Here is a 57,671-nt window from a genome sequence, read left to right on the forward strand (position 1 = left end):
CGCCAGGTCGGCGTGGAGTTCGAACTGCTCATGCTGCGCAACGATCCGGCGCGCTGCGTGGACGTCAGCGAGGATGAGCGTCCGGGCGAGAATCCGCACGAATATGTGGCGCGCGTGGCCATGGAAAAAGGCGCGTTCGCGTGGAACGTCCTGCAGATGCGCCGCGCACCGCTGCGGCCCGTGCTGTCGGCGGACACCACCGTCACCATCGACGGCATCATCCTCGGCAAGCCGGCCAATCCGGACGAAGCGTTCGAGATGCTGGGCCGCCTGTCCGGCCGTACCCACCAGGTGCTGACCTCGGTGGCGGTGCACCACAACCACATGGCCGAACAGGTCACGCAAGTCTCGAACGTGCGCTTCGCGCAGCTCTCGCCGGCGCAGATCAAGGCCTACTGCGCCTCGCCCGAACCCTACGACAAGGCCGGCGGCTACGGCATCCAGGGCCTGGCGGCGCTGTTCGTCGAACACATCGAAGGCAGCCACTCGGGCATCATGGGCCTGCCCCTGTTCGAAACCGCGGCCCTGCTGCGCAAGGCCGGGCTGCCGCTGTAATCCTTCAGTCCCGGAACAGCGCGCCGAAACCGGCCACTGCTTCCGCCACGTCCGGCGCCAGGTAGACGCTGCTGATCGCGGCCACCATGTCGGCGCCACGCGCCACCAGCGGCGCCGCATTCGGCGCGGTCATCCCGCCGATCACCACCACCGACACCGGCAGTTCGGCCTTCGCCTGCGTGACGATGTCGTGCGGGGTCGTGACCGGGTACTTCTTGACCACCGACGGGTAGAAGCCGCCGAAAGCCACGTAGCTCGCGCCGCTGCGCTGGGCCGCGCGCGCCAGTTCGATGTCGCCATAGCAGGAGGCGCCGACGATTTTTCCCGCGCCAAGGGTGCGCCGCACGTTCGCGACTCCATCATCGGTGGCGCCGACGTGCACGCCGTCGGCATCGATGTCCTGGCACAGCGCGACGTGGTCATTGATGACCAGCGGCGTGTCATGCAGGCGGCACAGGGCCAGCAGCGCGCTGGCCTGCTCGCGGCGCAGCGCCAGCGACGCATCCTTGTGGCGGTACTGCACCAGCGCGGCGCCCGCCTGCAGCGCGCGCCCCGTGCACACCAGCAGCTTCTCCGTGTCGTCCCAGTTGGGCGTGACCAGATAAAGACCTCGCATCATGATTCCTTCGTGAGTATGGGTTGGCGCATCGGGATGCGCTGGCCTGTCGCGATCGCATACGACTGCGCCAGCGCGGCATGGGTGTAGCGCTGCGCATTCTCCAGCGCGTCGGCCATGGCTTCGCCCAGCGCGAGCCGGGCGGCGATCGCCGAAGCCAGGGTGCAGCCGCTGCCATGGAACTGTCCCGGCAGGCGCGGCCAGCTCCACTCGCGCATCCCTTGCGCGCTGTGCCAGCGGTTGACGACGGTGGCGCCGTCGGCATGGCCGCCTGTGACCAGCACATGCGGACAGCCGCTGGCGCCCAGCGCCGCCGTTTCCGGCAGGTTCGGCGCCAGCACGGTGGCCAGCGGCAGCAAGGGCTCCAGCGCGGACAGCGCATTGCCGCGCGCCAGCGGGTCGCCATGCCCGCTGGCCAGCACCGGGTCCAGCACCACGGGCAGGCCGGGAAGCTGTTCGCGCAGGCGGCCGATCACCCGCGCGATGGCGGCGGCGTTGGCGCGGCTGCCGGGAATCCCCAGCTTCACCGCGCGTACCGGGATGGCGGCCGCCAGCAGCGCCGCCTGCCGTTCGAGCAGGGCCGCGTCCACCGGCACGACCTCATGCACCCGGTTGTTGTCCTGCACCGTCAAGGCGGTGACCACCGGCAGCGCATGCGCGCCCTGCGCGGCGATCGCCTCGATGTCGGCGCTGATGCCGGCCCCGCCCGACGGATCCAGCCCGGCGAACACCAGCACTGCCGGGCGAACCTGCTCCATCAGGCCAACCGTCCGGCCATCGGCGACGACGGCGAGGCCGCGAACTTGCGCGGCATGCGCCCGGCCAGCCAGGCTTCGCGGCCCGCCTGCACCGCGAGGCGCATCGCACGCGCCATCCGCACCGGATCCTGCGCGTGCGCGATCGCGCTGTTCATCAGCACGCCGTCGCAGCCCAGTTCCATCGCGATGGCGGCGTCCGACGCGGTGCCCACGCCGGCATCCACCAGCACCGGCACCTTGGCCTGCTCGATGATCAGCGACAGGTTCCACGGATTCAGGATGCCCATGCCCGAGCCGATCAGCGAGGCCAGCGGCATCACGGCCACGCAGCCGATCTCCTCCAGCATCTTGGCCTGGATCGGGTCGTCGCTGCAGTAGACCATCACGTCGAAACCATCGCGCACCAGCGTCTCGGCGGCGGCCAGCGTCTCCGGCATGTTCGGGAACAGGGTGCGCTCGTCGCCCAGCACTTCGAGCTTGACCAGCTTGCGCCCGCCCAGCAGCTCGCGCGCCAGCTGCAGGGTGTAGACCGCATCCTTGGCGTTGTAGCAGCCCGCGGTGTTCGGCAGGATGGTGTAGCGGTCCGGCGGCAGCACGTCCAGCAGGCTGGGCGCGTTCGGGTCCTGGCCGATGTTCACGCGGCGGATCGCCACGGTGACGATTTCCGCGGCAGCCGCCACGGTGGCTTCGCGGGTCTGTTCGAGGTCGCGGTATTTGCCGCTGCCCACCAGCAGGCGCGATTGATATTCGGTGCCCGCGATGATGAGCGGGCGGTCTTCACGTTCGGTTGTCATTCCAGTGTCCATTCAATGTGTTGGGCGAAGGCCTCAGCCGCCGCCGATTGCGCGCACCAGTTCCACCTTGTCACCCGCGTTGAGCTGGTGCTCGCGCCAGCGCGGGCGCGGCACCACCTGGCGGTTGACCGCCAGCGCCACCATGTGGTCGGCCACGCCGAGCGAATCAGCCAGCTCGTACACGGTGCGCCCTTCGAAGCGGTGCGCTTCGCCATTCAGTTCGATGTCAGGCATGGCCGTATCCCGTCACTGCTTGTGATACAGCTCGGCGCCGCGCTTGACGAATTCGACTGCCTTCACTTCCATCCCCTGCTGCAGCGCAGCGTTGTCGGCAATGCCCTCGCGCGCCGCGTACTCGCGCACTTCCTGGGTGATCTTCATCGAGCAGAAATGCGGTCCGCACATCGAGCAGAAGTGCGCCACCTTGGCCGATTCCTTCGGCAGCGTCTCGTCGTGGAATTCGCGCGCCTTGTCCGGATCGAGGCCGAGGTTGAACTGGTCCTCCCAGCGGAACTCGAAGCGCGCCTTGGACAGCGCGTTGTCGCGGATCTGCGCGCCCGGATGGCCCTTGGCCAGGTCGGCCGCGTGCGCCGCCAGCTTGTAGGTGATGATGCCGTCCTTGACGTCCGCCTTGTCCGGCAGGCCCAGGTGCTCCTTCGGCGTCACGTAGCACAGCATCGCGGTGCCGTACCAGCCGATGGTGGCGGCGCCGATGCCGGAGGTGATGTGGTCGTAGCCCGGCGCGATGTCCGTCGTCAGCGGCCCGAGCGTGTAGAACGGCGCTTCGTGGCACTGTTCCAGCTGCAGGTCCATGTTCTCCTTGATCAGGTGCAGCGGCACGTGGCCGGGACCTTCGATCATCACCTGCACGTCGTGCTTCCACGCGATCTTGGTCAGCTCGCCCAGCGTGCGCAGCTCGGCCAGTTGGGCTTCGTCGTTGGCGTCGTAGATCGAGCCGGGACGCAGGCCGTCGCCAAGGCTGAACGACACGTCGTAGGCTTTCATGATTTCGCAGATGTCTTCGAAGTGCGTGTACAGGAAGGATTCCTTGTGATGCGCCAGGCACCACTTGGCCATGATGGAGCCGCCGCGCGAGACGATGCCGGTCATCCGGTTCGCGGTCATCGGCACGTAGCGCAGCAGCACGCCGGCGTGGATGGTGAAGTAGTCGACGCCCTGCTCCGCCTGTTCGATCAGCGTGTCGCGGTAGATTTCCCAGGTCAGGTCCTCGGCCTTGCCGTTGACCTTTTCCAGCGCCTGGTAGATCGGCACGGTGCCGATCGGAACCGGGCTGTTCCGGATGATCCATTCGCGCGTCTCGTGGATGTGCTTACCGGTCGACAGGTCCATCACGGTGTCGGCGCCCCAGCGGGTCGCCCAGGTCATCTTCTCGACCTCTTCGCCGATCGACGAGGTGACGGCCGAATTGCCGATATTGGCGTTCACCTTGACCAGGAAATTACGGCCGATGATCATCGGTTCCACTTCCGGGTGGTTGATGTTGGCCGGGATCACGGCGCGGCCGCGCGCCACTTCCGAGCGCACGAATTCCGGTGTGATCTCGTTCGGGATCGAGGCGCCGAAATTCATGCCCGGGTGCTGGCGGCCGAGCAGCGCGGCCATACGCTTGCCGGTCGGGCCGGCCTCTACCAGGCTGGCCAGGTATTCGGCGCGGTGCTGGTTCTCGCGCAGCGCGATGAATTCCATCTCGGGCGTGATGATGCCCTGGCGCGCGTAATGCATCTGCGAGACGTTGCGGCCCTCGCGCGCGCGGCGCGGCTTGCGCTGCAGGTTGAAGCGCAGCTCGGCCAGTTTGGCGTCGTGCAAGCGCTCGACGCCGTAGGCCGAGCTGGGGCCCGACAGCACCTCGGTGTCGCCGCGCTCCGCGATCCACGGCGCGCGCGGGCATTCGAGGCCGGAGCGGATGTCGATCCGCGCCGCAGGATCCGTGTAAGGACCGGAGGTGTCGTACACGTACACCGGGGGATTGGGCTCGGCGCCGAAGGCGGCCGGCGTGTCGGACTGGCGGATCTCGCGCATCGGCACGCGGATGTCGGGGCGGCTGCCCTCGACGAATACCTTGCGCGAGTTGGGCAGGGGCGCCACGGCGGCCGCATCGACGGCGGCGGTGGCGGACAAGAAGGTAGGCTCGGCTTTCATTTCACTCCCGTGGTCGTTCAGCTCGGGCCAACGGGGGGAGAGGGAAAGCCGGGGGTGCGCGCAGTGGCGGGTGGCTCTCGTCGCTTCCCTTCGCTGGCATTATCCAGATCAGGTTCGGAGGGTATGTCTCACCCGCGCCGCCGCTGTACGACGTGCAGGACCCCTAGCGAGGTGTCATCTGGCGATGACGCTGCGCAGTGTACGCGCCTTTTTCGCGCTTTGCAAACGGGTGCCCGCGGCTCCGCACTGCCGTGTATGATGACAGTTTGTACAATTGCGGCCGCTGATCCATGAACGAAGACATCCTCATCAACATCACCCCGCAAGAGACCCGCGTCGCGCTGGTCCTGCAGGGCGCCGTTCAGGAACTGCACATCGAGCGCACCCTCACGCGCGGCCTGGCCGGCAACGTCTACCTCGGCAAGGTGGTGCGGGTGCTGCCCGGGATGCAGTCGGCCTTCATCGATATCGGCCTCGAACGCGCCGCCTTCCTGCACGTGGCCGACATCTGGGAAGCGCGCAGCCACGAGAACGGCGGCAACGCCCCGCCGACCCCGATCGAAAAGCTGCTGTTCGACGGCCAGGTGCTCACCGTCCAGGTGATCAAGGACCCCATCGGCACCAAGGGCGCGCGCCTGTCCACCCAGATCTCCATCGCCGGCCGCATGCTGGTCTACCTCCCGCAGGACAACCACATCGGCATCTCGCAGAAGATCGAGAAGGAAGCCGACCGCGACGCCCTGCGCGCGCGCCTGCAAGGCCTGCTGCCGCCGGAGGAAAAAGGCGGCTACATCGTGCGCACCATGGCCGAAGAGGCGTCGGACACCGACCTGCTGGCCGACGTCGACTACCTGCGCAAGACCTGGAACGCCATCCTGCAGGGCGCGCGCACCCGTCCGCCCACCAGCCTGCTGTACCAGGACCTGAGCCTGTCGCAGCGCGTGCTGCGCGACTTCGTGCACGACGAGACCGCGACCATCCAGGTCGACTCGCGCGAGAACTACCTCAAGCTGGTCGAGTTCGCGCAGGTGTACACGCCGTCGGTGCTGTCGCGACTGCAGCACTACACCGGCGAGCGTCCGCTGTTCGACCTGTACGGCGTCGAGGAAGAGATCCTGCGCGCGCTGGGGCGCCGCGTGGACCTCAAGTCGGGCGGCTACCTGATCGTCGACCAGACCGAGGCGATGACCACCATCGACGTGAACACCGGCGGCTTCGTCGGCGGGCGCAACTTCGCCGACACCATCTTCAAGACCAACCTGGAAGCGGCGCACGCGATCGCGCGCCAGCTCCGGTTGCGCAACCTTGGCGGCATCATCATCCTCGACTTCATCGACATGGAGAACACCGAGCATCGCAACGCGGTGCTGGCCGAGTTGAAGAAAGCGCTGGCGCGCGACCGCACCAAGGTGTCGGTCAGCGGCTTCTCGGCGCTGGGGCTGGTGGAGATGACCCGCAAGCGCACGCGCGAGTCGCTGGCCCACATCCTGTGCGAGCCCTGCCCCGCCTGCAACGGCAAGGGCCAGGTGAAGACCTCGCGCACCATCTGCTACGAGATCCTGCGCGAGCTGCTGCGCGAAGCGAAGCAGTTCAACCCGCGCGAGTTCCGCATCGTCGCGTCGCAGGAGGTGATCGACCTGTTCCTTGAAGAAGAGTCGCAGCACCTGGCGATGCTGGGGGACTTCATCGGCAAACGGATTTCGCTGCAGGTCGAAAAGGGATATCACCAGGAGCAGTACGACGTCATCCTGATGTAACAAGATCTCGCTCAAAGCACCTTCGCCGGGCCAAGGCAGACTGTGCGAGTTGCGCATCCAACGCGCGACCACGCCCACATTTCCGCTAAACTGGTGACAAAGGATGCCCAAAAGCCCACCCTCGCCGTGCTACCTGGACCGCTTCGAAAAATTCAAGGTAATCAACGGCAAGCAAGTCTGGACAAATGTTCGGCGAGACCGCTTTTTCACGTGAGATAGTCTCCACGGTGAAATCGAAGTCTTTGATAAACGTGGTCATCATTTGGGTGCTTTGATCCACTGACAGGCAAGCTGGTCAAGCAAGCCGTGAAAGGGAGATCACTTCATGGATAAGCGAAGCTTCATTTCGCTGTGCGTTGCCGGCCTGGCCAAACCCGACGAGATCGACGACTACGTTGAACGCTGGCATGCTGGACAGGCGGGTAAGGGTCAGGAATTGTCCGAGTATCTGGGCATGAGCCAGCAGGAGTATTCCGATTGGGTGCTCAATTCGGGTGCGCTGCTGCAAATCATTTCAGCGCACAACACATGAGCCGTCGTCCCGGCGAAGGCCGGGACCCCATAGACCGCTGGCGCGGCCGAATCATGCCAGGCAGCCGTGCTCCAAGCTCAACATGGGTCCCTGCCTTCGCCGGGACGACGTGCTGACTTGGTATGGAAACCGGGCGCGTTCAGGTTTTCTGCGGCCGGCTAAGTTCCACGATGTCGGGCGACTCAAGGACTGGCATCGGCGCGCCGCGGCGCACAGCGTTGAGCATCGCCTGGCCAACTTGAACGGTGGTGAGGATCAGGTTCGGCAGCGCCTTGCGCAGCAGCGGCAGGATCGGCTTGGTCAGCGTGTAGAAGATCCGGTACGAAGCGGTCTTCGACTTGATGCCATCCAGCGGCTGGATCATCCCGGGGCGGAAAATGTAGACCGACTTGAACCGCAGCGCGCGCAAGGCGTTCTCCGTCTTGCCGCGCACGCGTTCCCACATCACGCGGCTCTTTTCGGTGCTGTCCGCGCCGAAGCCCGATACATAAATGAAGACCATCTCCGGATTCAGCCCGGCGAGCTTGCGCGCCGCGGCCAGCGTCAGGTCGTAAGTCAGGCGCGTGTACTTCTTTTCGTCCATGCCGGCCGAGCTGGAGCCGATGCAGAAGAAGCAGGCGTCAAAGCCCGTCAGCTCCTCATCGATGGTGTCGTAGTCCCACATGTCGGCGTGGACAAGCTCGCGCAGCTTCAGGTTGCGCTGGCCGGTGGGCGTGCGGCCGATGGTCTTCACCATCGCCACGTCCGGCGCGGCCAGGCATTCGCGCAGCACGCCCTGGCCGACCATGCCGGTGGCGCCGAAGATCAGTACATTCACTCGGGGTTCCTCATCCGTTTCGATGAGCGCATATTACACGCTGGCGTCAATGCGCATCCGGGAAGAACAGCTGCTCTCCATCCGGTTTGAACGCGGCGATCCTGGCCTGCCCCTCCGGTGACGTGATCCAGTTGATCAGCATCGTCGCGCCCTTGTAGTTGACGCCCTGGTGCTTGGCCGGGTTCACCGCGATGATGCCGTAGGGGTTGAACATCCGCTTGTCGCCTTGCACCAGGATCGCGAGGCCGGTCTTGGCCTTGTAGGCGCCGTAAGTCGCGCGGTCGGTCAGCGTGTAGGCGTTCATCTCGGCTGCCATGTTCAGCACTTCGCCCATGCCCAGGCCTGCCGACACATAGTTCGTGCCCTGCGGCTTGGCGCCGACGTCCTTCCAGTACGCCTTCTCCATCACATCGGTGCCCGAATTGTCGCCGCGCGAGATGAACTTCACGTTCGACGCCGCGATCTTCCTGAAGGCCGCCATCACGTCGGTCATGCCGCTCACATGCGCCGGATCGGACGCCGGGCCGACGACGATGAAGTCGTTGTACATGACGTCGCGCCGGTCGATGCCCCAGCCTTCGGCCACAAACTGGTCTTCCAGCTTGCGCGCGTGGACCAGGCACACGTCCACGTCGCCGTTCTTGCCCAGTTCGAGCGCCTTGCCGGTGCCGACGGCGATGATGTTTACTTTGGTCCCCATCTTGGCTTCGAAATTCGGGATCAGGTACTTGAGCAGGCCGGAATTCTCGGTGCTGGTGGTGGTGGACATGCGAATCACCTGCTGGGCCAGGGCCAGAGGGCTGGCAAGCGTTGCGCACAGCAGTACTGCGAGCAGACTACGTCGCTTCATCATGTTCTCCTTTTTGTAGTCGGTATTCGATACGCCCGTCGCGCAGCTTCAGCCGCCGTACGCCTGGAAGTCCGATCAGGTCGCGGTCGTGGCAGGCCATCACCACGGTGGTCCCCGCCTCCAGCAAAGTCGGAATCAGCGCGATGACCTGCTCCCGCGCCGGTCCGTCAAGATTCGCTGTCGGTTCATCCAGCAGCAACAGCTTGGGCCGCAGCACCTTGGCCCGCGCCAGCGCCACGCGCTGCTTTTCGCCGCCCGACAGTTTCGATGGATGGGTGTCGCGCGCGTGCTCCACGCCCGCCCAGGCGATCGCGCGGTCGACCTGTGCCGCCACAGCCGCCTTGTCCAGGCCGCGTGCGCGCAGGCCGTAGGCGATATTGTCCGCGACCGTGGTCGAGAACATGATCGGGTGCTGGTGCACGTAGACGATTTCGCGCCGCATCGCGGCGGGATACGGGTGCAGGCTGACAGTGCGGCCTTCGTACTCGGCGTGGTCGCAGTCACCGCGCTCCAGTCCCGCCAGGATGCGCAGCAAGGTGCTCTTGCCGGCGCCGTTCACGCCGGTCAGCACGTAGGCGCTGGATTCGTCGAGCGAAAGTTCGCCGATATCGAGCAGCTGGCGCTCCCCATGCCGCTTGCGCAGGCCCCGCACCAGCAGCAGCGCGCTCACGCGTGCCCCCGCGCCATGTGCGCTTCGCCCTGCAGCAGCATCAGCGCGCCGTTCATCAGCAGCGCCAGCGTCACCAGCACGATGCCCAGTGCGATACCCTGCGCGAACTCGCCCTTGCTGGTCTCCAGCGCGATCGCCGTGGTGATGGTGCGCGTCTGGCTTTCGATGTTCCCGCCGACCATCAGCGCGCAGCCGACTTCAGAGATCACGCGGCCAAAGCCGCTGATCACCGCCGCCATCACGCCGTAGCGCACTTCGTACAGCAGCGTGGCCATCATGCGCCAGCGCGAGGCGCCGAGCGTGATCGCGGTCTCGGCGTAGCGCGGATCGGCCGCCTGCACCGCCGCCAGCGTAAAGGCCAGCAGCACCGGGATCGCAATCACGAACTGGCCAAGCACGATGCCCGGCTGCGTGAACAGCCATTGCAGCCCGCCCAGCACGCCATGGCGCGACAGCAGCAGGTACAGCAGCAGCCCGACCAGCACCGTCGGCAGCGACAGCGAAGCCTGCGCCAGCCAGACCGCGATGCGGCGGCCCGGAAAGCGGTGCATGGCGATGAGGTAGCCGAGGGCGACCGCCGGCGGCGTGGCCAGCGCCAGTCCGATCACGCTGGTCTTGAGCGAGACCCAGACGATGTTCCACAGGGCCGCGTCGCCGGTGAACAGCAGGACGAAGGCGTTGAGGGTGGCGTCGAGCAGGCCCATTACGCGAGGCGCGCCGCTTCCACCAGTTCGGGTTCGAACACCAGCCGCTCGTGCCCGGCCAGCAGCAGGAAGTGCTTGCCGGTGCAGCGCGCCAGCAGCGACATGCCGACCTTCTGCGCCACCATATGCCCCATCTGCGTGGTGCCGGAGCGTGACAGCAGGAAGGGGATGCCCATCTGCGCGCCCTTGATGACCATCTCGGAGGTGAGGCGGCCGGTGGTGTAGAACACCTTGTCCGCGCCTTCCATCCCCTCAAGCCACATCAGGCCGGCGATGGCATCGACCGCGTTGTGGCGGCCGACGTCCTCGATGAAGTACAGCAGCTCGCCGCTGTTGGAGAACAGCGCGCAGCCGTGCACCGAGCCGGCCTGTTTGTAGATCGACTGCTGCGTGCGGATGGTGTCGACGATGCGGTACACGACCGATTGCGCGAGCCGCGCGTCGGCCGGCAGCGTGATGCGGTCGACTTCGTCCATCAGGCCACCGAACACCGAGCCCTGCCCGCAGCCGGTGGTGACCACCTTCTTGGCGGTGCGCTCCTCGACGTCGGCAATGCCGTTGCGCGTGACCACCGCCACCGCGTCGACCGACCAGTCCACCTGCACCGACACCACCTCGTCGATCGAGCGTACCAGGCGCTGGTTGCGCAGGTAGCCCAGCGTGAGGGCCTCGGGCGCGCCGCCGAGGGTCATCAGCGTGACCAGCTCGCGCTTGTCCACGTACACCGTCAGCGGGCGCTCGGCGGGAATCGAAATGGTCGATTCGCGCCCGCGCTCGTCGATGGCGAGCACTTCATGCGTCAGGCTGGCCTGCGCATGCGAGAGCTGCGGACGGTAGCGGGGGGGTTGTTGGAAGCTCATGCTTATTATTGTGCCATGCCCTCCAAAACCCGGCCGCCACCGTAGGAACCCTGCGGTGCGACCTCCCCTCCCGGGGTGGCGCGGATGGCGCAGTACTTGAATTCGGGGATTTTACCGAAGGGGTCGAGCGCCGCGTTGGTCAGGCGGTTGATGGCCGCTTCGTAGTAGCAGAACGGGACGAAGATCGCGCCCGCCGGCGAGCTGTCGTCGGCGCGTGCATACAGCGCCACCTTGCCGCGCCGCGATTCGATGGTGATCACCTCGCCCGGCTTGACGCCCATGCGCTCCAGGTCCAGCGGGTGCACCAGCGCCACGGGATCGGGCTCCAGCGCGTCCAGCACCGCGGTGCGGCGGGTCATGCTGCCGGTGTGCCAGTGTTCGAGCTGGCGGCCCGTGATCAGGACCAACGGGTAGTCGGCATCGGGGCGCTCATTGGCCGGGATAATGTCGGCCGGGACGAAGCGCGCGCGGCCGTCTTCGCGCGGGAAGTCGTCGGTGAAGACCACCGGCTGGCCAGCGTCGCCCTCGTTCACGCAGGGGTAGACCACGGCGCCGTCGCGCTCCAGACGGTCCCAGGTGATGCCGCCAATGCTGTGCATGGTGCGGCGCATCTCGTCGAAGACCTCGGACACATGCCCGTAGTTCCATTCCAGGCCGAGCTGGCACGCCATCTGCTGGATGATCCACAGGTCCTGCCTCGCTTCGCCCGGCGGGTCGATGGCCTGGCGGCCGAGCTGCACCAGCCGGTCGGTGTTGGTGAAGGTGCCGGTCTTTTCGGCGAACGCGGACGCGGGCAGGATCACGTCGGCCAGGTAGGCGGTCTCGGTCAGGAAGATATCCTGCACCACCAGGTGCTCGAGCGAGGCCAGCGCGGCGCGCGCGTGGTTGGCGTCGGGGTCGGACATGGCCGGGTTCTCGCCCATGATGTACATGCCGCGGATCGCGCCGGCGTCGATCGCGTCCATGATCTCGACCACGGTCAGGCCGGGCTTGGGATCGAGCTTGACGCCCCAGGCCTGTTCGAACTTGGCCTGCGCGGCCGGGTTGTCGACACGCTGGTAGTCCGGGTACATCATCGGGATCAGGCCGGCGTCGGACGCGCCCTGCACATTGTTCTGGCCGCGCAGCGGATGCAGGCCGGTGCCGGGACGGCCCACCTGCCCCGTCATCAGCGCCAGCGCGATCAGGCAGCGCGCGTTGTCGGTGCCGTGGACGTGCTGCGACACGCCCATGCCCCACAGGATCATCGAGCCCTTCGACGTGGCGTACAGGCGCGCCACGTAGCGCAGCGTCTCCGCATCGATGCCGCAGATCGGCGCCATCGCCTCCGGGCTGTAGCCGGCCACGTTCTTCTCCAGCTCCTCGTAGCCGATGGTGCGGCTGGCGATGAAGTCCTGGTCCACCAGGCGCTCGGTCACGATCACGTGCATCATCGCGTTGAGCATGGCGACGTCGGTGTCGGGCTTGAACTGCAGGTAGCGGTGCGCGTGGCGCTCAAGGTCGGAGCGGCGCGGGTCGCACACGATCAGCTTGGTCCCGGCGCGCACGGCGTTCTTGATCCAGGTGGCGGCCACCGGGTGGTTGACGGTCGGGTTGGCGCCGATGACGATCACTACCTCGGCTTGGGTCACGTCCATCACCGGATTCGACACCGCGCCGGAGCCGATCCCTTCCAGCAGCGCCGCCACCGACGAGGCGTGGCACAGGCGTGTGCAGTGGTCGACGTTGTTGCTGCCGAAGCCAGTGCGCACCAGCTTCTGGAACAGGTAGGCTTCCTCGTTACTGCCCTTGGCCGAGCCGAAGCCGGCCAGCGCATGCTTGCCCCGCGTGTCGCGGATCCGCTTGAGCGAGCCGCCGGCCAGCGCCAGCGCCTCGTCCCACGTCGCTTCGCGGAATACTTCCAGCACGCGGTCCGGGTCCATGGTGAAGTCGCCGGTCTTGGGCATGCCTTCGCGGCGGATCAGCGGCGTCCGCAGGCGCTGCGGATGGTGCGCGTAGTCGAAGCCGTAGCGGCCCTTGACGCACAGGCGGCCGTGGTTGGCCGGGCCGTCTCGCCCCTCGACGAACAGTATCTTGTTGTCCTTGACGTTGTAGGTCAGCTGGCAGCCGACACCGCAGTAAGGGCACACGGAATCGACCCGCTTGTCCGGAAGGTCGAGCGCTACGCCGCGCGCCGGCATCAGGGCGCCAGTCGGGCAAGCCTGGACGCATTCGCCGCAGGCCACGCAGGTGGACGCGCCCATCGGGTCGTCCTGGTCGAACACGATCTTCGCGCCCTCGCCGCGGAAGGCCAGGCCGATGACGTCGTTCACCTGCTCGTCGCGGCAGGCGCGCACGCAGCGCGTGCACTGGATGCAGGCGTCGAGATTGACCGCGATCGCGGCGTGGGTCAGGTCTTCCACCGGCTCCGCGCGGGTCGGCGCGAAGCGCGGCTTGCCGACGCCGAGCTTGCCGGCCCACTGGTCCACTTCGTTGTGGCGCGTGTATTCGGTTTCCGGCATATCCGACAGCAGCAGCTCCAGCACCAGCTTCTGCGCCGAGACGGCGCGCGGGCTGTCGGTGCTCACCTTCATGCCCTGCGAGGGATGGCGGCAGCAGGACGGCGCGAGGACGCGCTCGCCGTTGATCTCCACCATGCAGGAACGGCAGTTGCCGACAGCCTCCATGCCTTCCTTGTAGCACAGGTGCGGCACCTCGACGCCTTCGCGCTTCGCCACTTCGATGATGGTCTCGTGCTCCATCGCCTCGACCTCGCGGCCGTTCAGCTCAAAGCGCACGGTTCGGGTAATCGCATTCATGCCAGCTCCTGCGGGAAGTACTTGATGACGCAGTCGAACGGGTTCGGGGCCGCCTGGCCCAGGCCGCAGATCGAGGCGTCGCGCATCAGTTGCGACAGTTCGGCCAGCAGCGCCGTATCCCAGCGCGGCTGCTCGATGATCGCCAGCGCCTTGGCGGTGCCGGCGCGGCACGGGGTGCACTGGCCGCAGGATTCGTCCTTGAAGAAGCGCAGCGTGTTGCGCGCCGCCGCCGTGGCGCTGTCCTGGTCGGACAGGATCACCACCGCGGCCGAGCCGATGAAGCAGCCGTAGGGTTGCAGCGTATCGAAGTCGAGCGGGATATCGCCCATCGACGCGGGCAGGATGCCGCCGGAGGCGCCGCCAGGCAGGTAGCCGTAGAAGGCGTGCCCGTCCAGCATGCCGCCGCAGTATTCGTCGATCAGCTCGCGCACCGTGATGCCGGCCGGCGCCAGCTTCACGCCGGGCTCGCGCACGCGGCCCGAGACCGAGAACGAACGCAGGCCGCGCCGCCCGTTGCGGCCGTGGCCGGCGAACCAGTCGGCGCCCTTCTCCAGGATCTCGCGCACCCAGTGCAGGGTTTCGAAGTTGTGCTCCAGCGTGGGCCGGCCGAACAGGCCGACCTGCGCGACGTAGGGCGGGCGCAGGCGCGGCATGCCGCGCTTGCCTTCGATCGATTCGATCATGGCCGACTCTTCGCCGCAGATATAGGCGCCGGCGCCGCGCCGCAGCTCGATCTGCGGCATGTTGGGGATCGGCGGGTCGGCGCGCAAGCGGCCGAGCTCCTGCTCGAGCAGCGTGCGGCAGCCGTGGTATTCGTCGCGCAGGTAGATGTAGATGGACTCGATGCCGACCGCCCAGGCGGCGATCAGCGCGCCTTCGATGAAGCGGTGCGGGTCGCGTTCCAGGTAGACGCGGTCCTTGAAGGTGCCCGGCTCGCCCTCGTCGAGGTTGATCGCCATGAGGCGCGGACCGGTTTCGGCGCGCACGATGCGCCATTTGCGCCCGGTCGGGAAGCCGGCGCCGCCGAGGCCGCGCAGGCTCGATGCTTCCAGCGTCGCGATCACGTCGTCGGCACTGCGTTGGCCGTCCACGCAAGCGCGCAACAGCGCGTAGCCGCCCTGCGCCTTGTATTCGTCGTAGCCGGCGTAGCCCGCCGGTTCGTGCTTGATGTGTCCTGCCGCGACGGCGGCGACGATGGCCTGCTCGCTGGCATACGGCACCGGGTTCTGGCCCACCACGGCGGCGGGCGCCTGCTCGCAGCGGCCGATGCAGGGCGCCGCCAGCACGCGCACTTCGCGGCCGAGGATCGCGGGCAGGCGCTCCAGCAGCGCGCTGGCGCCGGCCATCTCGCAGGACAGGCCGCTGCACACGCGCACCGTCAGCGCGGCGGGTGCGGCCTCGCCTTCCTTGACGACGTCGAAGTGATGGTAGAAGGTCGCCACCTCGTACACCTCGGATTGCGCGAGGCGCATCTCCTGTGCCAGCACGGCCAGGTGCGCGCTCGACAGGCAGCCGAAGCGGTCCTGGATCTTGTGCAGGTGCTCGATCAGCAGGTCGCGCTGGCGCGAGGACTCGCCCAGCAGTTCGCGCACTTCCTGCAGCGCCTGCGGATCGACGCGGCGGCCCTTGGGCGCCTCGCGCTTGCGTTGGCGTGATGCGCCTTGCAAGGCGATCGGGATGACGGGGTGGTTCATCATTGGAATCTCTGAAATTAACTCTGCCGTCCCCGCAAGCGCGGGAACGGCGGTATCGCTTATTTAAACAGTACAGCCGCCTTCTGCAAGGTCACCGACACGCCGTAAATGATGGGAATGCCCACAGCAGCCCAGGCCAACACGGCCACCGCCGGGTTGCTACGCACCGTGCCCACCGCCGCGCCGCCGGCGCCGGCCGACACCTGCACCTCGCGCTCGCGCGCCAGCCGTTTTTCGGTGGCCAGCTCATCGTCGGTCATGAAGTACTTGTCCGCGATCGGCCGCACCATCAGGTTGCAGACCAGGCCCAGCACCAGCAGCCCGACCAGCATGTACATCGCCATGTCGTAAGCCTCCGACTTCGGCACGCCGTGCGCCAGCTGGTACTCGCGCACATAGTTCACCAGCGTCGGGCCGAGCACGCCGGCGGCCGACCATGCGGTCAGCAGGCGGCCGTGGATCGCACCGACGTTCTGCGTGCCGAACAGGTCCGCCAGATAGGCCGGCACGGTCGAGAAACCGCCGCCGTACATCGACAGGATGATGCAGAAGAAGCCTGCGAACAGGGCCTTGTTGCCCGCGTGCGCCAGCGTCGGGATCGACGCGTAAAGTATAAGCCCCAGCACCAGGAAGACGAAGTAGGTCGCCTTGCGGCCGATGTAGTCCGAGCACGAGGCCCAGGCGAAGCGGCCACCGATATTAAATAGCGACAGCAGCCCGGTGAAGCCGGCCGCGATCGCGGCGATCTGGGCCTTCTGCGCGGTGTCCAGTTCGTTGTACGTCAGGTTCACGCCGATCAGCCGGCCGCCGAACACTTCCTGCAGCAGCGGCGAGGCCATCGCGAGGATGCCGATGCCGGCCGAGACGTTCAGGAACAGTACGCCCCACACCAGCCAGAACTGCGGGATGCCCCACACCCGGCTCACGTGCACATGGCGCGTGGTGATCATCTTGTTCTCGGCCTTGGCGGCCGGCGGGTTCCAGCCTGCCGGTTTCCAGCCGGCGGCGGGCACGCGATAGCCGAGCGCGCCGGCCATCATGAACACGAAGTAGATCGCGGCCAGCGCGAGGAAGGTCTCCCACACGCCGACCGAGGTCGGGGTCGCGAAGTGCTTCATCAGCTTGTCCGCCAGCGGGGCGCCGACCATGGCGCCGCCGCCGAAGCCCATGATCGCCATGCCGGTCGCCATGCCGCGCCGGTCCGGGAACCACTTGATCAGCGTCGACACCGGCGAGATGTAGCCCAAGCCGAGGCCGATGCCGCCGATGACGCCGGAGCCGACCCACATCAGCCAGATCTGGTGCGTGTAGATGCCTAGCGCCGAGATCACCAGGCCGCCGCACCAGCACAGCGCGGACACCACGCCGGCCTTGCGCGGACCCGCGTGTTCGAGCCAGCCGCCCCACAGCGCCGCGGCCAGGCCGAGGAACACGAAATACATCGAGTACATCCAGCCCAGCATCGAGATCTTCCAGTCGCAGGTGGTGGAAAACACTTCGGCCATGAAGCTCATGTCGGCCGGGCAGGCCACCGATTCCTTGATGCCGATCGCCTTCGACAGCGGCAGCCAGAACACCGAAAACCCGTAGGCCATGCCGATGCACAGGTGGATCGCCAGCGCGGCCGGCGGCACCAGCCAGCGGTTGAAGGACGGCCCCGCGACCGTATGCTCTTTGTTCAAAAAATCGAGTAATGCCATTGCTCCTCCATTTATCGTTATATGACACTAAATATGCTTTTAAAAGCATATTTTCCCGACAACTATTTTTGTTTTTTGCGAGACTAACATGATGCAAATCAACTAAAAATAGGCTATTTTCAGCATATGCTTCGCGTCCACATCCGCCCTCATTGGGAAATCAGTTTCCATAACGAACCGCCGCTCGACACGGCGGCGCTGCTTGGTTTGCTGGTGGGGATCCACGAGACGGGCTCGATCGCGCACGCGGCCAAGAACGTCAAACTGTCCTACCGCTACGCCTGGGGACTGCTGCGCGAGGCCGAGCGCCTGTTCGGCCAGCAGCTGATCGACAGCGGCCGTGGACGCGGGACCCAACTGACGCCGCTGGCGCAGAAGCTGGTGTGGGCCGACCACCGGATCGCGGCGCGGCTGTCGCCCACGCTCGACAGCCTGGCGTCGGAACTCGAGAACGAACTGTCGAAGGTGATGCAGGGCGGCCTGCAGAAAGTGCGGATGGACGCCAGCCACGGTTTCGCGGTGGCCGCGCTGACCGGCTTCCTGAACCGGATCGAACTGCCGGTGGAACTGCGCTACCGCGCCTGCGGCGATGCGCTGGCGGCGCTGGCCCAGCGCGACTGCGATCTCGCCGGTTTCCACGTGCCGGTGGGGCGCTTCGAACAGCGCACCCTGGCCCATTACCTGCGCTGGCTCGATCCGGCCCAGCACTGCCTGGTGCACATCGCGCGCCGCGAGCAGGGCCTGATGGTCGCGCGCGGCAATCCGCTTCACATCGAAGGCTTGCGCGACCTGACGCGCGCCGGCGTGCGCTTCGTGAACCGCCAGGTGGGCTCGGGCACGCGGCTGTTGATGGAGATGATGCTGAGCGAGGCGAACATCGCGCCCGGATCGGTCAACGGCTACAACAGCGCCGAGTTCACGCACTCGGCGGTGGCGGCCTACATCGCCAGTGGCATGGGCGACGTCGGCCTGGGCGTGCGGCCAGCCGCCGCGCGCTTCAACCTCGACTTCATCCCGCTGAGCGAGGAGCGCTACTTCTTCGCGCTGCGCAGCGACGCGCTGGACGAGCCGCTGATGCGCGAACTGCTCGCCATCCTGCGCCAGGAGACCTACCACGCGATGGTCGACGCGCTGCCCGGCTACGACGCGCGCGACACCGGCATCATCGAAAGCATGGGCGAAGCCTTCCCCGAGCCGGCGCGCCAGGCCTAGCGGCGCCGCTTCTTCCAGTTGTATCCGGGCCCGGTCACGTCGACGCCGGGATGGCCCACCAGGTCCGGGTGCTCGGAACACATCGTCACGAAACGCACGCCCTCGCCGCCGCGCTGGCGCGCGCGCAGCTCTTCCATGAACTGCATCGCGGGCACCATCTCGCTGGTGTCGAACGGACGCTGGTGCGGCGTGTGCCGGTCTTCGTCCACGATGGTCCAGTACACCATATACATCTTGATCCCCCGAAAAGTAGGACTAGTCCGAAATCGCCTCACTATGTTCGCTGGCCAACACAAGCGATAGTTGCCGCCGACTAGGCTAATGCCTGGCCAACAAACTCAGGATGCTACATGAACGAGATCCCTACGACCCTCCCGGCACCCGCTTCGCACCTGGAGCTTTGGGGCGGCCTGGAGTGTACGGTCAACCGCGTGCGCGACAATTACTTCAGCCAGATGGACCGCAACGGCCACGCCGGGCGCCTGCAGGACATCGAACGTTTCGCTTCGCTCGGCATCAAGGCGATCCGCTACCCGGTGCTGTGGGAGCGCACCGCGCCCGACGGCATCGACACTGCCGACTGGAGCTGGCCGGACGAGCGCCTGCCCGCGCTGCGCGACCTCGGCGTGAACCCGATCGTCGGCCTGGTCCACCACGGCAGCGGCCCGCGCCATACCAGCCTGGTCGACCCGCGCTTCGCCGAACAGCTGGCCGAATTCGCGGGCGCGGTGGCGCGGCGCTATCCCTGGGTCGAATACTACACGCCGGTCAACGAGCCGCTGACGACAGCGCGCTTCTCGGGCCTGAATGGGGTGTGGTATCCGCACGGCTCGGACGACGCGACCTTCGTGCGCGCCCTGCTCAACCAGTGCCGCGCGGTGGTGCTGTCGATGCAGGCGATCCGCGCGGTGAACCCGAATGCGAAGCTGGTGCAGACCGACGACCTGTCGCGAACCTACAGCACGCCCGAGCTGGCGGAGCTGGCCACCTTCTACAACGAGCGCCGCTGGCTGGCCTGGGACCTGTTGTGCGGGAAGGTGGCGCCCGGCCACGCGCTGTGGGACTACCTGCTCGCATCGAACGCCGGCGCAGATGAACTGCGCTGGTTCGCGCAGAACCCCTGCCCGCCCGACGTCATCGGTGTCAACTACTACATCACCAGCGAGCGCTGGCTCGACCACCGGCCGGAGCGCTATCCGCCCGCGCACCGCCACACCGTCCGCGGCATCGACCTGGCCGACATCGAGACCGCGCGTGCGCTGGCGACGCCGACGCCCGGCATCGGCCCGCTGCTGCAGGAGACCTGGGACCGCTACGGCCTGCCGCTGGTGGTGACCGAGGCCCACATCGACGCCAACCGCGAGGACCAGCTGCGCTGGCTGCTGGAGATCTGGAGCGCGGCGCACAAGGTGCGCCGGCAAGGCGCCGACGTGCGCGCGGTGACGGTGTGGGCGCTGCTCGGTTCCTACGACTGGAACTGCCTCGTTACCGAATGCCGCGGCTATTACGAGCCGGGGCCGTTCGACGTGCGCGGGCCCGAACCGCGCGCCACCGCGCTGGCGACCATGATGCGCGAGCTGGCCACCAGCCGGCCCTTGTCGAACCCGGTGCTGCAGGGCCAGGGCTGGTGGCGCCGGCCCGGCCGCTTCCTGTGCAAGCCGGTGGCCACGCGCACCGCGGTGGCCGACTTCGCGGTGCACAGCCAGGCCCGCACCGCCCTGGTCCAGCCGATCCTGATCGCCGGCGCCAGCGGCACACTGGGCTCGGCCTTCGCGCGCATCTGCGAACAGCGCAACCTGGCCTGCCACGTGCTGACGCGGCAGGAGATGGACATCGCCGACCCGGCCTCGGTGGAAGCGGCGATCGTGCGCTTCAAGCCGTGGGCCATCATCAACGCCGGCGGCTACGTGCGGGTCGACGCCGCCGAACACGATGCCGAACGCTGCATGCGCGAGAACACGCACGGCCCGACCGTGCTGGCCCTGGCCTGCCTGCGCCACGCGCTGCGCTTCGTCACCTTCTCCAGCGACCTGGTGTTCGACGGCGCCAAGGACGCGCCCTACGTCGAATCGGACCAGGCCGCGCCGCTGAACGTCTACGGCCGCAGCAAGCTGGAAGCCGAACGCCGGGTGCTGGACGCCGACCCGCAGGCGCTGGTGATCCGCAGCAGCGCCTTCTTCGGCCCGTGGGACGCGCACAACTTCGTCACGCAGGCGCTCAACACCATCGATGGCGGCGAGCGCTTCGCGGCGGCGGCCGACCTGGTGGTCACGCCGACTTACGTGCCGGACCTGGTCGACGCCACGCTCGACCTGCTGATCGACCGCGAGCGCGGCATCTGGCACCTGTCCAACGGCGAGGCGCTGAGCTGGGCCGAACTGGCGCGGCGCGCGGTTGCCGCCGCCGGCCTGGAGCCGGCCGCGGTCGAGCCGCGCACCTGGGACAGCTTCGGCCAGCCGGCGGCGCGTCCACGCAACAGCGCGCTGGCCAGCGAACGGGGCATCATCATGCCGCCGCTCGACGATGCGCTGGCCCGCTTCGTACGAGCGGTGGCCGAACGCGCCAACGACCTGCAGGGCGAGGACACGGCCAGCTACGCAAGCTGAGCGGCGTCCAAATGTCAATTCCCCACCGCCCCGGCGCCCGCCGGGGGCATGCCCGCGGCATGCTTGCCGCAGCCATGCTGCAGGGCATCAATTGCATTGAAACAATTGCTTACAAGAACATTTCACTCCAAATTGACGATTTCGTAGCAGAAAGTGGACAGCGCTCATGGGTTTCGCGCACAAACTTGAGCAGATATTTTGTCCAGACATAAAAAATATTTACGAGGCGAATTTTTGTGGATACACTGAGTTACATAGCGTTACTTGACGCTTACCTAACTTTACATTTGTCACTGGTATGTCGCTGTTTGTCGCTCAAATGTCGCTTGGACCTGTCTTCGCCACCGGCGGGAGCGTACTGCCATGAAGCTGTATTCCAGCGCGCCCGGCTGGGCCGAACACATGGTCGCCAATGCGCGGCCCTCGATCTCGATCAGCTCCGGCGTTTCGCGCGAGCTCAAGCCGCTGGCGTACTGGCGCGAGCTGCTCAAGCTGAAAGCGCGCGCGATGGCGCACCGGCGCGCGACCCGGCGCTGGCTGCAGCTGCTCAATTCGCACCCGGCGTTCTCGGAATACGTGCGCAACTGGCCGCGCTTCCTGTATAAGATCTACCGCCCCTACCTGAGCGCGACCGTGCCGATGGAGGCGCGCATCTCGCTGCTGGCCTCGCACTACCAGTTCGTGTTCGAGCGCGGCCTCGGCCCGCTGCTGATGCAGGCCAGCGCCACCGGCGTGCGCCTCGCCGCCTTCGAAGGCAAGAGCGGCCTGCCTTACCAGATCACGCTGCGCGCGGTCGGCACCTGCCTGGAGCGCGAAGGCGAGATGGTGCTGCAGCTGTGGCAGGGCGACACCATGCTGTACGCGGTGGCGTTCACCTTCGGCTGGCGCGGCGAAGGCCATGCGGTCAGCATCGGCTGCATGCAGGGTGGGAAAGCCGAAGGCACGATGGACGCGATCCGCGCCGCCACGCGCGACCTGCACGGGCTGCGGCCCAAGCAGACCCTGGTCGCGCTGGTGCGCCAGCTCGGCTACGAATTCGGTTGCGGGCGAATGCTGCTGGTGTCGAATCAGAACCGCGTGGTACAGAGCGCGATGCGCAAGGGCCGCGTGCTGTCGGATTACGATCAGGTGTGGGAAGAGATGGGCGCCCAGCGCATGGACGACGGCGACTTCTGCCTGCCGTGCGCGCCGCTGGCGGAGCTTGATCTTGAATCGATCCCGTCAAAGAAGCGGTCGGAGGCCAGGAAGCGCCATGAGCTGATGATGGCGATGGCGGCTGGGGTCAATCAGCGGATGGGGATCCGGCGCCAGCGCCTGGCGCTGGCTTCGGTCTGAGCTGCGGGCCAGATCAAACGTTCACACTGATCTTGCAAAATGGGGTTCCCGCCTGCGCGGGAACCCCATTTTGCAAGCAGACCCGCTACTTGAGCATCGGCCTGAGCTCTTGCCAAGCCATATCAGCTCCCAACTTTTCCATGCAATTGTGATGCCCCAGCGGGCACTCCCGCTGCTGGCACGGCGCGCACTCGATGTGCAGCCAGATCCAGCGCGCGAACTCCGACGACGGCGGCGTATGGCGCGGATCCGTCGGCCCATACAAGGCCACCAGCGGCTTGTTCAGCCCCGACGCAATGTGCATCAGCCCCGAATCATTGGTCACCACCGCATCGGCCTGCGCGATCAGCGCCGCCGCCTCATCCAGCTTGGTCGCCCCGGCCAGATTCAGCATGTTCGACGCCGCCTCCCCGGCCGCGGCCACCACCTCGTCGCAAGTCTCGCGGTCCTTGGGCGAACCGAGCAGCGCGATCTGCGCCTGCGGATCATCCGCCACGATCTTGCGCGCCAGCTCGCCGAAATGGCGCGGCGGCCAGCGCTTGGCGCGGCCGAATTCCGCGCCCGGCGCATACACAACCAGCTTTCGCGCGATGTCGATCCCGTGGCGCGCGCAGGTCTCCCGCACACGCTCCTCCGGCACCGCCAAACTTGGCCGTGTCACATCGCGCGGCGCCGGCAGCGATGGCGGCTGCGCCAGCGCCGCATAGAACGGCATCATCGGCCGCGCCGGCTTGTCATCGTGATGCACCACATTGAGCAGGCCATATCGCATCTCGCCCTTGTAGCCGACCCGGCGCCGGATCCCGGCCAGCCAGGGAATCAGCGCGTACTTGATCGTATTAGGCAGCACGTAGGCGTCCGCGTAGCCGCGCGCACGCAGCAGGCGCGCGTAGCGCCAGCGTTCCTTCAGCTGCAGCGCCTTGTGGCGGAACGGCGTCTCCAGCACGGTGTCCACCTCGGCCACCGCGCGCCACACCGGCGCCACCGCCGGCGGCGCCAGCACGTCGATCGGGCGTTCCGGATGCCGGGCCTTGAGCAGCGCCAGCAGCGGTTGCGCCATCACCGCGTCGCCGATCCAGTTGGGCGAAATGACGAGGGTGCGCAACTGGCTCATTTTTCGGTCACCGCGGCCGCGAACTGCAGGCGGTACAGGTTGGCGTACATGCCGTCAAAGGCCAGCAGCTCGTCGTGCGTGCCTTGCTCCACCACCCGGCCATGTTCCATGACCGCGATACTGTCGGCGCGCTCGATGGTCGACAGGCGGTGCGCGATGACGATCGTGGTGCGGCCCGCCATCAGGGTGTCGAGCGCGGCCTGCACCGCGCGTTCGGATTCGTTGTCGAGCGCCGAGGTGGCCTCGTCGAGGATGAGGATCGGCGCGTCCTTGTAGATGGCGCGCGCGATCGCGACCCGCTGGCGCTGCCCGCCCGACAGGCGCATGCCGTTCTCGCCGATCATGGTGCGCACGCCTTCCGGCAGCTTGTCCACCACGTCCGCCAGGTGGGCGGCCCGGATCGCCGCATCCAGCCGCGCCTCGTCGATTTTCTCGACGCCGTAGGCCACGTTGGCGGCCAGCGTGTCGTCGAACAGCACCACGTTCTGGCTCACCATCGCCAGCTGCCCGCGCAGGCTGGTCAGCGCCAGGTCGCGGTAGGGCACGCCGTCGAGCAGGATGCGCCCGGCCTCCGGCTCGTAGAAACGGGTGACGAGATTCACGAACGTGGACTTGCCGCCGCCGGACACGCCGACCAGCGCCAGCGTGGTGCCGGGCTGGATGTCGAGCGTGACGCCGGACAGTGCCTGCGCGTGCGCGGCCGGATAGCGGAACGACACGTTCTCGAATTGCAGGTGGCCGCGCGCGCGGCCCAGCACGCGGCTGCCCGTGTCTTCCTCGACCGGCGCGTCGATCATCTCGAACACGCTTTCGGCGGCCGCGATGCCGCGCTGGATCGGGCCGTTGATCTCGGCCAGCGCCTTCATCGGCGTGAGCAGCATCAGCATCAGGGTCACGAAGTTGGTGAACTCGCCGGCCGTCATCTTCGACTGCACCGCCAGCACCACCACCACCGACAGCGCCACCGCGGTGGCGATCTGGGTCACCGGCGTGGTGGCCGCGAAGGCCACCGTCATCCGCTGCGAGAACCCAAGCAGCGCCTGGCTGCGCTGGTGGAAGCGGCGCCGCTCGTAAGCCTCGCCGGAGAATACGCGAATCACCTGGTGCCCGCGCGCGGCCTCGTCCACCACCTGGGTCATCTCGGCGGTCACGCGCTGGTTCTCGCGGTTCAGGCGGCGCAGGCGGCCGGTCGTGGTGCGCACGATCGCCGCCGTCAGCGGCAGGATGATCACCGCCACCAGGGTCAGCTTCCAGTTCAGGTACAACAGGCCCGCGATCAGGCCGATGACGACCAGCGTGTCGCGGATCGCGGCCACGAACACGGAACTGATCATGTCCACCACCTGGCGCACGTCGTTGACCACGGTGTTGATGATGCGGCCGGTGGACTCCTCGTGGAAGCGCGCTACCGGCAGCCGCAGCAGGCGTTCGAACACCTGCGCGCGCATGTCGTTGAGCACGCGGCTGATCACCCAGTTGTTCAGGTAGGCGGTGGCGAAGGTGCCGATGCCGCGCAGGATGAAGATCGAGACCAGCACCGCCGGGATCAGCCACAGGCTGAACGGCACCTTCTCCTTGAAGCCCTTATCCATCAGCAGCTCGAGCGCCTTGCCGAGCAGCGGCTGGGTCGCCGCGGTCAGCGCCATCGCGAGCATCGACATCAGCCCGCGCATCTTGTATGGCTTGATGTAGCCCCACAGGCGCTTGACGATTACACTATTTTCCAATTCGTTCCTTCTCGATCAGGCAGAAGCCCATGAGCAGAAAGACCATGAGCGCGTAGAACAGGCTGCCTTTGACAGACCAGAAAATCACTTCGGTCAGGCCGAAGCTGAAGTAGCAGACCACCAGCAGCATGCCGGCCAGTGCCGGCGCGAACGCGCCGCCGGCGCCGCTGCGCATCGCCTTTGCGAAAAAGGCAAAGGGCGCGGCCATGATGCCGAACCAGGCCAGGAGGCCCGGCAAGCCGCCGGTCACGAGCGCCTGCAAGGCGTCATTATGCATGTGCGGCATGGTAAGCACCACCCGGTCGATTTTTCCGGCCACCGCCCACTGCGCCAGTTGGGCCTTGTATTCGGCCGGATCGAGCCCGAACCACGGGTGCTCGGACACCAGCATGGCGGCGCCCTTCCACAGTTCGAGCCGGATGCCGACGTTGGAAAACGCGCTGCCGCCGTCCATCCAGGTGCGCACGTCGGACACGCCCTGCAGCACCCGTTCCTGCATGCCCAGCGCCGGCACGAACCACGCCACCGCGAACAGCGCGAAGCTGGCCGCCAGCAGCGCGCGCACGCGCCGGCTCGGCACCAAGTGTCCATGGCGCACGAACACCACCAGCGCCAGCGCCAGCGCGATCCAGCCGCCGCGCGTGCCGGACAGCACCGAGCCCGCCAGCCCGGCCAGCGCGCCCAGCGCCGGCCACACGGCCTGCCGCGTGCTGGAACGGAAATCGACGGCGGCCGCCAGCGCCAGCAGGGCCAGGCACAGAGACAGGTCGCCGAAGGTGATCGCGTTCAGCAGCCCGCCCGGACGCTCGATGTCCAGCACGATGCGCTGCCAGGCCACCTGCGGCAGCGCCACCAGCGCCCCGGCGATCACCCCCCACCACAGGGCGCGCCGCGAAGGCCGCGCCACCAGCACCAGCATCAGCGCGCTGATGGCGAAGAACATGCGGGCCGGCTTTTCGAGATTGGACAGCGGCGCCACCGGCCGCACCATGTAGCACAGGGCGGCGAAGGCGAAGTAGTAAAAGAATGCAAAAACGACCCACCGCACCTCGGGCCAGCTGTACCCTACCGCCGCGCGACCGCGCAGGTAGAGTGGCATGGCCGACAACAGGAACAGGAAGCTCGTGGCGCTGACGCCGAACAAAGTGACGAGGCTGAGGAACGGGAGTAAAAAGACCAGCGCGGCTGTCCAAGCCTGCAGCGGCCCCGTCGAATGCGTCAACTTATTGTTCATTCATATTTTTGTAGATATGCTTGGCGCACTGTCACTACACAATCGAAACGGCTTCACATGCATCACGCGAAAACCATCTCTGTCGTCATCACTACCTACAACCGGCCGGACGCGCTGGCCGCGGTAGTGGAAGGATTGTTCGAGCAGGACGACAAGGGGTTCGAAATCATTATCGCTGATGATGGCTCGACTGCCAACACGCGCGACTGCATCGCCGCCCTGGCCGCGCGCTCGACGGTGCCGCTCAAACATGTCTGGCAGCCGGACGACGGATTCCGCGCCGCGATGGCACGAAACCGTGGCACGCTTGCAGCGAACGGCGACTACATCGTGTTCCTGGATGGCGATTGCGTGCCGCAGCGCGACTTCATCGCGCGCCACCGCGCGCTGATGCAGCCTGGCTTCCTGGTGTCCGGCAGCCGCATCCTGCTGAGCCAGGCGCTCACGGCGCGCGTGCTGGCCGAACACATCGATCTTGGCAGCCTGTCGCTGGCCGACAAGCTGCGCTACCGCTTCAAGGGCGACCTCAATAAAGTGCTGCAGCTGCTGGTGCGCTGGCCCGACGCGGGCCGCGTGCGGCGGCGCTTTTCCTGGCGCCGCATCAAGAGCTGCAACCTCGGCGTCTGGCGCGCCGACCTCGAACTGGTGAACGGCTTCGACGAAAGCTTCACCGGCTGGGGACATGAAGATTCGGACCTGGTGGTGCGCCTGTTTCATGCTGGCGTGCTGCGCAAGGACGGCGCGTTTGCCACCGAGGTATTCCACCTCTGGCACCGCGAAGCCCAGCGCGACCAGGAGTCGAGCAACCGGCGCGTGGTGCTTGAACGCGCCGCCAACAAAACGACGCAAGCGGTCAAGGGACTGAAAGAACATGAACACGAATTCGCCGGCGCATCCGGTACTGTCGATTATCGTCCCCGCCTATGACGCCCAGGACTTCATCGAACCCTGCCTGAAAGCGATCGTGGCCCAGATGGGCCCGGCGCACGAGCTGCTGGTCATCGACGACGGTTCGCGCGACGCCACCGCCGCCATTGCCGACGCCATGGCGCAACGCCACCCGCAACACGCGATCCGCGTGGTGCGCCAGGCGAACCAGGGCGTGTCCGGCGCCCGCAATACCGGCTTGCAGCAAGCGCGCGGCGACTACATCGCCTTCGTCGACGCCGACGACCTCCTGCTGCCGGGATCGCTGGCGGCGCTGGGCAGCGCCATCGCCGAACACCAGCCGGACGTCATCGCCTGCGATTTCCAGTGGTGGTGCCCGAACAAGGAACGCAAGACCTGTACCGCGGAGCTGGGCTACCCGCGCGCCCAGCTGCTCACCGACGGCGACGCCATCCTCCAGACCTTCTTTTCCGACCGCCACATGTACGTGTGGGCCAACGTCATCAAGCGCGCGATCTACTTCCGCCTGCCGCAGCCGGTGTTCCCGCCGGGCCGCGTGTACGAGGACGTCGCGGTGCTGTCCTGCCTGCTGTCGCAATGCGCCAGCCTGTACCGGCTGGCGATCCCCACCATCGCTTACCGCCAGCATCCGGCCAGCATCACCAAGTCGGTGTCGCCGCGCTGGTGCACCGACTTTGCCGCGGCGTTGCGCCAGGTGCGCACCGCCTTTGCCCAGCGCCCGATGAGCGAGGCGCTGCGCCTGCAGATCGACGTCGCGGCCTGCTATTTCTACATCGGCATCGTCAAGAACTCCTACCAGCTGGGCTGGAGCGAAGGCCGCTGCGCGCGCGAACAGGTCAAGGCCATGTTCCTCGACAGCCTGTTCCACGCGCCGGAGCGCGTGCTGGCGGCGATGGAGCAAGGCGCCCTGCCCTCGCGCAACCGGGCCCAGGACCGCGTGGCCGCCGGCCAGGTGCGCCAGTCGCTGCGCGAAAGCTTCACCTTCGCCCTGGCCAAGGCCGCCAGCCGCAAGCTCAAGCTGTGGCAACGCATGGCGAACTAGCTGTATTGACATCAATCGTGCGCCTTGCACGTCTGGAATTCCTGATACTGGCAGGTTTGGGGCGATCGGAGCTATCGAACAGGCGTTAGCCCGGCCCGTTTTTGCTGGACAGGATTTAGATGGAAGCTGTGAAGTCAAGCCTGCAATTTCTGACAGGCGGCGGGACAATGGCGGCGCGCATCGCCGCACACGACTGGTCGGCCACCCCGCTCGGGCCGATCGAGGCATGGCCGGCCTGGCTGCGCACGGCGCTGTCGATGGTACTCAACTCGCGCTTCCCCTGCTATTTCTGCTGGGGTTCGGGCTTCATCTCTTTTTACAACGATGCCTACGCGCCTATCCTGGGCGACAAGGAAGCGCTCGGGCGGCCGTTCCGCGAGGTCTGGCCCGAGGCCTGGGACACGGTCGGGCCGATCGCGCACCGCGCCTTCGCGGGCGAAGCCAGCTACGTCGAGGACCTGCCGATCGTCCTGCAGCGCCACGGTTACGCCGAGCAGACCTGGTACACCTTCTCCTACAGCCCGGTGCGCGACGAGTGCGGCGCGGTGGGAGGCATCCTGTGCACCGTGCATGAAACCACCGCCAAGGTGCAGGCGATGGCGGACTTGCGCGAGCGCGAACAGGCGCGCCTGGCCGAGGACGCGCTGCGCCAGTCGCAGAAGATGGAAGCGGTGGGCCAGCTAACCGGCGGCCTGGCGCACGACTTCAACAATATGCTGGCCGGCGTCGCCGGGCACCTGGAGCTGATGAAGCTGCGCCTGAAGATGGGCCAGACCACGGGACTGGTCGAGCGCATCGAGACCGCGCTCGGCGCGACCCGCCGCGCGGCGGCGCTGACACACCGGCTGCTGGCCTTCTCGCGCCGCCAGGCGCTCGATCCCAAGCCGACCGGCGTCAACGAACTGGTGCTGTCGATGCGCGGCCTATTGGAGCGCAGCGCAGGCCCGGCGATCCGCCTCGACACCAGGCTTGCGCCCGAGCTGTGGCCCGTGTTCTGCGATCCTGTCCAGCTGGAGAACGCCCTGCTCAACCTGACCAACAACGCGCGCGACGCCATGCCGGACGGCGGCATCCTGCGCATCGAGACGGCCAACGCCACGCTCGACGCGGCGGCCGCAGCCCAGCATCCCGGCCTGGCGCCGGGCGAGCACGTGGTGATCACCGTCAGCGACAGCGGCGCCGGGATGACGCCGGACGTGGTGGCGCGCGCCTTCGATCCCTTCTTCACCACCAAGCCGCTGGGCCAGGGCACCGGCCTCGGGCTGTCGATGGTGTACGGCTTCGCCACCCAGTCGCATGGCCACGTGCGCATCCAGTCCGAAGCGGGGAGCGGCACCGTGGTGCGCATCACGCTGCCGCGCTGCGCCTCGCAAGCGCGGCAAGCGCCGCCGCCTGCCGGCGATGGCGACGGCAAGGGACTGGTGATGGTGGTGGACGACGAGGACAGCATCCGCGGCGTGATGGCCGAGGTGCTGGAAATGCATGGCTACACCGTGCAGCAGGCCGCCGACGCCCATGCCGCGCTGCGCCAGCTGCAGTGCGGCCCGGCGCCGGACCTGCTGGTGACCGACATCGGCCTGCCGGGCGGGATGAGCGGACGCCAGCTGGCCGACATCATGCGCAGCCAGCTGCCCGAATTGCCGGTGTTGCTGGTGACTGGCTACGCCGAGAGCACCGTGATGAAGAATGAATCGCTGCCGGCGCAGATGGAGCTCCTGACCAAGCCCTTCCCGATGAACGCGCTGCTGGCCAAGGTGTCGGCGCTGTCAACCTAGCAATCAGCCGCACGAATAGCCGTCATCACCGCTCGAAAGCGGACAGCATCCGCTGGCCGGGCTATAGTGTCCGGTTTCCCATTGCGGTCTTCGCCGCGCCTCACCGGAAGAACAGATTGATCAAGAAGAGCCTCGTCCCCCTCGCCCTTGGCGGGTTCGGCATCGGCATGACCGAATTCGTCATGATGGGCATCCTCCCCGATATCGCCACCGGCCTGCGGATCAGCATCCCGCAAGCCGGCTACCTGATCACCGCCTACGCGCTCGGCGTGGTGGTCGGCGCGCCGACCCTGGTCAGCCTGTGCGCGCGGCGTCCGCCCAAGCAGGTGCTGGTGGCGTTCATGCTGATGTTTGCCCTGTTCAACGCGCTGTCCGCGTTCTCGCCCAACTTCCACGTGATGCTGCTGTGCCGCTTCCTGGCCGGGCTGCCGCACGGCGCCTTCTTCGGCGTCGGCGCGGTGGTCGCCAGCCGGCTCGCCGACGAAGGCAAATCGGCGGCCGCGGTGGCGACCATGTTCACCGGTCTCACGGTCGCCAACGTGCTGGGCGTGCCGCTCGGGACCTGGCTTGGCCACACGCTGAGCTGGCGCCTGGTGTTCCTGGTCGTGGCGCTGATCGGCCTTGCGACCGCGCTGTCGCTGCACAAGCTGGTGCCGCTGTTCGAGGCGCGCCAGTCGGGCAGCTTCGTGCAGGACCTGAAGATCTTCCGCCGCCGCGGCCTGTGGCTGGCGCTCGCGATCACTTCGATCGGCACCGGCGGCTTCTTCGCCTGGTTCAGCTACATCGCGCCGCTGCTGACCGACGTGACGCATTTTTCCCCGGGCGCGATCCCGATGATCATGACCGTGGTGGGTGTCGGCATGACGGTCGGCGTGGTGCTCGGCGGGCGGCTGGCGGACCGCGTGGCGCCGCTGCCGGCGGTGACGATTTTGCTGGTGACGATGGCACTGCTGCTGTTTGCGAACGGCGTGATGGCGTGGTCGCAGCCGATGATGGTGCTGCTCGCCTTCGCCACCGGCGCCAACGCGCTGGCCATGGGGCCGCCGATCCAGGTGCTGCTGATCGGGCACGCGGAAGAGGCCGAGATGCTGGGGTCCTCGCTGGGACAATCGGGTTTCAACATCGGCAACGCGACCGGCGCGTTCCTGGGCGGGATACCGCTGACGCTGGGGTATTCGTATGTGGCGCCGCAGTGGGTGGCGGGGATGCTGGCGCTATCGGGACTGCTGATCGCGCTGCTGATGGCGGCGGATGTGAGGCGCCAGCAAATGGCGCTGGCCTGATCAAGGCATTACCACATCAGTATAAGTTGCCGTCGTTCCCGCGCAGGCGGGAACCCCATTTTGTCGATCAGCGAAAACGCATCAAGCACACGGAGCTTGCGCGCACATGAAATGGGGTTCCCGCGTGCGCGGGAACGACGTTCATTGTCATCGTCAGATAAGTTGGGGTGCGCTCAGTACTCGACCGCCACACTCTTCGCCCCGAGGTTCTGCTCCAGCGCCAGCTTGAGCGCATCGCCCGGCGCCACGCGCCATTCGTCGCCCAGCTGCAGCGTGCACTCGATCCCCTGCGGCTTCACGCGCAGGCTGACCGGCAGCCCATCCTCCACGCGGTAAGGCTGCAGCACCTCCGCCAGCTTGGCCGGGCTGACACCGCAGTCGATATCCATCTCCAGCTTGTGCCCGTACTGGATGCGCGCCTCCGCGATGCCGTAGGCCTTCTCCACCGTGACGCGCACGCCGCCATTGAAGCGGTCTTCCGACACCTTGCCCACCACGAGCAGGAACTCGTCTTCCTTGAACATGTGCTTGCACTGCTCGAACAGCTCGCTGTACACGGTCACTTCCTGCACCGCCGTCTTGTCGTCCAGCGTGACGATCAGGATCTTGCCGCGCTGGGTCATCTGCGGGCGCAGGCCGGTGATCACGCCGCACAGCATGCGCGGCTCGCGCGAGGGCTCCAGCGACGACAGCTTGGTCTTGGCGAAGCGCCGCACCTCGGCCTCGTAAGAGTCGAACATATGGCCCGACAAGTAGTAGCCGAGCGCGGTCTTCTCTTCCGACAGCTTCTGGCGGTCGGTCCAGGGAATCGCCTTCACGTACTCCGGCGGCGCCACCAGGTCGCTGTCGTCGCCGCCGAACAGGCTGACCTGGTTGGCTGACGCCGCCGCCTGGTCCGCCACTTCCACCGCGAACGCCACCGACGCGATCAGCACCGCGCGGTCGACCCCGAAGCAGTCCATGGCGCCGGCGCGGATCAGGGATTCGATGGTGCGGCGGTTGATCTGCTTGCGGTCCACCCGCTTGCAGAAGTCGAACAGGTCCTTGAACTTGCCGCCGGATTCGCGCGCCGCGATGATCGCTTCGATCGCGCCCTGCCCCGCGCCCTTCACGCCGCCCAGGCCGTAGCGGATGTTCTTCACCTGCTTGCCGGTGACGGACTTCGGCGGGCCTTCCGGCGTGAAGCGGAACTGCGATTCGTTCACGTCCGGCGGCAGGATCGTCAGGCCGCACACGCCGGTCGAATCCTCGACCAGGATCTTGATCTTGTCCGTGTCTTCCATGGCCAGCGACATGTTGGCTGCCATGAACGCGGCGGTGTGGTGGACCTTGAGATAAGCCGTGTGGTACGACAGCAGCGCGTACGCGGCCGCGTGCGACTTGTTGAAGCCGTAGCCCGCGAACTTCTCCATCAAGTCGAAAATCTCGTCGGCCTTCTCGGTCGTCAGGCCGCCTTCGGCCGCGCCCTTGCGGAAGATCTCGCGGTGCTCGGCCATCTCTTCGGCCTTCTTCTTGCCCATCGCGCGGCGCAGCATGTCCGCGCCGCCGAGCGAGTAGCCGCCGATGATCTGCGCCATCTGCATCACCTGCTCCTGGTAGACCATGATGCCGTAGGTCTCGGACAGGATGCCCTCGGTGCGCGGGTCCGGGTAGTCGAACTTTTCGCCGTGCTTGCGCTTGCAGAAGTCGGGGATCAGGTCCATCGGGCCCGGACGGTACAGCGCCACCAGCGCGATGATGTCCTCGAAGCGGTCGGGACGCGCATCCTTCAGCATGCCCTGCATGCCGCGCGATTCAAGCTGGAAGATCGCGACGGTCTTGGCGTCGGTCAGCAGCTTGTACGAGGCGCGGTCGTCAAGCGGCAGCTTGGCCAGGTCGAAGTCGGCATCAACCGGGTCCAGCGCCTTGATGTAGTTGACCGCGCGGTCGAGGATGGTCAGCGTGGTCAGGCCCAGGAAGTCGAACTTCACCAGGCCGACGGCTTCGACGTCGTCCTTGTCGTACTGCGACACGACGCCCGAATCGCCGGACTGCGTGTACAGCGGGCAGAAGTCGGTCAGCTTGCCCGGCGCGATCAGCACGCCGCCGGCGTGCATGCCGATGTTGCGGGTGATGCCCTCGACCTGCTGCGCGAGGTCGAGCAGGGTCTTGACCTCTTCCTCGTTCTCCAGGCGCTCCTTGAGCTGCGGTTCCTCTTCGATGGCCTCGGCGATCGAGACCTGTTTGCCCGGCTTGAACGGGATCAGCTTGGAGATGCCATCGCAGAAGTTGTAGCCGAAATCGAGCACGCGGCCAACGTCGCGGATCGCGCCTTTCGCCGCCATGGTGCCGAAGGTGGCGATCTGCGACACCGCGTCGCGGCCGTACAGGTCCTTCACGTGCTGGATCACCAGTTCGCGCTTCTCCTGGCAGAAGTCGATGTCGAAGTCAGGCATCGACACGCGCTCCGGATTCAGGAAGCGCTCGAACAGCAGGTTGTAGCGCAGCGGGTCGAGGTCGGTGATCTTCAGCGCATACGCCACCAGCGAGCCCGCGCCCGAGCCGCGGCCCGGGCCGATCGGCACGCCGTTGTTCTTACCCCACTGGATGAACTCCGCCACGATCAGGAAGTAGCCCGGGAACTTCATCTTGATGATGGTCTGGTTCTCGAACTCGAGGCGGGCTTCGTAGCGCGGGCGCTCGGCCTCGCGCTTGGCCGGATCGGGGAACAGCTGCAGCAGGCGCTCCTCCAGGCCCTTCTTCGTTTCAGCGACCAGGAACTCGTCGATGGTCATGCCCGGGGTCGGGAAGTTCGGCAGCTGCGGCTTGCCCAGCACCAGCTCGACGTTGCAGCGCTTGGCGATTTCGACCGAGTTGGCGAGCGCGCCCGGCAGGTCGGCGAACAGCTCGGCCATCTCGGCCTGGGTCTTGAAGCACATGCCCTCGTTGAAGCGGCGCACGCGCTTGGCGTTGGCCAGCATTTCGCCTTCCGCGATGCAGACGCGCGCCTCGTGGGCGATGAATTCTTCCTTCTTGATGAATTCGATCGGATGGGTGGCGACCACCGGCAGGCCGAGACGCCCGGCCAGTGCGACCGACTGGCGCACTTGCTGCTCCTGGTTCGGCTGGCCGGCGCGCTGGATCTCGATGTAGAAGTGGCGCGGAAAGATCTGCGCCCAGCGCTGGGCCGCGCGTTCCGCTTTCTCGATGTCGCCGTTGTCGATGGCCTGGCCGACGTCGCCGAAGTGCGCGCCCGACAGCACGATCAGGGCGTTGGCCTGGTCGACTTCCGGCTCCAGGGTCGAGGTGCTGGTGGCGAGCGCCTCCAGCCATTCGACGCGGATCTCGGCGCGGCCTTTGTACTGGTTGGTGAGCCAGGCCTTGGACAGCAGCTCGCACAGCTGCAGGTAGCCGGTGCGGTTCTTCGCCAGGATCAGCAGGCGGAACGGCTTGTCGCGGTTGTCGTCGTTGGTGATCCACGCATCGACCCCGACCACCGGCTTGATGCCTTTGCCACGCGCCGCCTTGTAGAACCGGACCATGCAGAACATATTGGCCAGGTCGGTGACCGCGAGCGCCGGCTGTTGGTCCTTGGCGGCGGCGGCGACAAGGTCGTCCAGCCGCACCAGGCCGTCGACGATCGAATACTCGGTGTGAACGCGCAGGTGGGTGAAGGTCGGGGAAGTCATCCGGGCATTTTACCTTGTCGCGACGCGGATCGGAGGGGGTCTGTTGTACGCAAAACGCGCAAGCTTCCTCTCCCACCCCGTCGTCCCGGCGCAGGCCGGGACCCATAGAACGCGTAAGCAGTCGAAACGCAAACTCAGCATGGGTCCCGGCCTGCGCCGGGACGACGGTGCGTACAATTTCATGAGTCGCGGAACAGGATTAGATTGATGATTAATGAACAAAATTCATAAGCCCAAGCAATCCCACCCCATTTTTCTCTTGCGGATTCCCGCCTAAGATTCACCCCTCCCCACGAAAGGAATCCGCATGTCCGTCAAAGCCTACGGCGCCCAAGCCGCCGACAAACCGCTCGAACCGCTGGATATCACCCGCCGCGCACCCGGCCCGCACGACGTCCAGATCGAGATCGCCTTCTGCGGCGTTTGCCACTCCGACCTGCACACGGCGCGCGCCGAATGGGCCGGCACCCTCTTCCCCTGCGTACCCGGCCACGAGATCGTCGGCCGCGTCTCCGCCGTCGGCGCCCACGTGAAAGGCATGCAGCCCGGCGACCTTGTCGGCGTCGGCTGCATGGTCGACAGCTGCCAGCATTGCGACGATTGCGAAGCCGGCCTTGAAAACTACTGCGACGGCATGGTCGGCACCTACAACGGCCCGACCGCGGACGCGCCCGGCCACACCTTGGGAGGCTACTCGCAGCGCATCGTGGTGCACGAGCGCTTCGTGCTGCGTATCCGCCATCCGGAACAGCAGCTGGCCGCCGTCGCGCCGCTGCTGTGCGCCGGCATTACCACGTATTCGCCGCTGCGCCACTGGCAGGCCGGCCCGGGCAAGAAGGTCGGCATCGTCGGCATCGGCGGCCTTGGCCACATGGGCATCAAGCTGGCCCGCGCGATGGGCGCCCACGTGGTCGCGTTCACGACCTCCGAATCGAAGCGCAAGGATGCCGAGAGCCTGGGCGCGCACGAAGTGGTGGTCTCGCGCGATCCGGCGGCGATGGCGGCGCAGGCCAAGAGCCTGGACCTGATCGTCAACACCGTCGCCGCACCGCACGACCTCGACGCCTACCTCACCCTGCTCAAGCGCGACGGCACCATGGTGCTGGTGGGCGCCCCGGCCTCGCCGCACCCGTCGCCGCAGGTGTTCAAGCTGATCATGAAGCGCCGCGCGCTGGCCGGCTCGATGATCGGCGGGATCCCGGAGACGCAGGAGATGCTCGACTTCTGCGCGCAGCACGGCATCGTCGCGGACATCGAGATGATCCGTGCCGACGAGATCAACGCAGCGTACGAGCGCATGCTCAAGGGCGACGTCAAGTACCGCTTCGTGATCGACAACTCCACCCTGGCCTAAGCAGATGAACCCACAAGCATCCACCGGCGCCGCGCCGGCGCTGGAAAACGCCGCCTCGTGGGGCGCGGTGCTGGCGATGTCGCTGGCCGCGTTCGCGCTGGTCGCGTCCGAGTTCATGCCGGTCAGCCTGCTGACCCCGATCGCGGCCGGCCTGCGGATCAGCGAGGGCCAGGCCGGCCAGGCGATCGCGGTGTCCGGCGCGTTCGCGCTGCTCACCAGCCTGGTCATCCCATCCCTCGCCGGACAGCTCGACCGCAAGGTGCTGCTGCTGGCGCTGACCCTGATGATGATCGTCTCCGGCACCATCGTCGCGTTTGCGCCGAACTACCTGGTGTTCATGCTGGGCCGCGCCTTCATCGGCATCGCCATCGGGGGCTTCTGGTCGCTGTCCGCCGCCACCGCGATGCGGCTGGTGCCGGACCACCAGGTGCCGCGCGCGCTGGCGATCCTCAACGGCGGCAACGCGTTGGCGACCGTGATCGCGGCACCGGCCGGCAGCTTTCTCGGTTCGCTGATCGGCTGGCGCGGCGCGTTCTTCTGCGTGGTGCCGGTGGCGGCGATCGCGTTCGGCTGGAAGCTGGCGCGCCTGCCGCCGATGCGGGCCCCGCGCGCGGGCGGCTCCGGCAACGTGCTCGCCCTGCTCAAGCGCCGCAAGGTCGCGCTCGGCGTCGCCGCGGCGGGCCTGTTCTTCATGGGCCAGTTCACGCTGTTCACCTACCTGCGCCCCTTCCTGGAGTCGGTCACCCGGGTCGGCGTGTCCACCCTGTCGCTGATGCTCCTCGTCGTCGGCGTCGCCGGTTTCGCCGGCACCACCGCGATCGGCCGCTTCCTCGAAAACGGCCTGTATCGCACGCTGGCCGCGATTCCCCTGCTGATGGCGGGGCTGGCTCTCGCGCTGGTCGCATTCGGCGGCGCCGCGCCTGTGGTGGCGGTGCTGCTGGCGGTATGGGGACTGGTCGCCACGGCGGCGCCGGTCGGCTGGTGGACCTGGCTGGCTCGCACGCTCCCGCATGAGGCCGAAGCTGGCGGCGGCCTGATTGTCGCGGTAGTCCAGCTGGCGATCACCGCCGGCGCGACGCTGGGCGGCCTGCTGTACGACGCGCATGGTTATGTGGCGACCTTCGGCGCCAGCGCGCTGGTGCTGGCCGGCGCCGCATACGTGACGCTGCTTGCGGCGCGCGCGGCTTGATACAATCGGTGCCATGGCACGCGACAATATCAGCGACATCCTGGTCTTTCTTGCGGTCGCCCGCGAGCGCAGCTTCACGCGCGCGGCCGCCAAGCTGGGGATGACGCAGTCGGCCCTCAGCCACACCATCCGCGCGCTCGAAACGCGGCTCGGCGTGCGCCTGCTGACGCGCACCACGCGCAGCGTCTCGCCCACCGAAGCCGGCGAACGCCTGATGCAGAACGTGGCGCCGCGGCTGGAAGAGATCGAGGCCGAAATCGCCGCCGTCAGCGACCTTGGCGACAAGCCGGCCGGCACCATCCGCATCACCGCGATCGACCACGTGATCGACAGCGTGCTGTGGCCGCGCCTCGCGCCGGTGCTTCCGCAATACCCGGACATTCACGTCGAGATCAGCTCCGATTACCGCATGGTGGACATCGCGGCCGAACGCTACGACATCGGCGTGCGCTGGGGCGACCAGGTAGAGAAGGACATGATCGCGGTGCGTCTCACCGCCGACGTGCGCATGGTGATCGTCGGCTCACCCGCCTACTTCGCCCGGCATCCGGTGCCCGCCAGCGCGCAGGACCTCATGCAGCACAACTGCATCCAGCTGCGGCTGGCCAGCAGCGGCGGCCTGTATGCGTGGGAGCTGCAGCACGAGGGCCGCATGATGGAGACGCGGGTGCGCGGCCAGTACACCTTCAACAGCGCCTACCAGATCCTCAACGCCGCGCTCAGCGGCAATGCGATTGCCTTCATCCCTGAAGACATGGCCGGGCCGCACATGCAGGCGGGCCGCCTGGTCAGCGTGATGGAAGACTGGTGCCCGAGCTTCCCCGGCCTGCACGCCTACTACCCCAGCCGGCGCAATTCCTCGCGCGCGCTCGGCGTGGTAATCGACGCGATCCGCTACAAGGGCTGAGCAGCCGCTTGCGGCGCGGCCTTGGCGCCGTAGCTGCGGCGCATGCGCAGGAAAGGCTCTTCGATGCTGCTGTAGCTGATCGTCGCGAGGGCCCAGGTGAGGCCGTAGGCGGCAACCAGCATGATGGCGGCATCGACCCACGGCATGCCGGTCGGGTGCAACAGCCCCACCTTGGTCGCCAGCAGATGCAGCACGCCCATGTGCAGCAGGTAGAACGAGAAGCTGACTTTGCCGCCCTGGCAAAGCGCGCGTTGCAGCAGCGACGGCAGGCGCGGGCCGAACGACACCCAGGCCACGATGAAGAAGGCCCAGCCGGCGCTTTCGAGCAGCGACCAGAAAATCCAGAACGAGGACTTGGGCGTTGCGCCGAACGGCGCCACGGTGTGCATCCAGCCGGTGGCGGCGACCACCACGGCGGCGGCCACCAGCAGCAGCCAGGGCGCGTGCCGTTCGATCAGCGCGCGCCGCGACTGCAACAGCATCGCGGCGGCCATCCCGACGAGGAACTGGTCGAAGCGGCCGACGAAGGTGCTGAAGTACATCAGCGTGCTGTTGTCGTTGACGGTGTACGCGGCCAGCTTGAAGAACACCATCAGCACCAGCAGGCGCCCGAGGTAGACGACCCCGCGCTCCATCGCGAAGCGCGCGAGGAAGGGGAACACCATGTAGAACATGAATTCGACCGAGATGGTCCAGGCGGCGCCGGTGATCACGGTGCCGGAGGTGGGCGCAAGGCCGAGGTTGGTCGCGAAGAAGTACAGCAGGTCCTGCGGCTGGAACTTGTCGCGGCCGATCGAGGTGGCGACCAGGAAGATCGTCAGGAACAGCGGCACGATGCGCAGCACGCGGTTGCGCAGGAAGTCGCGGTAGACGATCTGCTTCTGCACCAGTGCGATCTGCATGAACAGGAAGCCCGACAGGGTGAAGAACAGGCCGACGCCGGTGTGGCCTTCCGTGATCAGCGCAGTCCAGGGGCCGCTGAGGCTGGCGCCGGTCAGGCCGTGGTACTCCAGGTGAAAATGGAACAGGAAGACGATCGTGGCCGCAAGCCAGCGCAACTGGTCGATGCGTGGGTTGTACTGGATGTTCAGCGATTGCATGGACGGTGCGGGCTGGCTTTTTGGGAAAGCAACATTGTAAGCGCAAAAACTACGCTGAACATCAATGAGAACGTCGTTCCCGCGCACGCGGGAACCCCATTTCCTAACCGTTGCCACTAACGTTTTAAACATACGCTCAGCAAGCAAAATGGGGTTCCCGCCTGCGCGGGAACGACGTTCGTGGTGTGAAGCGCAATGCGGCGAACTGAAGCCATTTGATCCCAAACGCTCTATAATATCGGCCTTACTTTCCGCTTCATCCCGCCATGCAAGTCAACATCGCCGCTTATAAATTCGTCACGCTCGAGAACCTCGAAGAGCTGCGCGCCCAGTACCAGGCCAAATGCAACGAACTCGGCCTGAAGGGCACGGTCCTGCTCACCCCGGAAGGCATCAATATGTTCCTGTCCGGCACCCGCGAGCACATCGACCAGTACCTGGCGTGGGTCAAAAGCGATAGTCGCCTGGCGGACCTGACCTGGAAAGAGTCGCTGTCGTCGGAGCAGTCGCACAAGCGCATGCTGGTGAAGATCAAGAAGGAGATCATCACCATGCGCATGCCGCTGATTAAGCCGGAACTCGGCCGCGCTCCCTCGGTCGACGCCAAAACGCTCAAGCGCTGGCTCGACCAGGGCGTGGACGACGACGGCGTGCCAGTGGTGATGATGGATACGCGCAACGCTTTCGAGGTCGACGTTGGCACCTTCAGCAACACGCTCGACTACCGCATCGACAAGTTCACCGAGTTCCCGGCCGTGGTCGCGGAGCACAAGGACGAGCTGCAGGGCAAGACCGTGGTGACCTTCTGCACCGGCGGCATCCGTTGCGAAAAAGCCGCTATCCACATGCAGAACATCGGCTATGACCGCGTCTACCAGCTCGAAGGCGGCATCCTCCAGTATTTCGAGGACGTCGGCGGCGACCATTACACCGGCGATTGCTTCGTCTTCGACTACCGCACCGCGCTCAATCCCAAGCTGGAGCCGACCGAAACCGTGCAGTGCTTCGCCTGCCGCGCCGTGGTCACGCCGCGCCAGCAATTGTCGCCGGAATACGTGTACGGGGAATCGTGCCCGCATTGCGCAGGCCAGAAGGAAGCTGGGGCCAAAGCCGCCGCCGGCGCGCCTGCCTGAGGGCGCGACAGCCGCGAAATAAAATTTCATCTAAGCGGCTTGGCTGAAATAATATTTCAGACGAGCGATCTCCCGCACCGGCGTCTTGCCGGCTGCACTGCCCGCCTTGCTGTGGTCTTTCAGTACACCGGCAGGTGCGCGAAGTCCGCACCGGTCGTGGTGCCGCCTCCGACGATCTGCGCGATCACGCCATCGATGGTGCCCGGGTCGCTCGCTGCCGCGGCCGATGCCAGGTCCTTGATGGTGGCGATAAAATTGATCGCGATCGCATTGGCGGCATTGCCGGAATACGCGGCCTGCTCCTGCGACGTGTCGAGGTGGGCCGTGAAGGTGGTCGCCACCGACACCTTGGCGTTGTAGGCGAACAGGTCGGTACTTTGTGCGCCGTTCGCGATCTGGGTCACCACGTTGTCGATGGTGATCGTTTTCGCGTCCAGCAGCTTGGCCCAGTAATCCACCCCCGCCTGCTCCGCCGCGCGCCCGAACAGGTGCTGGTACACGGTGCTGACGATCTGCGCATTGGTCTGGTTGGCATACGCGGCCTTGTACTCGGCGGAAGCGGCGAAATTGGAGGAAATGACCTGGTAGCCGCTGGGATTGGTGGCCAGCACGTTCGACCAGTATTGCAGGCCCGCAAAATCAGCCGGACGGCTGAAGTAAGCAATGTAGAGTTTCTCAACTGCGTTGGTGTTGTCTGCCATGATTATCTCCTTGTTAAGGTGATGCAAATCCTACATGAATTGCAAAATCATGGGCGCAACGGACTCTACGGGACGCGGGTCATTTCCGGATAGAATTTCCTTTATTTACAGATAGTTATTGCAGTTTAAAGAGGTGCGAGAAGTGTTAAATATCGCACGGACAGGGGCACGGGAAGTCTGCACTCAACAGTTGGCTTAACAAACCAAGGACGTAAAAAAACCGTCGTTCCCGCGAACGCGGGAACCCCATTTTCCATGCGCACCACTTAAATCGAACTAAGTGGCGTGCGCAAAAATGGGGTTCCCGCTTTCGCGGGAACGACGGTATTTTTAGTGTTCAGGACTTCAGATAAGCGGCGATCAACCTGACGTCGTCATTGCCAATCTGACCCGACAGCGCATGCAATCGAAGCACTCCCAGCAGGTAGGAGTAGCGCGCCTGCGCCAGGTCGCGGCGGCTGGTGTACAGCTGCTGCTGGGCGTTGAGCAGGTCGAGGTTGATGCGTACCCCGCCCTTGATGCTCTGCTCGGTCGCCTTCATCAGCTCCGTGCCCGATTCCACCGCCTTCACCAGCGCCTCGATCTTGTGCACGCTGCTTTGGACCACGTCGTAAGCCTTGCGCAGGTCGACCATCGCCTTGGCCGTGCGTGCGTCGAGGTCGGCCTGGGCGCGCTCGTAACCGGCCGCCGCCTGGCGCACCGTGGCATTCACAGCGCCGCCCGAATAGATCGGGATGTTGACCTGCAGGCCGATCGCGCGATTGACTGAGTTCTGGTTGTAGGTGTTGAGCGATTCGGCCTGACCCTTGCTGTAGGTGGCGATCATGTCCACGCGCGGATAGTGTCCGGCGCGGTCCTTGCTGATCTCCAGCCGCGCGTTCTCGATTGCTAGGCGCGCCGTCGCCAGTTCCCGGTTGTTTGCCAGCGCCAGCTTCTGCCACTTCTCGAACGGACCGACGTCGAGGTCGCCGACACGGAAGTCGTCACGAAGTTGGTCGAGCGAACCGGGCTCGCCGCCGATGATGCCGGCCAGCGAATCGCGCGCCGCCACCGCGTTGTCCTGCGCTTCGACCAGCTGGGCCTCGGCCAGGTCCATGCGGGCGCGGGTCTCCAGCATGTCGGTCTTGGTGCCCTCGCCTTTTTCAAACAGGCGCTGGTTGACCTTCTGCTGCTCGGCGTACATGTCGCGGTTGACACGCGCCAGCGCCGCCTGGTCGTCCGCGAACAGCGCGTCGAAGTAGGCGCCGACCACGCGAATGGCCACCTCGTTGGTGTTGGCCTCGAACTGCGCCTGGCTCTGCTTGGCCATCACCTTGCCCTGGCGATAGCGCGCGACGCCATCCAGGTTCAGGATCGGCTGGCGCAGCTGGACGACAGAAGACCGGCTCATGTAGCGCGGCTGGCTCGGAATCCAACCACCTGCAAACAGAGGCGGGTTCGGCGGGTAGTACACTTCCTGGTCCGCAATGTTGCGGCTGGTCGAGAACGACGCCGACACACTCGGCAGCAGGTTCGAACGGCCGAGGACAGCATTCTCCTTGCCCGCTTCGTTCTCGTAGAAGTTCATGCGGAAGGTCGGGTCGTTCTTCAGCGCCGCCTGGTAAGCGCCCTGCAGGGTCACGGCGCCCGCGCTGCCGCTGGCTAGCAGCACGGCCAGCGCGCAGGCGGTGCGGCGCAGTCCGGCGCCGCCGCGGTTGATGATTGCTCGCATCCGGATCAGTCCTCGCTCAGCGACGATTTGGCGCGATCGAACACCGGCTTGAGCAGGTAGTTCATCATGGTGCGCTCGCCAGCCTTGACGAATACCTCCACCGGCATGCCGGGGATGATGTTCAGGTGGTGCGCGGCGATCAGCTTGTGGCCTTCCGGCGTGACCTTCACGCGCACACGGTAGAACGCGGCGCCGGTCTTCTCGTCCACGGTGCGGTCGGCCGCCACCTGCTCGACCTGGCCGGGGATGTGCGGCGTGCGGTTGGTGTTAAACGCGGAGAACATCAGCTCCACCGGCATGCCGGCGTGCACCTTGTCCACCAGGTTGACCGGCAGCTGGCCCTCGACGATCAGCGGATCGTCAGCCGGCACCAGGTCCATCAGGCGCGCGCCCGGACCGACCACGCCGCCGTTGGTGAACACGGCCAGGTTCATCACGGTGCCGTCGACCGGCGCCTTGACCTCGACGTTATTCAGCTCGAAACGCTGGCCCTGCAGGCGCGCGCCGAGGGCTTCCGCTTCCTTCTGCGTGTCCGACAGCATGGTGCGGACTTCCTTCTGGTAGTCCTGCTGGCGCTGGGCCTTGCGCAGCGACAGTTCGAGCACCTGGCTCTGGGCGCGGCCGATATTGCCGATGTCTTCGGAGATCGCGCCGTTCAGCTGGGCATAGGTGCGCTCCAGGTCGAGCAGGCGGTTGCGCGCCACATAGCCTTCCTTGGCCAGGTCGCGCATGCCGGACAGCTGTTCCTTCAGCAGCACCACCTGCTCCTGCTTGGCCGCCTTCGATTCCTGCAGCCCCTTGATCTGCACCTTGAGGCCGGCGATGCTCTCATCCACGCTACCCAGTTCATTGCGCAGCGAGCCCTGGCGCGACAGCAGCAGCTGGTTCTGCAGCGCGGTCACTTCCGCCACGCGCGGGTCGCTCTTATGGTCCAGCAGCTCTTTCGGGAAGGTGATGGTCGACTTGCCGTCGCGCTCGGCTTCGAGGCGCGCCTCGGTCGCGAGCGAAGTCATGTACTGGGCGTTGGTGACGTCATAGGCCGAACGGGCGATCACCGGATTCATGCGCACCAGCACCTGGCCAGCCTTGACCACGTCGCCATCCTTGACCAGGATTTCCTGCACGGTTCCGCCGGTCAGGTGCTGGACCGCCTTGCGGTTCGACTCCTTGGCCACGAAGCCGTTCATCGGCACGCCCTTGTCGAGCGGCGCCAGCAGGGCCCACAGCAGGAAACCGCCAAAGCCCAGCAGCACGATGATCCAGCCCAGGCGCGAATAAGCGCGCGCGTCGGTGTTCACTTCCATCGGCTCGACGTCGTGCGACACCACGTCCGACGTCATCTGCTTGTTCTCGATGAGTTTCATTTACTTGTTTTCTCCGGTCGTCTCTGCGGCGGTTTGCTGCTGGCGCGCGGCTTGGGCCTGCGCCTGCGCTTGGGCTTGCGCCTGAGCCTGAGCCTGGGCTTGTGCCTGTGCTTGAGCCTGCGCCTGCTGCTGCGCCTGCATCGCTTTCTGGTTCGCTTCCTGCAGCTGGTTCAGCACTTCCTGGGTCGGGCCGAACATCTGGGCCATGCCGTCGCGCAGCAGGAGCAGCTTGTTGGTCACGCCGATCACATTGGTGCGGTGGGTGATCAGGATGATGGTCTTGCCGCGCTGGCGCAGGTCCACCACGGCTTGCACCAGGGCCTGCTCGCCGACGTCGTCCAGGTTCGAGTTCGGCTCGTCCAGCACGATCAGGGCCGGGTCGCCATACATCGCGCGGGCCAGGCCCAGGCGCTGCTTCTGGCCGCCGGACAGGCCGGCGCCGCCGTCGCCCAGCTTGGTGTCATAGCCTTCCGGCATGTGCAAGATCATGTCGTGCACGCCGGCGCGCTTGGCCGCCAGCACCACTTTCTCTGCATCCACGTCGCCGAAGCGGGCGATGTTCTCGGCCACGGTGCCGGCGAACAGTTCGATGTCTTGCGGCAGGTAGCCGATGTTCGGGCCCAGCTCGCCTTTGTTCCAGGCATAGATGTCGGCGCCGTCCAGGCGCACCTTGCCCATTGCCGACGGCCACACGCCCACCAGCAGGCGCGCCAGCGTCGACTTGCCCGAGCCCGACGGGCCGACGATGCCGAGCACGTCGCCCGGCACGACGCCGAAGGTCAGGCCCTTGATGACGGCGCTCTTCACGCCCGGCGGCGCGGCGGTCACGCCTTCCACCACCAGGGCGCCAGTCGGCTTGGGCAGTTCCATGCCGGCTTCACGGGCCGGGTTGTTTTCCAGCAGCTTGGACAGGCGCTCGAAGGAGCTGCGGGTGCTGGCCCAGCCCTTCCACACGGCGATCAGCTGCTGCACCGGAGCCAGCGCGCGGCCGACCAGGATCGAGGCGGCGATCATCATGCCGGCGGTAATCTTATTTTCCAGCACCAGCAGCGCACCCAGGCCCAGCACCAGCGACTGCAGCGAGACTTGCACGAACTTGGTGGCAGCGCTGATCTTGCCGGCCTTTTCGCTGGCTTCCGCCTGCAGCTTGAGGAACAGGCCGTGGCTCTTGAACCAGCGATGCATCAGGTTCGGCAGCATGCCCATCGATTCGATGACTTCGGCATTGCGCAGGTTGTTGGTGGCCATGGTCGAGGCGTTAATCGCCATCATGTTGGCTTCCGCCAGCGGCTGCTTGGTGACGCGCTCGTTGACGATCGCCAGGATCACGAGGATCGCGGTGCCGAGCAGCGCGAAGATGCCCAGCGAGGGCTCGAAAAAGAAGATGACGATCAGGTAGATCGGGAACCAGGGCGCGTCGAAGAAGGCGAATAGTGCGTTACCGGTCAGGAACTGGCGCAGGTTGGTCAGGTCGTTCAGGGCCTGGCCCGCGTTGCCGCCGGCGGCCTTCAGGTTCTGCTCGAAGGCCGCGCTGTAGATGCGCTTGTTGAGCGCCATGTCGAAGCGGGCGCCAACCCGGATTAGCACGAAGGAACGCACCAGTTCCAGCAGACCCATCAGCGCGTACGCGCCCAGCATCAGCAGGGTCAGCATCAGCAGCGTGATGTCATTGCGGCTCTGCAGGACGCGGTCGTAGACCTGCAGCATGTAAAGCGAAGGCACCAGCATCAGCAGGTTGGTGATCGCGCTGAACGCCCCCACCGTCCAGAAAGTGCTCTTGAAGGTCATCAGGACCTTCTCGATCTCGTTTTTCTTGTTCAGCAAATTTTTCATGTGGCGTCGTGGCTCCGGTTGCAACGGCTTTTTGTGTTGTCCCGTCAAGCGAACTCGACTGGATCAAGCGAGCGAGACATTATCCCTCATTTCTATTCAAAAATGTGACGTACATCACATTCTTGCAATGCTTTCCCCTCGCGGAGGGGGATTTTTGATGCTTTTTGGTCGCACCAATGAAAAAACCCCGCTGCCGAAGCAGCGGGGTTTTGGAACACTTCGTGTCCCCGCCGAGGCGGGGACAGTCTGGAATTACACCAGGAAGAAGTGGTCGGTGGTGCCCAGACCCAGGTTGGTCACGCCGGTCACGCCGGTCAGTTTGACGATTGCGTCATTGGCGGTCACGCCACCAGCAACTGCATCGCCCTGGACGAACAGGTAGCTGTTACCCAGGTATTCGAACACGACGGCCGACTTGCCCAGGGTTGCGGTTGCAGCGTCAGCGTCGACGATAGCAGCAGCCAGGGTCGACGGGCCAGTGCCCGAGAAAGTCATCACGCCGTTCTTGACCGAGAAGGTGCCGTTATCTGCAGCGTTTGCAGCAACAGAGCTACCGCCGGCGAACACGATCTGGTCAGCAGCAGCGATTGCCTTGGTCACGTCAGCAGCAGCAGCGGTGGTGCTGACTGCGGTTGCCGATGCCTTGGCGAAGCCAACCAGCGAGTCGATTGCCGGGGTGTTGGCCGATGCGCTCACTGCGTCCGATGCGGCAGCCGTCAGGGTGACGGTGTCAGCGCCCGAACCCAGCGACACGGTAGCAGCGTGAGCAGCCAGCTTGGCCAGGTTCACGTCCAGCTTGCCGGTCATTGCCGATGCGTCCAGGCTGGTGACCTTCGAGAAGGCCGAGCCGGTCACGTCCAGTTCGCTGGCGCCCGAAGCCACAACCTTGGTCAGCTTGGCGCCGGTGTCGGTGTAGTTCAGGACGTTGTAGGCGTTCGAACCGCCCGACACGACGGTCAGGGTGGTAGCGGTGCCCGACGACAGGATGATGGTCTCGGTGTTGGTGACCTTGGTGTTGGCCGACGAAGCATCGAACACAGCGGTCAGCGAGGTAGCGTTAGCGGCGACCACGTCAGCGGTGTTGTTGTTGGTCAGCGTAGCGTCGGTCTGGTCAACGTCCAGGGTGACGGTCAGCGCGCCAGCGGTCTTCTGGGTCAGCGTCAGTGCGTCGGTGTTGCCCATGTCGCCGGTTGCGCGGAAGCCGATGTTCGCACCAACGTTGATCAGCGAAGCGCCGGCACCGACGTCGCCCGAAGCGACGAACTCGGTCACGGTGTTCTTCGATGCCAGGATGTCCACGTCCAGGGTCTTAGCCATGGCTTTAGCATCGAACACGTCGAAGTTCGAGAACGCGCCGATGTTAGCCGAACCAACCAGGCTCAGTGCCAGGGTGTCGACGCCAGCGCCGGCGTCGATGACGTCGGTGCCGTTGATCGCCACAGCCGAGGTGAAGGTGTCGTTGCCATCGCCCATGGTCACGGTCAGGATGCCCGAACCGCGGGTGGTGATGGTGACGGTGTCGTTGCCTGCGCCGGTGTCGACCGAGGTCGCGCCGGTGCCGGTGGTTGCGACGGTGACTTTGTCGTTGCCAGCGCCGGTCGAGACCACTGCATTGTTGGTTTCGTCGACGGTGGTGGTGGTGGTGTCATCCTTCAGCGTTGCGGTGGTGACGGTGACAACGTCGTTGCCCGTACCGGTGGTGATGCTGTTCACAGCGGAACCGGTGGTCAGGGTCAGTGCGCCGGTGGCAGCCGAGCCGTCCACGGTGGTCAGCTTGGTGTTGCCAGCGTTCGACACGTCGGCGGTCAGGGCAGCAGCGCCGGCGATGGTGACTTTGGTTGCCTTGGCAGCGTTGATAGCGATGTCGCTTGCGCCAGCAGCGGTCACGTTCACGGTGGTAGCGACGCCGTCGACAACGGTGACCACGACCGGGGTAGCAGCCTTGCCTGCGCCGTCAACGGTCAGGTTCAGTGCGTGCGAAGCGGTGGCGTTGTTGATGGTGACGGTGTCAGCCTGGGCGATGTTCTTCAGGGTGACGTTGGTCAGCGATGCGCCGCTCAGCGAAGCGGTGGTGCCGGTCACGCCGTTCAGGGTCACGGCGGTCAGGGTGGTGCCCTTGGCGGTGACTGCCTTCGAGTCCTGGTTGTCAACGGTGACGTTTGCGCCGCCGGTGATCGACACGTTGGTCAGGCCAGCGCCGACAACTGCGACGTCTTTAGCGGTTGCATCGCTCTGAGTGATGGTAACAGCCTTACCGCCCAGCACAACAACGGAATCCGAAGCGTAGGTGCCCACGCCGCCAACGGCGGTGTTCGCTGCGCTGGTCAGGGTCACGTTGGTGGTGTCCGACACGGTGATCTGGTCAGCTGCGGTACCTGCTGCTGCGACGTTCACGTCGGTGACGCCGGTCCAGCCGGTGGTGCTGAAGTTAACGCCGCCGGTGGTCAGGACCGAGACTTTCTCGACGTTGGTAACGGTAACGGAATTGGCGCTTACGGTCGGGCCGATGACGTTGAACTGATTGGTTGCTGCGGTAGCAACGTCAGCGAAACGGATCGTATCGACGCCTGCGCCACCATCGATGTTGTCGAAGGTGGTCAGGTTGTTCTTGGTGCCGTCCGGCGAGGTCGCCAGGATGACGTCGTCACCGCCGGTCAGGACCGGGGTATCGATTGCGCCGGTCAGCTGGAAGGTGACCGGAGGAACGACCGGGGTGGTGACCTTGGTGATGGTGGCTGCCAGGGCTGCCGGGTCGATTGCTGCGGCCAGCGTAGCGTCGTCGACGATGGTTGCCATCCAGCCTTTAGCTTGCTGGTTGGCGTAGTCGCCGCTGTAGCCCAGTTGCTGAGCGGTGGTGGTCAGGCCGTTGGTGAACGCAGTCGCAGCAGCAACTTTGTCGTTGTATGCCTTCAGGTCGGTGCCTTGAGCGCCGGCAGCGATTTGGGTAACTGCGTTGTCAACGGTGATCTTGCCGTTCAGCAGCAGTTGGCCCCAGTAGTTCAGGCCCGGGGTGTCCGGCTGGTGGCCGAACAGGTTTTGGTAAACGGTAGCGATGACATGGTATGCATCCATGCCAGCGTAGGCTGCTTTGTATTCAGCCGAAGCGGCGAACGCTGCCGACACAGCGGCGGTGCTGCCTTTGTTGGCGGTGATGACGCCGTCCCAGTAGGACAGGCCAGCGGCGTCAGCCGGGCGGTTGAAGTACGCCACGTACAGGGCCTGGATTTGGGCGGTATAAGTTGCCATTCAATGCTCCTAAGATATTTGCGATCAAGGTTAAATTTGCAGCTGCGCAAAGCGCCCTACAATCCAACGGTGCGAATCATGACAGACGCTACTACTCAGTTAATGTGATGGCGATCACATCCTCAAAGAAATATTGTCTCGAACTTGTATGTGTTCATCACCTTTTGTCGGTCATGCATTATCTGGCATAAGGAACGGCTGAGCAAGATCCTGCCCATACCCACGGCGAGTCATGGGCAGGACCTTCCACGATAACCCTGTTCTGCCATCGTTTTCTGCCAATTGCAAACAAACAACAGTAGCAAGCTGCTATCAACTTTCTCTTACAACGCAGAAATTTGCGCGTAGGAAATGACACATTTTTGCCACTTAGCCTCAGGCTGATGGAAGCTAAAAAGAAAGCCCCGCAATCCGCGGGGCTTCGTGGTGTGCAAGCAACAAGCTTCAGCGCGACCAGAAGGTGACGCCTTGGGTGGTGCGCGTATCGTCCAGCCGGCGCTGGAACAGGTAGGCCGCGCTGCCGCCGTTCTGGTTGCTCAGCACGCCCGAGACGTCGGTATTACTCTTGAGCGTGAACAGCGAATCGTTCGAGGTATTGAAGTGGCCGTCGCTGGTCACCGTTCCGGTGGAGGTCATCTTGAAGGTCTCGCTGCCGCTGACGAGGTCGAAGCCAGTGTTGAACGTGGCCTTGTCGAAATCGAAACTCAGCGTGCCATTCTTGACCGCGGCCGCAACGGCCGACTTGGTCGGGTCGTCACTAAATATATAGGCTTCGCTGCCCTTCAGGTTGAAGGCCACGCTGCCGCGCTCCGGCGTCACGTAGTCTTCGCCGGCGGTGCGCACGATCATGAACGGACCCTGGAACAGCCGCTCTGCGCCATCCGGCACGCTGAACGCGATATTGGCCGGCTGGTTGAGCACCTGGACCCAGCGTCCCCACTGGATTTCGCGCTGCGGCGCCGACGGCGTGGTGATCGGTGGCGGGACGTTATCCACCACCGGCGGCGCGGTCACCGGTGGCCGCGCCACGATCTTGTCGAGCGAATCGGTTTTCTTGGCGTCAATTGCAGGATCCGAATTGGTGCTGGCCTTGGCCAGCGGCTCGTCGCCGCGCGGCGGCGAGACCTGGTCCGGCGAATTGGTCACGCTCGACATGAGCTGGGGAGCCGGCTGGCCGCGCTTGATCTGCAGCAGCTGGCCGCGCTGGGCCGCCGACAGTTCGCGGCTGGTCGCGCCCTCGCACGGGCCGCCGCCTTCCGGCGTGCAAGCGCCGCCGAAGCCGGTGACGATCACGCGGCCGGTCAGCACCGACACGCGCGAGGTGTCGGCATCCGTATGAACAGTGAAATCGGTGCCGCGCACGCCGATGGCCGCCACCGGGGTGTTGAAACGGAAGTTCTGGCGCGCCAGCTTGACCGCGTCACCCGATTTGCTACGGGCCACGCCGCTGATGAGTTCAAGCTTGACGTGGGTGTTCGCGGGATTCTTGCTGTCGACCTGGTAGGTGACGATCTTGGCCTTGGTGTTCGGGCGCAGGACGAACAGGCCGTTGTCGACCGTCTTCACATATAAATACCCGTCATCGCCGGTGGTCAGCAGGTCGCCCTCGTTCACCGGCGCGCCCTCGGCGGCCGCGCGATCGGCAATATGGGATGCGCCGGCCGTAAAGATGACTTTGCCTGCCTCGGCGGCATGCACCTGCGCGGCCACGGCCACGCTGCAGACAAGAATTAGTCGACGCAACATTTTTTGTTCTTTCCCCTTTTCTCCGCGATTATGCGGGTCGCCTGTCGGCAATTCCGTGACGGCCATCACATTTTAGTCTAAAGTCGAGCCCGCTTCGACGAGCTGTGGCTTGGAGGCATTTCCTCCTCGGTAATGGTTGCGAGGCGATATACTTTAGGTTTCAGTTTCTATAGCAACAATAATTTCCCAGACTGAGTTGGGTACAGCGACGAATCTCTCTCCTGCAGCACGCCCCGCCTCGCGCCTGACCGCGCCCCTGGCACGGGCGGTGATCGCCCTGCTCGCGCTCGCCTTGACCGTGGCGCTGGAGTGGAATCCTTCCGCCCGACCGTCGTTTTTCGGCAACGAATTGCTGCGCGACGCTTTCGTGCGGCTGCACGCAACCGATGCGCCGGATCCACGCGTGCTGGTGGTCGACATCGACGAGGCCAGCCTGAAGCGCCTCGGTCCCTGGCCCTGGCCGCACGAACGCATCGCCGACCTGGTGGAAATCCTGCTGACGCGCTACCAGGCGCGCGGCGTCGCCCTCGACATCCTGCTGCCGGAAGCCAGCGACGCGCTGGGCGATGCCCGTCTTGCCGCGCTGGCCGGACACGGACCGCTGGTGCTGGCCCAGGCCTTCGACTACGACTTCGAACACAAGCGTCCGGAACCGGTGCGCGCCGGCGTGCTGTCGGGCGCCGTGCCGGCCCTGCCGCCGGGCGTGCCGGCCACCGGCTACATCGCCAGCCATCCCGGCCTCGCGCAGGCCCGCCACGCCGGCAATATCGGCTTCATTCCCGACCCCGACGGCGTGCTGCGCCGCGTGCCGCTGGTGACCAGCTATGAAGGGCGCCAGTATCCGGCCCTGGCGCTCGCGCTGCTGCAGTGCTGCAGCGGCCAGTCCCTGCCCGCCCTGCCGGCCGATCCGCTGCAGCGCATCGACTTCAAGCGCGACTGGACCGCCTACACCCTGGCCAGCGCTGCCGACATCCTCGATCAGGCGATCGTGCCGGCCAGCGCCAGCGGACGGCTGGTGATCGTCGGCTCGTCCTCGCTCGGCCTGTCGGACCGAGTCGCCACCCCGTTCGCCGCCAGCCGCCCCGGCCTGGGCGTGCAGGCCGCGATGCTGTCCACCCTGCTCGACCGCCAGCAGGGCAAGACGCCCGCGCCGTGGCCGGGCCGCGTGCTGGCCTGCCTGTGCGCACTGGGCGCGGTGCTGCTGGCCACCTTCGCCTTCCCGCGCCTGTCGGCCGCGGCCAGCGTCGGCCTGCTGGGCGCTGTCTCGGTGCTGTGGCTGCTGGTGGCGTTCGCCGCCGCCCCGCACGACCCGCTGTTCTCGACCACCGCGCCGCTGGCCACCAACCTGTTCCTGCTGGCGGTGGCGGTGCCCTACCAGTGGCAGCTCACTCAGCGCAAGTCGCGCCGCCTGCTCGACACCCTGCGCCAGTACGTCGCGCCCGGCGTGGTGGCCGAGCTGCTGCGCAGCGATATGGAAGACCCGCTGGCCCCGCGCCAGCTCGACGTGACCACGCTGATCGCCGACATGGAGGGCTACACCAGCCAGGTCGAGACACTGTCGATGGAAGACGCGGCCGAGCTGACGCGCGCCTTCCTCGACTGCCTGACCGGCCCCGTGATCGCGCTCGGCGGCACGCTCGACAAATACACCGGCGACGGCCTGGTCGCGTTCTGGGGCGCACCGCTGCCGATGGAGCAGCACGCCGACCTCGCGCTCGACGCCGCGCTGCAGATCGTGCACCGCGTGCGCCAGCTGTCGCGCCAGCGCGAGCGTGCCGGCCTGCCGCGCCTGCGGGTGCGCATCGGGATCGAAAGCGGCCCCGCGATGGCGGGCGATTTCGGCACCTCGTTCCGCAGCATCTACACCGCCGTCGGCGACAGCGTGAACACCGCTTCGCGGCTGGAGCAGGCCGCGCGCGACTTCCCGCATGACGTGATCATCGGCGCCGGCGCGGTCGAGCGCGCGCGCCGCCACCGCTTCCTGCTGCTGGGCGAGCGCCAGCTGCGCGGCAAGGGCCGCAGCACCACGCTGTACACGCTCGACCAGGGCGCGGCCGGCGCGGCGCCGCTGCCGCAGCCCGCCGCCGCGGAGGCGCGCGCATGAGGCTAAGGAACGTGTGTGCCGTACTCGCCGTGGCCGCCCTGGCGCAAGGCTGCGCGCAGACGCAGGACGCGCGCGTGCAGCAGGACCTGTACCAGGATGCACTGCAGTCGATCGCCGAGGGACGCCGCGACGACGCCTCGCGCGAGCTGCGCGAGCAGATCGAGAAGGAACCGGAGCACGCCGGCGCCTGGCTCGACCTGGCCATGACCCAGTGCTCGCTCGGCCACTCCGACGAAGCCGAGCGCATGTTCGCCACCATCGAGACCCGCTTCGCGCCGAAGGAGATGACGCCGGGCTGGTACGAGATGCTGCGCCTGATCGCCGAAGCGCGCGAGAACGGCTGCAACCACTGGCATCCTTCCAGTGCCTGGTCGGTGGCGGCCGGCCGCGGGGTCGACCAGAACGTCAACCAGGGCGCGCTCAGTTCGATGTACGTGACCAGCGGCCCGGATGGCGTCACCCAGCACGAGCTGACCAGCGACTTCCTGCCGATGCACGACCAGTACACCCAGCTGTCCGGCGACTACACGCGCGACCTCTCGGCAAATGGCGCGATCGGTTTCGTCCAGTATGCGGTGAGGCGCAACGACCGCCTGCACCAGTACGACAGCGGGGCCGCGTTTGCCGGCATCGACAATCCGTGGCGCCTTGGCCACTGGGGCCTACGCGGCACCCTGACCGGCGGCCTGGTCACCCTCGGCGGCAGCCTGTACCAGCGCCAGGTGCAGGGCCAGCTGCGGATCCAGCCGCCCCTGCCGCTGCCCGCCGGGATCCAGTTCAACCTGCTGCTGGGCGGGACCTACAACGGCTTCCTGACCCTGAACAATTTCAATTCCAACGTCTGGGAGGAGCGCGGCCTGCTCACCTGGCGCCAGCCGAGCCGTTCTGCCAGCGTGACGCTCGGCCACTTGCGCGACCGCGCGCTGGCGCAGCGCCCCGGCGGGGACCGCGACGGCTGGATCGCCAGCGCCACCCTGCGCCAGCACCTCGTCGGCCCGCTCGGCGGCGAGCTGGGCTTCACGCGCCAGGACTGGAACAGCAGCAGCGCCTATGCGCCCGGCGTGATCGAGGAGGTGCGCGCGCAGCGTACCCGTGTACTGCGCGGCAACCTGACCTGGCTGCTCGACAAGCACCAGTCGATCCAGCTCGAGGGCCGGATCGTGCGTAACCGCGAGAACATTTCGATCTTCCAGTACAACGACCGCCAGCTGCAGCTGAGCTGGCAGTGGCAGGGTTCCTGATGCGCCTGCCACCAGGCGATGCGGCCAAAAAGCCTCATCCGGCGGCCGCGATTGACGCGAACTCGGCGCAAGCGGCTACAATCTCGGCTGTCGGAAATCTTTCCGGTTGAGCCGGGAGTGCGATGGTGTGGGAGGTTTTGCTGATTTGCTTGGGCGGCGTGGCCGTGGTGGCCGGATGCCTGGTTCCTAACCGCTACCTGCCGCGCGCGATGCCGAACGATAAGTTCCTGCACTTTGCCGCCTTCGCCGTGCTGGCCGCGCTGGCGCTGCGCATCGCACACGGGCGCGTCGAGGCAGCGCTGTGGCTGCTGGGCCTGTTGCTTGCAGGCTGGGCAATTGAGTGTTTGCAAGCTCTGGTCCCCGACCGCAAGTTTTGCTGGCGCGACATTGGCGCCAATGCAGCCGGGATCGCCTTTGCCGCCGCCTGCACCGGCCTGTATGCCGGACTCGCGTGAAGATTGATTGAACAAACCAGAACTGATGACGCTAATCGCACCGCAAACGCAAGAACCGGCTGCCGCCGCGGAAGAACGCCAGATCCATATCCATCTGCGCAAGATTCCGCTGCTGGCCCAGCTGAATGACGAGGAAATTACCTTCGTCAAACAGGAGATCCGCATCCGCCAGTACGGCAAGCGCGACATCGTGCTGCAGAAAGGCGGCCACGGCGACGGCCTGATGTTCTTGCTGTCGGGCCAGGCCCAGGTGATCGACGTGACCGAGGACGGCCGCGCGATCGGCCTGCGCTTGCTGTCGGCCGGCGACTTCTTCGGCGAGATCGCGCTGATCAACAGCTCGACCCGCTCGGCCTCGGTGATTGCAATGACCGAGGTGCTGGTCGGCTTCCTGCCGGCGCTGGCCGCGATGCACCTGATGTCGCACTCGCCGACCGTGGCCAACCAGATGCTCAGGCACCTGGCCCAGAAGATCCAGCGCGATTCCGAAATCCGCGCGCTACTCAGCATTAACAATACCTCCAAGCGCATCTACGCCTTCCTGGTGATGCAGCAGAAGCCGGCCACCGATCCCGGCGCGCCGGCGGTGGTCGAGAACCTGCCGACCCACCAGGACATTGCCAACATGGTCAACACCAGCCGCGAGACCGTGACCCGCGCGCTGCTCGCGCTGGTGCAGCAAGGCATCATCGAGAAAGATGCGCACAACCTGATCATCCGCGACCCCGAGGCGCTGAAGAAGCTCGTGCAAGCCGGCTGAGGCAGGACAAGTCGTTACAATTGGTGCAAGGTTGTGACAGGACCGTAGGCTATAATGCCGGGTTCACACGGCCCAGCCAGTTTCATGACGACTTCCCCTTCGTTCACCCGCGCCGCTGAGGGCGCGCCCGCACCATGATCGCGCCGCAAATGCTGCGCGGCCTGTGGTCGTACCGCGGCTTCGTGCTGGGCAGCGTCAAGCGGGAATTCCAGGCCAAATACAGCAACGCCATCCTCGGCGCCCTGTGGTCGCTGCTGTCGCCGCTGGCGATGATCGTGGTGTACACGGTCATCTTCGCCGAGGTCATGCACAGCAAGCTGCCCGGCGTGTCCTCGCAGTTCGCCTACAGCATCTACCTGTGCGCCGGGATCCTCACCTGGGGCCTGTTCGCAGAGATCGTCACGCGCGGGCAGAACATGTTCATCGAGCAGGCCAACCTGATCAAGAAGGTCAGCTTCCCGCGCATCTGCCTGCCGCTGATCGCGGTGGCGAGTGCATTGGTCAACTTCGGCATCATCTTCGGCCTGTTCATCGTGTTCCTGGTGGCCTCGCACAACTTCCCCGGATGGGTGTTCTTCGCCCTGCTGCCGGTGCTGGCGGTGCAGGTGCTGCTGGCGCTCGGCATCGGCATGGTCGCCGGCGTGCTCAATGTGTTCTTCCGCGACGTCGGCCAGTTCATGACGATCGCGATGCAGTTCTGGTTCTGGCTCACGCCCATCGTCTACCCGGCCTCGATCCTGCCCGAGGGCGTGCGCCCGCTGCTGGCGTGGAACCCGATGGCGGCGGTAATCCAGTCCTACCAGGCGATCCTGGTCGAGGGCCGCATGCCCGCGTGGCACACGCTGCTGCCGGCCGCCGTGCTGGCGCTGCTGCTGTGCGTGTTCGGCCTGCGCCTGTTCCGCAAGCGCGCCGGCGAAATGGTGGACGAACTCTGATGGGCGCGATCGTCGTCACCGGCCTGGGCAAGGCCTACAAGCAGTACCCGACGCGCTGGTCGCGGCTGGCCGAATGGATGCTGCCGTGGGCCGGCCCGCGCCACAAGCTCAAATGGGTGCTGCGCGAGATCGGCTTCGAAGTCGCGCCCGGCGAAGCGGTGGGCCTGATCGGCATCAACGGCGCCGGCAAGAGCACCCTGCTCAAGCTGATCACCGGCACCGCCCAGCCGACCACCGGCAGCGTCTGGATGGAAGGCCGCGTGGCCGCGCTGCTGGAGCTGGGCATGGGCTTCCACCCGGACTTCACCGGCCGCCAGAACGTGTACATGGCCGGCCAGCTGCTCGGCATGAGCGTCGACGAGATCACCGCCCTGATGCCGGAGATCGAGGCCTTCGCCGAAATCGGCGACTACATGGACCAGCCGGTGCGCGTGTATTCGAGCGGGATGCAGATGCGGGTGGCGTTCTCGGTCGCCACCGCGCGCCGCCCGGACATCCTGATCGTCGACGAAGCGCTGTCGGTGGGCGACGCCTACTTCCAGCACAAGTCCTTCGACCGCATCCGCAAGTACCGCGAACAGGGCACCACGCTGCTGCTGGTCTCGCACGACAAGCAGGCGATCCAGTCGGTGTGTGACCGCGCCATCCTGCTCGACGGCGGGCGCCTCGCGAAACAGGGCAAGCCGGAAGAGATCATGGACTACTACAACGCCCTGATCGCC

The 57,671-nt window shown here is 66.1% G+C and carries 45 protein-coding genes and 1 riboswitch (2 of these 46 cut by a window edge); of the genes, 20 read left to right on the forward strand and 25 right to left on the reverse strand.

What is annotated here, in order from left to right; translation table 11 throughout:
- A protein-coding gene (locus NX778_RS09825; protein ID WP_258811546.1) for a Maf family protein crosses the window boundary here: on the forward strand, window positions 1–555 show its 3' portion. The gene continues 69 nt to the left of window position 1, outside the view; the window shows 555 of its 624 coding nt (coding positions 70–624); its start codon lies off the left edge, out of view; its stop codon occupies window positions 553–555.
- A gap of 4 nt (window positions 556–559) precedes the next feature.
- Here the strand turns inward: NX778_RS09825 and thiE are convergent, their stop codons facing one another.
- Genes thiE through thiC form a run of 5 tightly spaced genes read right to left on the reverse strand, consistent with a single transcriptional unit; the run spans window position 560 to window position 4,883 of the window.
- Entirely contained in the window at window positions 560–1,171 is a 612-nt protein-coding gene (gene thiE / locus NX778_RS09830; protein ID WP_258811758.1) for a thiamine phosphate synthase, read from the reverse strand.
- Entirely contained in the window at window positions 1,171–1,929 is a 759-nt protein-coding gene (gene thiD / locus NX778_RS09835; protein ID WP_258811547.1) for a bifunctional hydroxymethylpyrimidine kinase/phosphomethylpyrimidine kinase, read from the reverse strand. The genes thiE and thiD overlap by 1 nt, the downstream gene beginning before the upstream one ends.
- Window positions 1,929–2,723: a thiazole synthase gene (locus NX778_RS09840; RefSeq protein WP_258811548.1), complete on the reverse strand. Its 795-nt coding sequence runs from the start codon at window positions 2,721–2,723 to the stop codon at window positions 1,929–1,931. Before NX778_RS09840 ends, thiD begins: the two co-directional genes overlap by 1 nt.
- A gap of 33 nt (window positions 2,724–2,756) precedes the next feature.
- On the reverse strand, window positions 2,757–2,957 hold the full coding sequence (thiS, locus tag NX778_RS09845) for a sulfur carrier protein ThiS (protein ID WP_258811549.1): 201 nt from the start codon (window positions 2,955–2,957) through the stop codon (window positions 2,757–2,759).
- A 12-nt stretch (window positions 2,958–2,969) separates the two neighbouring features.
- Window positions 2,970–4,883 (reverse strand): phosphomethylpyrimidine synthase ThiC, encoded by a 1,914-nt coding sequence (gene thiC, locus NX778_RS09850; protein WP_258811550.1) that lies wholly within the window; start codon window positions 4,881–4,883, stop codon window positions 2,970–2,972.
- A gap of 68 nt (window positions 4,884–4,951) precedes the next feature.
- Window positions 4,952–5,058: riboswitch (TPP riboswitch) on the reverse strand.
- Between the two features lie 115 nt (window positions 5,059–5,173).
- Here thiC and rng point away from each other — a divergent pair.
- Both rng and NX778_RS09860 read left to right on the forward strand, forming a co-directional pair.
- Entirely contained in the window at window positions 5,174–6,640 is a 1,467-nt protein-coding gene (gene rng / locus NX778_RS09855; protein ID WP_258811551.1) for a ribonuclease G, read from the forward strand.
- Between the two features lie 325 nt (window positions 6,641–6,965).
- On the forward strand, window positions 6,966–7,172 hold the full coding sequence (locus NX778_RS09860) for a hypothetical protein (protein WP_258811552.1): 207 nt from the start codon (window positions 6,966–6,968) through the stop codon (window positions 7,170–7,172).
- Between the two features lie 139 nt (window positions 7,173–7,311).
- Here NX778_RS09860 and NX778_RS09865 read toward each other — a convergent pair whose 3' ends face one another.
- From NX778_RS09865 to NX778_RS09900, 8 genes are read right to left on the reverse strand one after another with little or no spacing between them, the layout of a single operon-like run.
- Entirely contained in the window at window positions 7,312–7,989 is a 678-nt protein-coding gene (locus NX778_RS09865) for an NAD(P)H-binding protein (protein ID WP_258811553.1), read from the reverse strand.
- A 46-nt stretch (window positions 7,990–8,035) separates the two neighbouring features.
- A complete protein-coding gene (locus tag NX778_RS09870; RefSeq protein WP_258811554.1) occupies window positions 8,036–8,839 on the reverse strand; it encodes an ABC transporter substrate-binding protein in 804 nt (267 codons plus the stop codon).
- On the reverse strand, window positions 8,826–9,509 hold the full coding sequence (locus NX778_RS09875) for an energy-coupling factor ABC transporter ATP-binding protein (protein WP_258811555.1): 684 nt from the start codon (window positions 9,507–9,509) through the stop codon (window positions 8,826–8,828). The genes NX778_RS09870 and NX778_RS09875 overlap by 14 nt, the downstream gene beginning before the upstream one ends.
- Window positions 9,506–10,213 carry an ABC transporter permease gene (locus NX778_RS09880; protein ID WP_258811556.1) on the reverse strand — a complete coding sequence of 236 codons (708 nt, stop codon included), beginning with the start codon at window positions 10,211–10,213 and terminating at the stop codon, window positions 9,506–9,508. The genes NX778_RS09875 and NX778_RS09880 overlap by 4 nt, the downstream gene beginning before the upstream one ends.
- Complete coding sequence (locus NX778_RS09885) at window positions 10,213–11,073, reverse strand: formate dehydrogenase accessory sulfurtransferase FdhD (protein WP_258811557.1); 861 nt, start codon at window positions 11,071–11,073, stop codon at window positions 10,213–10,215. Before NX778_RS09885 ends, NX778_RS09880 begins: the two co-directional genes overlap by 1 nt.
- Window positions 11,074–11,078: 5 nt before the next feature.
- Window positions 11,079–13,871, reverse strand: a complete 2,793-nt coding sequence (fdhF, locus tag NX778_RS09890; protein ID WP_258811558.1) for a formate dehydrogenase subunit alpha — start codon at window positions 13,869–13,871, stop codon at window positions 11,079–11,081.
- Window positions 13,868–15,565 (reverse strand): NAD(P)H-dependent oxidoreductase subunit E, encoded by a 1,698-nt coding sequence (locus tag NX778_RS09895; RefSeq protein WP_258811759.1) that lies wholly within the window; start codon window positions 15,563–15,565, stop codon window positions 13,868–13,870. Before NX778_RS09895 ends, fdhF begins: the two co-directional genes overlap by 4 nt.
- A gap of 59 nt (window positions 15,566–15,624) precedes the next feature.
- The gene (locus tag NX778_RS09900; RefSeq protein WP_258811559.1) at window positions 15,625–17,265 is read right to left on the reverse strand and encodes an OFA family MFS transporter; all 1,641 of its coding nucleotides are present in this window, start codon (window positions 17,263–17,265) and stop codon (window positions 15,625–15,627) included.
- A 126-nt stretch (window positions 17,266–17,391) separates the two neighbouring features.
- On the opposite strand from NX778_RS09900, the gene NX778_RS09905 reads away from it, so the two are divergent.
- Complete coding sequence (locus NX778_RS09905) at window positions 17,392–18,477, forward strand: substrate-binding domain-containing protein (RefSeq protein WP_258811560.1); 1,086 nt, start codon at window positions 17,392–17,394, stop codon at window positions 18,475–18,477.
- Here the strand turns inward: NX778_RS09905 and NX778_RS09910 are convergent.
- Window positions 18,474–18,710, reverse strand: a complete 237-nt coding sequence (locus NX778_RS09910) for a hypothetical protein (protein WP_258811561.1) — start codon at window positions 18,708–18,710, stop codon at window positions 18,474–18,476. The two genes, NX778_RS09905 and NX778_RS09910, sit on opposite strands and share 4 nt — an antisense overlap.
- 117 nt (window positions 18,711–18,827) lie before the next feature.
- Here NX778_RS09910 and NX778_RS09915 point away from each other — a divergent pair, with 117 nt between their 5' ends.
- Entirely contained in the window at window positions 18,828–21,083 is a 2,256-nt protein-coding gene (locus NX778_RS09915) for a family 1 glycosylhydrolase (RefSeq protein WP_258811562.1), read from the forward strand.
- 363 nt (window positions 21,084–21,446) lie between these two features.
- Window positions 21,447–22,418 carry a DUF535 family protein gene (locus NX778_RS09920; RefSeq protein ID WP_258811563.1) on the forward strand — a complete coding sequence of 324 codons (972 nt, stop codon included), beginning with the start codon at window positions 21,447–21,449 and terminating at the stop codon, window positions 22,416–22,418.
- An 85-nt stretch (window positions 22,419–22,503) separates the two neighbouring features.
- On the opposite strand, the gene waaF is transcribed toward NX778_RS09920, so the two are convergent.
- Genes waaF through NX778_RS09935 form a run of 3 tightly spaced genes read right to left on the reverse strand, consistent with a single transcriptional unit; the run spans window position 22,504 to window position 26,493 of the window.
- Window positions 22,504–23,532, reverse strand: coding sequence for a lipopolysaccharide heptosyltransferase II (gene waaF, locus NX778_RS09925; RefSeq protein WP_258811564.1), 1,029 nt, complete (start codon window positions 23,530–23,532; stop codon window positions 22,504–22,506).
- Complete coding sequence (msbA, locus tag NX778_RS09930; RefSeq protein ID WP_370661328.1) at window positions 23,529–25,193, reverse strand: lipid A export permease/ATP-binding protein MsbA; 1,665 nt, start codon at window positions 25,191–25,193, stop codon at window positions 23,529–23,531. Before msbA ends, waaF begins: the two co-directional genes overlap by 4 nt.
- Before the next feature lie 55 nt (window positions 25,194–25,248).
- Complete coding sequence (locus tag NX778_RS09935; RefSeq protein WP_258811566.1) at window positions 25,249–26,493, reverse strand: O-antigen ligase family protein; 1,245 nt, start codon at window positions 26,491–26,493, stop codon at window positions 25,249–25,251.
- A gap of 57 nt (window positions 26,494–26,550) precedes the next feature.
- Between NX778_RS09935 and NX778_RS09940 the strand changes: the two genes are divergently transcribed.
- The 4 genes from NX778_RS09940 to NX778_RS09955 all read left to right on the forward strand — a co-directional run bounded on the left by NX778_RS09940 (window position 26,551) and on the right by NX778_RS09955 (window position 31,502).
- Window positions 26,551–27,420 carry a glycosyltransferase family 2 protein gene (locus NX778_RS09940; RefSeq protein WP_258811567.1) on the forward strand — a complete coding sequence of 290 codons (870 nt, stop codon included), beginning with the start codon at window positions 26,551–26,553 and terminating at the stop codon, window positions 27,418–27,420.
- Window positions 27,365–28,444 (forward strand): glycosyltransferase family 2 protein, encoded by a 1,080-nt coding sequence (locus tag NX778_RS09945; protein ID WP_258811568.1) that lies wholly within the window; start codon window positions 27,365–27,367, stop codon window positions 28,442–28,444. The genes NX778_RS09940 and NX778_RS09945 overlap by 56 nt, the downstream gene beginning before the upstream one ends.
- Before the next feature lie 167 nt (window positions 28,445–28,611).
- Window positions 28,612–30,219, forward strand: coding sequence for an ATP-binding protein (locus tag NX778_RS09950; protein WP_258811569.1), 1,608 nt, complete (start codon window positions 28,612–28,614; stop codon window positions 30,217–30,219).
- 116 nt (window positions 30,220–30,335) lie between these two features.
- Window positions 30,336–31,502 (forward strand): MFS transporter, encoded by a 1,167-nt coding sequence (locus NX778_RS09955; protein ID WP_258811570.1) that lies wholly within the window; start codon window positions 30,336–30,338, stop codon window positions 31,500–31,502.
- 173 nt (window positions 31,503–31,675) lie between these two features.
- Here NX778_RS09955 and dnaE read toward each other — a convergent pair whose 3' ends face one another.
- The gene (gene dnaE / locus NX778_RS09960; RefSeq protein WP_258811571.1) at window positions 31,676–35,170 is read right to left on the reverse strand and encodes a DNA polymerase III subunit alpha; all 3,495 of its coding nucleotides are present in this window, start codon (window positions 35,168–35,170) and stop codon (window positions 31,676–31,678) included.
- Between the two features lie 307 nt (window positions 35,171–35,477).
- Here dnaE and NX778_RS09965 point away from each other — a divergent pair, with 307 nt between their 5' ends.
- Genes NX778_RS09965 through NX778_RS09975 form a run of 3 tightly spaced genes read left to right on the forward strand, consistent with a single transcriptional unit; the run spans window position 35,478 to window position 38,620 of the window.
- Window positions 35,478–36,524 carry an NAD(P)-dependent alcohol dehydrogenase gene (locus tag NX778_RS09965; protein WP_258811572.1) on the forward strand — a complete coding sequence of 349 codons (1,047 nt, stop codon included), beginning with the start codon at window positions 35,478–35,480 and terminating at the stop codon, window positions 36,522–36,524.
- Window positions 36,525–36,528: 4 nt separating this feature from the next.
- A complete protein-coding gene (locus NX778_RS09970; RefSeq protein WP_258811573.1) occupies window positions 36,529–37,713 on the forward strand; it encodes an MFS transporter in 1,185 nt (394 codons plus the stop codon).
- Between the two features lie 13 nt (window positions 37,714–37,726).
- Window positions 37,727–38,620, forward strand: a complete 894-nt coding sequence (locus NX778_RS09975; protein WP_258811574.1) for a LysR family transcriptional regulator — start codon at window positions 37,727–37,729, stop codon at window positions 38,618–38,620.
- Here the strand turns inward: NX778_RS09975 and NX778_RS09980 are convergent.
- Entirely contained in the window at window positions 38,608–39,720 is a 1,113-nt protein-coding gene (locus NX778_RS09980; protein ID WP_258811575.1) for an acyltransferase family protein, read from the reverse strand. The genes NX778_RS09975 and NX778_RS09980 overlap by 13 nt on opposite strands.
- A gap of 266 nt (window positions 39,721–39,986) precedes the next feature.
- Here NX778_RS09980 and NX778_RS09985 point away from each other — a divergent pair, with 266 nt between their 5' ends.
- Window positions 39,987–40,853: a sulfurtransferase gene (locus NX778_RS09985; protein ID WP_258811576.1), complete on the forward strand. Its 867-nt coding sequence runs from the start codon at window positions 39,987–39,989 to the stop codon at window positions 40,851–40,853.
- A 119-nt stretch (window positions 40,854–40,972) separates the two neighbouring features.
- Here the strand turns inward: NX778_RS09985 and NX778_RS09990 are convergent, their stop codons facing one another.
- The 6 genes from NX778_RS09990 to NX778_RS10015 form a co-directional block, all read right to left on the reverse strand.
- Entirely contained in the window at window positions 40,973–41,554 is a 582-nt protein-coding gene (locus NX778_RS09990; RefSeq protein WP_258811577.1) for a DUF4214 domain-containing protein, read from the reverse strand.
- 337 nt (window positions 41,555–41,891) lie between these two features.
- Window positions 41,892–43,265, reverse strand: a complete 1,374-nt coding sequence (locus NX778_RS09995) for a TolC family outer membrane protein (protein ID WP_258811578.1) — start codon at window positions 43,263–43,265, stop codon at window positions 41,892–41,894.
- 5 nt (window positions 43,266–43,270) lie between these two features.
- On the reverse strand, window positions 43,271–44,629 hold the full coding sequence (locus NX778_RS10000; protein ID WP_258811579.1) for an HlyD family type I secretion periplasmic adaptor subunit: 1,359 nt from the start codon (window positions 44,627–44,629) through the stop codon (window positions 43,271–43,273).
- Window positions 44,630–46,462, reverse strand: a complete 1,833-nt coding sequence (locus NX778_RS10005) for a type I secretion system permease/ATPase (protein ID WP_307727987.1) — start codon at window positions 46,460–46,462, stop codon at window positions 44,630–44,632.
- A gap of 252 nt (window positions 46,463–46,714) precedes the next feature.
- The gene (locus NX778_RS10010; protein WP_258811580.1) at window positions 46,715–49,708 is read right to left on the reverse strand and encodes a beta strand repeat-containing protein; all 2,994 of its coding nucleotides are present in this window, start codon (window positions 49,706–49,708) and stop codon (window positions 46,715–46,717) included.
- Window positions 49,709–50,152: 444 nt separating this feature from the next.
- Complete coding sequence (locus NX778_RS10015) at window positions 50,153–51,454, reverse strand: FecR family protein (RefSeq protein WP_258811581.1); 1,302 nt, start codon at window positions 51,452–51,454, stop codon at window positions 50,153–50,155.
- Between the two features lie 196 nt (window positions 51,455–51,650).
- Between NX778_RS10015 and NX778_RS10020 the strand changes: the two genes are divergently transcribed.
- The 6 genes from NX778_RS10020 to NX778_RS10045 form a co-directional block, all read left to right on the forward strand.
- The gene (locus tag NX778_RS10020; protein WP_258811582.1) at window positions 51,651–53,558 is read left to right on the forward strand and encodes a CHASE2 domain-containing protein; all 1,908 of its coding nucleotides are present in this window, start codon (window positions 51,651–51,653) and stop codon (window positions 53,556–53,558) included.
- Window positions 53,555–54,799, forward strand: coding sequence for a tetratricopeptide repeat protein (locus tag NX778_RS10025; RefSeq protein ID WP_258811583.1), 1,245 nt, complete (start codon window positions 53,555–53,557; stop codon window positions 54,797–54,799). Before NX778_RS10020 ends, NX778_RS10025 begins: the two co-directional genes overlap by 4 nt.
- Window positions 54,800–54,921: 122 nt before the next feature.
- Window positions 54,922–55,254: a VanZ family protein gene (locus NX778_RS10030; RefSeq protein WP_258811584.1), complete on the forward strand. Its 333-nt coding sequence runs from the start codon at window positions 54,922–54,924 to the stop codon at window positions 55,252–55,254.
- 25 nt (window positions 55,255–55,279) lie between these two features.
- Window positions 55,280–56,014, forward strand: a complete 735-nt coding sequence (locus tag NX778_RS10035; RefSeq protein WP_258811585.1) for a Crp/Fnr family transcriptional regulator — start codon at window positions 55,280–55,282, stop codon at window positions 56,012–56,014.
- A gap of 134 nt (window positions 56,015–56,148) precedes the next feature.
- Entirely contained in the window at window positions 56,149–56,949 is an 801-nt protein-coding gene (locus NX778_RS10040) for an ABC transporter permease (protein WP_307727988.1), read from the forward strand.
- On the forward strand, window positions 56,949–57,671 hold the 5' portion of the coding sequence (locus tag NX778_RS10045) for an ABC transporter ATP-binding protein (RefSeq protein ID WP_258811586.1). Its footprint extends 501 nt past the window's final position; only the first 723 of its 1,224 coding nucleotides appear in the window; it begins with the start codon at window positions 56,949–56,951; its stop codon lies off the right edge, out of view. Before NX778_RS10040 ends, NX778_RS10045 begins: the two co-directional genes overlap by 1 nt.

The organism is Massilia terrae (assembly GCF_024753145.1).
In the GTDB taxonomy this organism is placed as follows: Bacteria; Pseudomonadota; Gammaproteobacteria; order Burkholderiales; family Burkholderiaceae_D; genus Telluria; species Telluria terrae.

Bases quoted from the DNA above. Each gene is read 5' to 3' on its own strand.
- thiE (WP_258811758.1), bottom strand. From the start codon at position 1,171: ATGCGAGGTCTTTATCTGGTCACGCCCAACTGGGACGACACGGAGAAG.
- thiD (WP_258811547.1), bottom strand. From the start codon at position 1,929: ATGGAGCAGGTTCGCCCGGCAGTGCTGGTGTTCGCCGGGCTGGATCCG.
- NX778_RS09840 (WP_258811548.1), bottom strand. From the start codon at position 2,723: ATGACAACCGAACGTGAAGACCGCCCGCTCATCATCGCGGGCACCGAA.
- thiS (WP_258811549.1), bottom strand. From the start codon at position 2,957: ATGCCTGACATCGAACTGAATGGCGAAGCGCACCGCTTCGAAGGGCGC.
- thiC (WP_258811550.1), bottom strand. From the start codon at position 4,883: ATGAAAGCCGAGCCTACCTTCTTGTCCGCCACCGCCGCCGTCGATGCG.
- rng (WP_258811551.1), top strand. From the start codon at position 5,174: ATGAACGAAGACATCCTCATCAACATCACCCCGCAAGAGACCCGCGTC.
- NX778_RS09860 (WP_258811552.1), top strand. From the start codon at position 6,966: ATGGATAAGCGAAGCTTCATTTCGCTGTGCGTTGCCGGCCTGGCCAAA.
- NX778_RS09870 (WP_258811554.1), bottom strand. From the start codon at position 8,839: ATGAAGCGACGTAGTCTGCTCGCAGTACTGCTGTGCGCAACGCTTGCC.
- NX778_RS09880 (WP_258811556.1), bottom strand. From the start codon at position 10,213: ATGGGCCTGCTCGACGCCACCCTCAACGCCTTCGTCCTGCTGTTCACC.
- NX778_RS09885 (WP_258811557.1), bottom strand. From the start codon at position 11,073: ATGAGCTTCCAACAACCCCCCCGCTACCGTCCGCAGCTCTCGCATGCG.
- fdhF (WP_258811558.1), bottom strand. From the start codon at position 13,871: ATGAATGCGATTACCCGAACCGTGCGCTTTGAGCTGAACGGCCGCGAG.
- NX778_RS09895 (WP_258811759.1), bottom strand. From the start codon at position 15,565: ATGAACCACCCCGTCATCCCGATCGCCTTGCAAGGCGCATCACGCCAA.
- NX778_RS09900 (WP_258811559.1), bottom strand. From the start codon at position 17,265: ATGGCATTACTCGATTTTTTGAACAAAGAGCATACGGTCGCGGGGCCG.
- NX778_RS09905 (WP_258811560.1), top strand. From the start codon at position 17,392: ATGCTTCGCGTCCACATCCGCCCTCATTGGGAAATCAGTTTCCATAAC.
- NX778_RS09910 (WP_258811561.1), bottom strand. From the start codon at position 18,710: ATGTATATGGTGTACTGGACCATCGTGGACGAAGACCGGCACACGCCG.
- NX778_RS09915 (WP_258811562.1), top strand. From the start codon at position 18,828: ATGAACGAGATCCCTACGACCCTCCCGGCACCCGCTTCGCACCTGGAG.
- NX778_RS09920 (WP_258811563.1), top strand. From the start codon at position 21,447: ATGAAGCTGTATTCCAGCGCGCCCGGCTGGGCCGAACACATGGTCGCC.
- waaF (WP_258811564.1), bottom strand. From the start codon at position 23,532: ATGAGCCAGTTGCGCACCCTCGTCATTTCGCCCAACTGGATCGGCGAC.
- msbA (WP_370661328.1), bottom strand. From the start codon at position 25,193: ATGTCGATGCTCGCGATGGCGCTGACCGCGGCGACCCAGCCGCTGCTC.
- NX778_RS09935 (WP_258811566.1), bottom strand. From the start codon at position 26,493: ATGAACAATAAGTTGACGCATTCGACGGGGCCGCTGCAGGCTTGGACA.
- NX778_RS09940 (WP_258811567.1), top strand. From the start codon at position 26,551: ATGCATCACGCGAAAACCATCTCTGTCGTCATCACTACCTACAACCGG.
- NX778_RS09945 (WP_258811568.1), top strand. From the start codon at position 27,365: ATGAACACGAATTCGCCGGCGCATCCGGTACTGTCGATTATCGTCCCC.
- NX778_RS09950 (WP_258811569.1), top strand. From the start codon at position 28,612: ATGGCGGCGCGCATCGCCGCACACGACTGGTCGGCCACCCCGCTCGGG.
- dnaE (WP_258811571.1), bottom strand. From the start codon at position 35,170: ATGACTTCCCCGACCTTCACCCACCTGCGCGTTCACACCGAGTATTCG.
- NX778_RS09965 (WP_258811572.1), top strand. From the start codon at position 35,478: ATGTCCGTCAAAGCCTACGGCGCCCAAGCCGCCGACAAACCGCTCGAA.
- NX778_RS09970 (WP_258811573.1), top strand. From the start codon at position 36,529: ATGAACCCACAAGCATCCACCGGCGCCGCGCCGGCGCTGGAAAACGCC.
- NX778_RS09975 (WP_258811574.1), top strand. From the start codon at position 37,727: ATGGCACGCGACAATATCAGCGACATCCTGGTCTTTCTTGCGGTCGCC.
- NX778_RS09980 (WP_258811575.1), bottom strand. From the start codon at position 39,720: ATGCAATCGCTGAACATCCAGTACAACCCACGCATCGACCAGTTGCGC.
- NX778_RS09985 (WP_258811576.1), top strand. From the start codon at position 39,987: ATGCAAGTCAACATCGCCGCTTATAAATTCGTCACGCTCGAGAACCTC.
- NX778_RS09990 (WP_258811577.1), bottom strand. From the start codon at position 41,554: ATGGCAGACAACACCAACGCAGTTGAGAAACTCTACATTGCTTACTTC.
- NX778_RS09995 (WP_258811578.1), bottom strand. From the start codon at position 43,265: ATGCGAGCAATCATCAACCGCGGCGGCGCCGGACTGCGCCGCACCGCC.
- NX778_RS10000 (WP_258811579.1), bottom strand. From the start codon at position 44,629: ATGAAACTCATCGAGAACAAGCAGATGACGTCGGACGTGGTGTCGCAC.
- NX778_RS10005 (WP_307727987.1), bottom strand. From the start codon at position 46,462: ATGAAAAATTTGCTGAACAAGAAAAACGAGATCGAGAAGGTCCTGATG.
- NX778_RS10010 (WP_258811580.1), bottom strand. From the start codon at position 49,708: ATGGCAACTTATACCGCCCAAATCCAGGCCCTGTACGTGGCGTACTTC.
- NX778_RS10015 (WP_258811581.1), bottom strand. From the start codon at position 51,454: ATGTTGCGTCGACTAATTCTTGTCTGCAGCGTGGCCGTGGCCGCGCAG.
- NX778_RS10025 (WP_258811583.1), top strand. From the start codon at position 53,555: ATGAGGCTAAGGAACGTGTGTGCCGTACTCGCCGTGGCCGCCCTGGCG.
- NX778_RS10030 (WP_258811584.1), top strand. From the start codon at position 54,922: ATGGTGTGGGAGGTTTTGCTGATTTGCTTGGGCGGCGTGGCCGTGGTG.
- NX778_RS10035 (WP_258811585.1), top strand. From the start codon at position 55,280: ATGACGCTAATCGCACCGCAAACGCAAGAACCGGCTGCCGCCGCGGAA.
- NX778_RS10040 (WP_307727988.1), top strand. From the start codon at position 56,149: ATGATCGCGCCGCAAATGCTGCGCGGCCTGTGGTCGTACCGCGGCTTC.